Source organism: Gemmatimonadaceae bacterium (assembly GCA_020851035.1).
Classification (GTDB): domain Bacteria; phylum Gemmatimonadota; class Gemmatimonadetes; order Gemmatimonadales; family Gemmatimonadaceae; genus JACMLX01.
Window position 1 is genome coordinate 1 of record JADZDM010000023.1, and the last position, 57,671, is coordinate 57,671.

The following is a 57,671-nucleotide window of genomic DNA, read 5'->3' on the forward strand; positions in this document are numbered from 1 at the left end:
CCGCGCGGCCACGATCGACGGCGGCGGCGCTGCCTCCCGCACCACTGGCGCCCCCCGCCATGTTTCAGCCCGATGCAGCTCCCCACTTCATGACCACCGCATGACGACCAGCAGGCCCCGCATCGGACTCGTGCTCGGCGGCGGTGGGCTCAAGGGCTTTGCGCACATCGGCGTGCTCGACGTGCTGCACGGTGCCGGCATCGATCCCGTGCTGCTGGCCGGATCGAGCATCGGCGCGCTGATCGCGAGCGCCTACGCACTGGGCACCCCGGTGCCGAGGATGCGTGAGCGGGCGCTGGCACTCACGCGCAAGGACCTGTTCCGCGTGAACGCCGGCGGCTTCGCGCGCGGGCTGCTGCGCAGCCCGAGCTTCTACTATCGCGAACCGCTGCAGGCGCTGATCGCCGGAGTGATCCCGGACCGGCGCTTCGACCAGATCACGATCCCGCTGCTGGTGAACACGGTCGACCTCGAGAACGGCATGCAGGTGATGTGGGGCGCGCCGGGCTTCCGCCAGGCGTCGATCCGGGAGGCGGTGTACGCGTCGTGCGCGCTGCCAGGGTTCTTCCCGCCCGGGGTGGTGTCGGGCCGCACCTGCGTGGATGGCGGCACGATCGACAACATGCCGGTGTCGGCGGTGGCCGAGGGGCTGGACCTCCTCATCGCGGTGGATGTGGGCAACAGCGAGCTGGAGGCGGCCACCGAGGTGGCGCACCGCGGCATCGCGTCGATCTTCATGCGCTCGGCCACGCTGATGATGCGCACGCTGCAGCACATGCCACTGGAGCACTGGACGACGCCCCCGCTGGTCCTCGTCAGGCCGCACGTGAGTCGCTACGGCTGGTTCAACTTCGAGAAGATCCCGCTGCTGATCGAGGCCGGTGCACTGGCGGCGCGCGAGGTGCTGTCGTCGATCCCGCAGGCGCTGGCGGCAGGACGCGGCATCTTCCCGCGGCAGCGCGTGCAGGTCACGGTGGATGCGCAGCGCTGCACCGGGTGCGGGCAATGCCTGGCGATGGCGCCACATGCCATGGTGCGTGGCGCAGACGGGAAGGCGCAGCCGCGCGCCCTGGACTTCGACTGGAGTCCGGTGGACAGTGACTTCACCGTGCACTGTCCCACCGGTGCGATCGGATTGCACCGGCAGTCCTGACGACCTTCGCACCGGTGATGTGCACGACGGCGCGGTGCGGCCGGAGCCGCAGGGATCGTGCGATCGCGGTCACCGTGCACGGCCAGCCTGTGCGCCGGTGCGGGAGCGACGTGCAGCCGGTTACGCCGTCGCAGTCACCAGGGCGGCCGCAGCCAGCGCCTGGTACGAATCCACTGCCGCCCGCATCTCCGCGATGCTGATGAACTCATCGTCGGTGTGCGCCACGTGGATGCTGCCGGGACCGAACAGGTATGGCGTGCCCCAGTTGCTCAGCTCGGGGATGTCGGTGGCGTAGGCCACGACTTCGGTCTCGAAGCCGGGCACGGTGCCAAGCAGCACCGGCTGCACGGTGGTCTCGACCGTGAGCTCGCCGCGATCACCCAGCCAGGTGCGCAGCAGCGCGACCGTCTCGTCTGCGGGGGTCACGAGGCGCACCATCAACCGGGCCGTTGCCTCGGGGGCGATGACGTTGTCGGCCACGCCACCGGCCAGTGAGCCGATGTTGACGGTGGTCTCGCCCAGGATCGGGTGCGAGGGCAGCGGCAGCGTGCGCAGCTCGGTGAGCAGCGCGACGAGGTTGGCGGTCGCACTGATGCCGTTCTGCGGATAGGCCGAATGCGCCGCCCTGCCGCGGGTGGTGATGCTGCAGCGCAGCGCGCCCTTGGTGCCGACGCCGAGCTTCGACTCGGTCGGCTCGCCGTTGATCAGCACGCGGCACCTGTTGGGCATGGCGTTGGCGGCCATCGCCCCGTCGTGCGGCGCCTCCTCGCCCACCACCAGCAGCACGCCGACCGGGCGGCCCTGGTCGCGCAGCGCGGTGGCCGCGCAGATCATCGCCGCGGCGATCCCTTTCGCATCGCAGGCACCACGCCCCTGCAACCGGTCGCCGTCGATCGAGGGTGGGTGGTAGGGCGGGACGGTGTCCAGGTGAGTCGAGAAGACGAGCTCCACCGGCCGCGGCCCGTATGCCAGCAGGTTGTCGCGTCCCGGGGTGACCGGAATCCGTCGCACGTTCCAGCCGAGCTCGGTGAGGATCAGCTCGGCCACGGTCACGACGCGGCCTTCGTTGCCGGTGGTGGACTCGGTGGCCATCAGCTGCATGGCGATGGCGAGGACGTCGGGGGCGGTCGTGGTCGGCATCCGCGAAAACTAGGCAGGTGAACCGCAGGGCCGGCCGCCCCCCGCCCGCCAAACGACTCCGCCATACGACTCTGAGTCATTTGCGGTGAAAGGGGACAGAGTCGCGGGTCGCGCAGTGACTCGGGGGGTTCAAGGGGACAGTCACCTTGAACGGGAGTAGCCGACACTCCCGTCGGTGGACGCTCAACCAAGCTGGGTCGCCGTCCACTAAGTTGCCCCCCAGCCTGTCGGCCCGGCGTCTCGCCGGACACTCGGCAGTGGCTCCATTCATCACTCCGCCCCCGCCAGACGCGGGGGCCCGGTTCCGGAGATCGTCGGACCATGTCCCATCCGAACTCCTTCGGTGCCCGCGCGTCGCTCGACGTCGGCGGCACCGCCTACTCCATCTTCCGCCTCGACGCCCTCGCCGGCCTCCCGGGCGCCCATGTGGACCGCCTGCCGGTCTCGCTGCGCGTGCTGCTCGAGAACCTGCTCCGCTGCGAGGACGACGCCTTCGTCAAGAAGGCCGACATCGATGCGCTCGCGGCCTGGGATGTGACCGTCGCCCGGGAGACGGACATCAGCTTCATGCCCGCGCGTGTGCTGCTGCAGGACTTCACCGGCGTCCCCTGCGTGGTGGACCTGGCCGCCATGCGCGACGCACTCAAGACCCTCGGCGGCGACCCCAATCGCATCAACCCGCTCCAGCCGGTCGACCTCGTCATCGACCACTCGGTGCAGGTGGACGAGTTCGGCACCGCCGACGCCTTCTTCCAGAACGTGGCCCTCGAGTTCGAGCGCAACACGGAACGCTACCAGTTCCTGCGCTGGGGCCAGACGGCCCTCAAGAACTTCCGCGCCGTGCCGCCGGGCACCGGCATCTGCCACCAGGTGAACCTCGAATACCTCGGCCAGACCGTCTTCTCGCGCACCGATGACGACGGCTCGACGCACGCGTACTTCGACTCGCTCGTCGGCACCGACAGCCACACCACCATGATCAACGGCCTCGGCGTGTTCGGCTGGGGCGTGGGGGGCATCGAGGCCGAGGCCGCGATGCTGGGCCAGCCGCTGTCGATGCTGATCCCGGACGTGATCGGCTTCAAGCTCACCGGCAAGCTCCCCGTCGGCGCCACCGCCACCGACCTGGTGCTCACGGTGACCGAGATGCTGCGCAAGAAGAAGGTGGTCAGCAAGTTCGTGGAGTTCTACGGCGCGGGCCTGAGCAACCTGTCGCTCGCCGACCGCGCCACCATCGCGAACATGGCCCCGGAGTATGGTGCCACCATGGGCTTCTTCCCGGTCGACGCGGAGACGCTCAACTACCTGCGCCTCAGCGGCCGCAGCGAACAGCAGATCGCCCTGGTGGAGGCGTACTCGAAGGCGCAGGGCACCTTCCGCACCGACGAGACGCCCGACCCGATCTTCACCGACACGATCAGCCTCGACATGACCACCGTCGTGCCGAGCATGGCCGGCCCGCGCCGCCCGCAGGACCGCATCCCGCTCAGCGAGTCGAAGGCGAACTACCGCAGCAACCTCGCCGACACGCTCAAGACGCTCGGCGCGCAGGGCGCGCCGGCGCCGGTCACGACGGCCACCGCCGTGATGGAGAACGAGGGCGGGCCGGTGGAGGAGGTGCACACCGGCGTCACCTGCCACTTCCGCGGCGAGTCGTTCCAGCTCAAGCACGGCGCCGTCGTGATCGCGGCGATCACGAGCTGCACCAACACCAGCAACCCGAGCGTGATGCTCGCCGCCGGCATGCTCGCGCGCGCCGCCGTGAAGGCCGGCCTGCGCACGCAGCCGTGGGTGAAGACCTCCCTCGCCCCGGGCTCGAAGGTGGTCACGGAGTACTTCGCGAAGAGCGGCGTCGACGTGTACCTGGACAAGCTCGGCTTCCAGACGGTGGGCTACGGCTGCACGACCTGCATCGGCAACAGCGGCCCGCTGCCGGAGGAGATCAGCAGCGCCATCGACAGCGGCAAGCTGGTGGTGACGGCAGTGCTGAGCGGCAACCGCAACTTCGAGGGGCGCGTGAACCCGCAGACGCGCTTCAATTACCTCGCGTCGCCGCCACTGGTGGTGGCCTATGCGCTCGCGGGCCGCATGGACATCGACTTCGCCACCGAGGCCATCGGCATCGGCGACCGCGGCCCGGTGTACCTGAAGGACATCTGGCCGTCGCTTCCCGAGGTGGAGGCCGAGGTGCTGCGCAGCGTCAAGCGCGAGCAGTTCGAGAAGGAGTATGCGGCGGTGTTCGAGGGCGACCAGCAGTGGCGTGACCTGCCGACGCCCACCGGCGAGACGTACACCTGGGACGCGAACAGCACCTACGTCGCCCTGCCGCCGTACTTCGCCGGCATGACGATGACCCCGCCCGGCATCACGCCGATCACCGGCGCGCGCGTGCTCGGCATGTTCGGTGACAGCATCACCACCGACCACATCTCGCCGGCCGGCAACATCGCGGCTTCGTCACCGGCCGGTGTGTACCTGCAGGGGCGTGGCGTGGCGAAGAAGGACTTCAACTCGTACGGCGCCCGCCGCGGCCACCACGAGGTGATGATGCGCGGCACGTTCGCGAACATCCGCCTGAAGAACGAGCTGGTGGGGGGCAAGGAAGGCTGGTGGACGGCCACCGCGCCTGGCGCGACGCCCGAGACGATCTTCGACGTCGCGATGCGCCTGCAGGGCGAGGGCGTGCCGATGGTCATCATTGCCGGCAAGGAGTACGGCACGGGATCGAGCCGCGACTGGGCCGCGAAGGGAACCCGCCTGCTCGGCATCCGCGGGGTGATCGCCGAGAGCTTCGAGCGGATCCACCGCAGCAACCTGGTGGGCATGGGTGTGCTGCCGATGGAGTTCGTGAACGGCGAGTCCCGCCAGACGCTGGGGCTCACCGGCTTCGAGTCGATCTCGATCGCCGGTGTCGACGACACGCTTCAGCCGCGGGCGACGCTGACCGCGACCGCCACGGCAACCGACGGCAGCGTGAAGACGTTCACCGTCCGGGCCCGCATCGACACCCCCGAGGAGCTCCAGTACTTCCGCAACGGCGGCATCCTGCCGTACGTGCTGCGGAACCTGGCCCGCGGGGCGAAGTAGCAGGTCCAGCTCCTGATCCCGGTGCGCGAGGCCCGCGCGCCGGGTGCCCCTCGCCCGCTCCCCGCCGGATGGCGGCGGTCGGGCCGTTCCACCCGCCTTCATCCCACACGCCAATGCTGAGACTCCGCCGCTCCCTGTCGGCCCTGGCCGTTGCCGGCCTCCTCGTAGCACCGAACACGCTGCGCGCCCAGGCCGCGGCCGCCGCAACACCGGCCGGTCCGGAGGTGGGCCAGGACGCCCCGGGGTTCACCATCCCCGTCGTCGGCAAGGACGGCGCGGTGCGGCCGCTCACGCTGTCGTCGCTGCGTGGCAAGACCGTCGTGCTGGCCTTCTTCCCGCGTGTACGCACCCAGGGCTGCACGGTGCAGATGACCGCCTACCGCGACAAGTGGGCGGAGCTCTTCCACAATGGCGAGAACGTGACGGTGATCGGCATCAGCACCGACGCCAGCGCCGACCAGCAGGCGTGGGCCCGCGAGGCCAACTTCCCGATGCTCTTCGGCAGCGACGTGGGTGGCCAGGTCGGTGCGGCGTACGGCGCCTTCATGCCGGCGAACAACATCGACAATCGCTACCTCTACGTCATCGGCCCGGACGGCAAGATCGCCTACACCGCGAAGCCGTTCCGGCAGATGGTCGAGACCGCCTACACCGACCTCGGCGCTGCAGTCACGAAGGCGCGCGGCGGGCACGGGCACTGAGCCCTTCTCGGCACGCTGCACTGGCGGGCGCATCCGATCGGGTGCGCCCGCCGTGCGTTCGGGCATCATGACTGATACATCTGCACCGGCGGCTGCACGACGCTACACTGCGCCGCATGACGCACACGGCTGACCGGACGCTCCTCGAGAAGTTGTTTCGGGAGGCGCTGCAGCAGCTGGAGCCCGCCGGCGGGGTGAAGGACGCCATGGACGGAGCCGGGCTCGGTGGGGCGCCGCTGCACCTGATCGCCACCGGCAAGGCGTCCCGCGCGATGTCGCACGCAGCGCTGGCGTGGTGTGCGGCGCACGCGGTGCCTGTCGCCGGGGGCGTCTGCGTGACCCACGACGATCCCCACGAGCCGGATGGCGTGCTGCGTGTCGTGACCGGTGACCATCCCGTGCCGGGTGAGTATTCGCGCGCAGCCGCGGACGCGATCGGCCGCCACATCGAGTTCGACGTGCAGGCTGGCGACGACGTGCTGGTGTTGCTGTCCGGCGGCACGTCGTCGCTGATCGGGGCGCCGCGTGCGGGCATCGCGCCAGCGACCTACGTCGCGTGCTGCACTGCGCTGCTGGGGGCGGGCATCGACATCCGCGCCATCAACGTGGTGCGCCGTCGCCTGTCGCGCTGGGGTGGCGGTCGCCTGGCGCAGGCGCTGCACGACGCCGGCGCACGCACCACCGTGCTCGTCATCTCCGATGTGCCTGGCGATGATGTGGCATCGATCGGCGGCGGCCCGTGCGTGGCCGAGTCCGCACCCTGCTCCGAGGCACACGCCTGCGTGGAGCACGCGGCGCTGGATGCCGCCGAGCGACGCCAGCTGCACGAGGCGATCGACGCCACCCACGTGACGCACGCCACCTTCGCACCGGTGCCGCACCTGGTGCTCGCCAGCAACCGCATTGCGTGCGGGGCGGTGGTCACGGCGTCGATCAGTCGCGGGATGGACGCGACGTTCCGCAGCGAACCGCTGGCCGGTGACGCGCACGATGTCGGCACCTTCGTGGCACGCGCCGCGCTGGCGCAGGCCGCGGCGCCGGACCGGCGCGGGGCGACGGTGCTGTGCTGGGGTGGTGAACCCACGATGCGCGTGCCGCCGCGCGCGCCGGCCGGCGGGCGGATGCAGGCGCTGGCGCTCGCCGCGGCGCAGGTGCTGCACGACGCCGGTGAGGCAGCCCGCGGCATCACCCTGCTCTGTGCCGGCACCGACGGCCGCGACGGCGCCACCGACGCCGCCGGTGCGGTGGTCACCAGCGCGACGTGGCGCGGGATCCTGGCACAGGGCCTCGATCCCGCGCAGGCGCTCGCCGCGCGCGAGAGCCACACCGTGCTGCGCGCGGTGGGTGCGTTGGTGCCGGCGATGACGACGGGGACCAACCTGAACGACGTCGTGATCGCGCTGGTGCAGCCGCCCCGCTAGCTAGCGCGCGAGCGCGGCGAGGAACTCCGCCATCTCCTCGGCGGCCGCGACGCTGCCGATGCGGCTGAAGAGCGCACGCGCCTCGCTCCCGATGCGCCGCGCCTCGGCGCTGTCACGGCGCCGGAGCATCATCTGCGCATGCGTCTGCAGCGCCTGCGCCTCCTGGAGCCGGTGCTCATGCGCGAGGGCGAGTGCGTGGGCACCAGCGATCGCCTCATCCGCCTCGCCGGTCAGGCCCATCCGGTCGCAGGCATCGGCCCGCACCCGCAACGCATCCGCCTGCAGGAGGTAGTCGGGGACGCCCGCGAACACCGCCGCCGCGCGCGACGCCGTCGCGCGGGCCCAGGCATGGTCCCCGCGCCGCAGCGAGATCTCGGCACGGCCGACCTGCGCCATCGCGGCCAGCCGCGGGTTGCCCGCCTCGTTCGCATACTCGATGGCACGGCGTTCCGCATCCTCTGCGGCATCGAGCTCGCCGCGGGTCCGGCAGGAGATCGCGAGGTTGTGCCAGCTCTCGGCCAGGCCACGCGCATTGCCGAGCCGCTGGTAGGTCATGATGGCGCGCTGGTACGCCGCGATGGCCTGCTCCGCATTGCCGCGCAACGCCTGGATCAGACCCAGGTTGTTGGTCGCCCGTGCAGTGAGCAGGGTATCATCGTCCGTCAGCGCCATGCCCAGCGCCTGGTCGAAGCGATCCGCAGCGGTCTCCAGCGAACCGAGTGCGAACGCGGCGGCGCCCTGCATGTTGATGGAGCGACGCACGGCCGGCCGGTCGCCAGCGCGTGAGAGGAGCGGGATCGCCGTCGCGAGCCAGCGCGACGCGGCCTGCGGATCACCGGTCCACAGGCACGCATCGGCGAGCAGCACGGCTCGCGTCCCGTCCCGTTGCGTCCCGTCCGGATCCCCTTCCAGCACCGCACGCACGTCGCCCCACGCGCCGTCGGCGGCGGCGGCGCGTGCGGATTGCAGCACGGGATCGGGGAACGGACCGGTCATCGGGGACTACCAGGCGACGGCGTGATTGGTGAACGACGTGATGTCGGCCTTCACCTCACTGAAGTTGCTCGAGACCTCCACGGCGCTGGTGAGCTTGTACCACGGCTGGCTCACCGCCTCCTGCTTCCAGATCGCGAAGCTCGCCACCAGCGACGTGTCGGCGGCATTCACCACGCCGTCACGGTTGCGGTCCGGATCGGCGTTCCGGAAGTCGAGGCGCAGTTCCGCCGGCTTGCTGGCGCTGAACTTCAGCCCGCTCGGCGAGAACTCCGTGATCAGGTTGGAGAAGTCGCGGATGCGGATCGTGATCCTGACGGAATCGCCCTCGGCGAACGCCGAGCCGTCGGGACGGGTGAGCAGCGCCTCCTTGCGCACACGGAAGCGGAGGTAGCGCACCGAGTCGGAGCTGCCGGGCGTCGGCAGGTAGTACATCGCCACCTCGCGATCCTCGCCGCGCTTCGCCCAGAACACCGCGCTGTCGCGGCTCAGCGCCACGCCGGGGGCGGGACGCAGGAAGGTGAGCTGCGACTGCGGCACCGGCTCCGTGTTGGTGTTGCCGTCGCCGGGCGCCGTGGTGTCGGTGCCGCAGCCGAAGGCCAGCAGCGCGGTGAACGTGAGGCCCAGCCATCGGGAACGTCGCATATCAGTAGTCCTCGTTGAGTTCGTCGTCGGTGGCGCCGGACGCCTGCGCGTCCAGCAGCCGCTGCAATCGCGGACGGCTGATGCCCAGTCGGCGCGCTGCCTCGCTTTTATTCCCGCCACAGCGCTGCATCATCGCACTCGCCGCGCCGCGCGCGAGCATCGACAACGATGCCGGCCACGGCAGCTCCCCTCCCGACGAACCGGCTGCGACCGTCGCGCCGTCGCCCGCCAGGTCCGTCGCTTCCAGCCGCACCCCATCCGACAGCAACAGCGCCCGCTCGATCACGTTGCGCAGCTCGCGCACGTTGCCGGGCCACGCCCGGTCAGTCAGCGCCCGGGCCGCAGCCGGCGCGATCGTGGGCGCCGGCACCATCCCGTACTCGTGCGCGAACCGCGTCACGAACGCCTGCGCCAGCCCCAGCACGTCGTCCGGTCGCTCCCGCAGCGGCGGCAGCTCGATCGGCATCACGTTCAGCCGATACCAGAGGTCCTCGCGAAACTCGCCGCGCTGCACCGAGGCCTTCAGCTCCACGTGCGTGGCCGCGATGATGCGCACGTCGAACGGGATGGTGCGCGTGCCGCCCACCCGGCGCAGTGTGCGCTCCTCCAGCACCCGCAGCAGCTTGCCCTGCAGCGCCAGCGGCAGGTGCCCGATCTCGTCGAGAAAGAGCGTGCCGCCGTCGGCCAGCTCGAACAGTCCCGGCTTCGCGGTCCGTGCATCGGTGAACGCCCCCGCCTCGTGCCCGAACAGCTCGCTCTCGAGCAGGTTGTCGGGGATGGCGGTGCAGTTCACGTCGACGAACGGCTTCTTCGCCCGCGGGCCGTTGTAGTGGATGGCGCGCGCGAACAGCTCCTTCCCCGTGCCCGTCTCGCCCTGCAGCAGCACGGTCACGTTCCCGTGCGGGATCACGCGTGCCGCGCGGGTGAGGGCCGCCCGCAGCGCCGGGCTGTCGCCCAGGATGCCGTCGAACGCGTACTTCATCCCCTCGCGCGAGGCGAAGGCCGAGCCGTCACGCTGCTCGCCGATCCGGCGCGCGGCATCGCTCACCCAGCTCCGCAGCGCCTCGAGGTCACCCGGCAGGGCGAAGTACTCCTGCGCACCGCTGCGCATCGCGCCGACGGCCAGCCGATGGTCGCTCGTCGAGCCCACCACCGCCGTGTGGGCAGGCGAGGCCACGCGTTCGAGCGCCGAGATCGCGTCAGCTTCCACGCCGCCCGCCGCGAGCAGGTGGATGGCATCCGGCAGCGCCGCCCAGGCCGCGAGGCCGTCCGCCGTCGGTGCATACGGCTGGAGCGTCGCACCGGATGCCGTGGCCAGTTCCGGCCACAGCATCTCGAACGAGTCCGACCAGCCAAGGAGTGCGAGCGTCGTCACCAGGTCCGATGGCGCGTGCCGGCTGCGCCGAAAAGAGTGTCATGTCTGAACGCCGGTCCGGCACTCAGCCGTCGCGTCCGTGGCCGCTTCCGCCATGGCGGCCACGCCCACGGTCTTCCCGTCCGTCACGATCCCGGTCGCCGAACGCACTGAACGAGTTCCGGATATTCTGGTCGATCAGCACCTGATTTGCGACCGTCGGCGCCACGATCGCCCCGCCGGCCCCACGGAACCACGCCGACACGTCGATCGCGGTCGAGACGTTGTCGTTCACCCCCGTCTCCACTGTCAGCGACGGCTCGAACTCGAACTCCACCTCCGTCTGCGCCCGGCTCAGGAAGGTGAATGGCGCCCCCTTGTACGTCCCTGTGACGCGCACGGTCACGTCGCGAAACCCGGGATGCGCCACCAGGAAGTCCTTCTCCGCCTGTGTCGCGCGCGAGCTGCTGCTCACGTCACCGACCTCGAACTCGAACTCATGATACGTGCCAGCCGGCACCGTGACGGCCAGTGGCGAGGTCGCCGCACCACCGAGGGGCATGTCCAGCAGCATCGGTCCGAGGTCGAGCCGTGAACAGCCGTTCACGTCGTGGCTGCGGCCGCGCTGCTGGCTCGGGGCGATGGAATCCGGACAGGCCGCGACCCCGGCCCGGCGCAGCTTCACGTGGCTCAGCACCATCTCGAGCTTCGTGACGATCAGGGTGTCGGCCCCGCTGCCCGTCAACACCAGGTTGCCGGCGGCATTCGTGGCGGCCGCCCCCGCCACCGCCGGCGCGGTGAAGGACACCGAGAGGCTGGCGGCGCCACCCTCCGCCGCCACGGGGCTGTCGCTGCTGCCGGCGCAGGCCGTGAGGCCAGCCAGCACGAAGAGAGGCAGCACGCGGCTGCCGCGGGGGAGAAGTCGTCGAGTGCGCATGGGTGGCTCCAATGAGAATCAGGGGTCGGGATCGTCCGGCTGATCCACTGGAAGGGCATGGCGCGCGCCACCGGCCGCGGCGCCTGCCGAATATTCCAAGCTCTTGACTGGCAACGACTTGCACGCGCCGATCGCGGAGCGTGACGGGAGCGAACGCCATCGGCGCGTTGCAGTCTGTATCGCCGCATTACAGCCACCGGCAGCGCGCCGGAGGGTAGTCGCTCAGGCCAGGCGGGCGAGGAAGAGGCGCATCTCGCGCGCGGCCGCGGTGCTGCCGAGTGCCTCGAAGCCCGCCAGCGCCTCGTGCGCCCGGCTCCGCGCGCCGGCAATGGCACCACGGCGCAGCAGGATCTCGGCGTGGGTCTGGAGAATCTGCGATTCCTGCAGCCGGTGCGCGTGCGTCCGCGCGAGCGAATAGGCCCGGGCCAGCTCGGCGTCGGCATCGGCCTCGCGATGCAGGCGGTCACTCGCCGCGGCCTGCACCCGGATCGCGTCGGCCTGCAGGAGGAAATCGGGGAGCGTGCTGAAGACCCCGGCCGCCCGCGACGCACTCGCATGCGCGAAGACGAAGTCTCCGCGTCGCAACGCGACCTCGGCGCGCCCCACCTGGGCCATCGCGGCGAGGCCAGGGCTGCCCGCCTCGCCGGCGTACTCGATCGCGCGGCGTTCCGCCTCGTCGGCGTCGTGCAGCTGGTCCTGCGACCGGTACGAGATCGCCAGGTTGTGCCAGCTCTCGGCGAGGCCCAGCGTCTGGCCCATGCGGTGGTAGACCGGGATGGCCAGCTGGTAGGCGGCGATGGCGCGATCCGTGTCACCGCGCAGCGCATCGATGGCGCCGAGGTTGTTGATGGCGCGCGCAGTCAGCAAGGCGTCGCCATCGGCCCGCGCCATCTCAAGCGCCGCACCGAACCGTTCGGCCGCGCCCTCGAGGGTGCCGAGGGCGAAGGCCGCAGCCCCCTGCATGTTCACCACCCGCCGCAGTCCCGGACGGTCACCGGTGAGCACGAGCAGTGGCGCCGCCGTCTCGAGCCACCGCGTGGCGGTGCGCGGATCTCCCGTGCGCAGGCAGGCCTCCGCGAGGAGACTGGCCCGCGCGCCATCCCGCTCACTCGCCGCCGCCTGCGGCTCGAGGTGTGCGCGCACCTCGCCCCACGCGCCCGCCTCGGCGGCGGCGCGTGCGGTGAGCAGCACGGGATCGGCGGCAGGACCGAACATGGCCGTGCTAGTACGCGATCGCGTGGTTGGTGAACGAGAGGATCTGCGCCTCGATCTCGCGCATCCCCCCGGAAACCTCCACCCGGCTCGACAGGCGCACCCACGGCTGGCCCGCGAACTCCTGCTTCCAGATCGCGAACGTCGGCACCAGCAGGGAGTCGGAGCGACTGACGGTGCCGTCGTCGTCGTAGTCGTCATCCGCATGCTCGAAGTCGAGGCGCAGCTCGGCGGGCGCGGCCGGGTTGAACACGAGCCCACTCGGCGAGTACTCGGTGATGATCCGCGACAGGTCGCGCACACGGATCGTGATCCGGATCGAGTCGCCGAACGCGAACGCCGTGCCGTCCGGCCTCCGCAGCAGCGACTTGTCCTCGACCTTGAAGCTGAGGAAGCGCACCGAGTCGGTGCTCCCGGCGGTGGGCCGGTAGAACATCGAGACCTCGCGATCCTTGCCGCGCACGGCCCAGAAGCTCACGCTGTCGGTGCCGAGCGACGCGCCCGGCTCCAGGCGGAGGAAGGACATCTGCGCCTCCGTCCGCGTCGGCCCGCTGCCACTGGGGTCCACCGGCGCGCCATCGCCGCCGCCGCAGCTCATCACCAGGATCGAAGCCATCGCGCCGAGCGCGACCTGCCGTATGCGTGACATCGTCAGAACTCCTCTGGGGTTTCGTTGGGTGTCTCGTCGTCACTGCCTGCCTCCAGCAGCCGCTGCAGGCGCTGCCGGCTGATGCCGAGGCGGCGCGCCGCCTCGCTCTTGTTGCCCGCGCACCGCTGCACCATGTCGGCGCAGGCGCTCCGGACGAGGGCGCCCAGCGGTGAGGGCCAGTCCAGCTCACAGGTGCCGCGCGTGGCGGTGGGCGCCGCGCCCGGTCGGGAGAGATCCGCGATCTCCACGCGATGCCCGTCGGAGACGAGCAGGGCGCGCTCGATCACGTTGCGGACCTCGCGCACGTTGCCGGGCCAGGGCCGCGCGGTCAGCACCCGCAGCGCGTCCGGGGAGAGCGTCGGGGCCGGGTCGATGCCGTACTCACGCGCGAAGCGCCGCACGAAGGCCTCCGCCAGTTCCACCACGTCGTCCAGGCGTTCCCGCAGCGGCGGCAGCTCGATCGTCATCACGTTCAGACGGTACCAGAGATCCTCGCGGAAGGCGCCCTGCTCCACGGCGCGCTGCAGGTCCACGTGTGTTGCCGCGATGATGCGCACGTCGAAAGCGACGCTGCGGGTGCCGCCGACGCGGCGCGACGTGCGCTCCTCGAGCACGCGCAGGAGCTTGCCCTGCAGGGCGAGCGGGAGGTGGCCGATCTCGTCGAGGAACAACGTGCCACCGTCGGCCAGCTCGAACAGCCCCGGCTTGGCCGTGCGCGCATCCGTGAAGGCGCCGGCCTCGTGCCCGAACAGTTCACTCTCCAGCAGCGTGTCGGGGATCGCGGTGCAGTTCACCTCGACGAACGGCTGGCTCTTGCGCGGCCCGTTGTAGTGGATGGCGCGGGCGAAGAGCTCCTTTCCCGTCCCGGTCTCGCCGGTGAGGAGGACGGTCACGTTGGGGTGCGGAATCACGCGGCCCGCCAGCGCCAGCGCCTGGCGCAGCGCGGCGCTCGACCCGAGGATGCCATCGTAGGTGTACTTCGTGCCCTCCCGGGCGGCGAACACCGACCCGGCCCGGGTGTCCTCGATCCGCCGGACGGCATCCACGATCCAGCTCCGCAACGCCTCCACGTCGCCCGGCATCGCGAAGTAGTCCTCGGCACCGCGGCGCAGGGCGCGCACGGCCACGCGGTGATCGCCGGCCGCACCGACCAGCACCGCGTTCGCCGGCATCGCGTGCCGCGCCAGCGCCTCGATCGCAGTGGACTCCACCCCGCCGATGGCGTGCACGACGATGACGTCCCGCCGCAACGCCAGTGCATCCAGCAGCTCCGGCGAGGGCGCGTGCAGCACGTCGAGCACCACGCCAGACGCTGCGGCCAGTTCAGGCCACAGCGTCTCGAAGGAGGTCGACCAGGGAACGACGACGAGCGATGTCACGTGGTGGCGGAATCCTGGCGAGTCGCCCCTGACGACTGACGCAAGCCGCGAGTCCGGGCGCGGTGCATTTTGGCGGCCTCATCCTTTTCGGGTCGCAGCCGAAACCCGCACGCTGCGTCGCTCGGCGGATCGGGGCGCGATGGTGTCTGCTCGCTGGGAATCTGGTCGGTATGCAAGAGTGAGCTGTCACGGTTGAGCATGGCAACCAGCGGGCCAGACGCATTCCCGCCGGCCACGCGGTTCAACTCGTTGCGAGTCAATGGTTTGAGGCCGCTCGGCGGGAGCCTGCATACGGCCGCGTTCGGTGCGAAATGAAACAGGATGTTGCATTCTGGTACAGCCGGAGGATCAGCGCAGGGAGGATACCACGCTGGACTCAGTGCCGGCCTGGCGGGGATAGATTGCCGCTGCGACAGCCCGCCTCCCTTCCAGACCGGTTCCCGACCCAATGCCCGCTCCGACCACGTTCTCGGTTGGCCTCATCCAGATGGCCGTCACCGGCGACCGTGCCACCACCGTCGCCGCCGCGATCGAGAAGATCCGTGAGGCGGCTGGCCTCGGCGCCCAGATCATCTCCCTCCAGGAGCTCTTCAACGCGCCCTACTTCTGCAAGTCGCTGAAACTGGAGCACTTCGACATCGCCGAGCCGATTCCCGGCCCGACCGTCGAGGCACTGCAGCGCGTGGCGCAGGAGCTCGGCGTGGCCCTGGTGGTCCCGGTCTACGAGAAGCAGGCCGCCGGCATCTACAAGAACTCCGCCGCCGTGGTCGACGCCGACGGCTCGCTGCTCGGCACGTACCGCAAGATGCACATCCCGCACGACCCGCTCTTCGAGGAGAAGTACTACTTCACGCCCGGTGACGTGGCCCCCGACCTCCGCACCGACCGGCACCCGGGCATCAACGGCTTCCGCGTCTGGCAGACGAAGTTCGCGAAGATCGGGGTGCTGATCTGCTGGGATCAGTGGTACCCGGAAGCCGCGCGCATCACGTCGCTGCTCGGCGCCGAGGTGCTTTTCTATCCCACCGCCATCGGCTGGCACCCCGCCGAGAAGGCCACCTTCGGCGACGCACAGGTGGATGCATGGCGCACCGCGCAGCGTGCGCACGCGATCGCCAACGGTGTCTTCGTGGCGTCGGCCAACCGCGTCGGCCTCGAGCCGGAACCGGGCACGGATGGCATCGAGTTCTTCGGCCACTCGTTCATCTGCGACCCCATCGGACGCTACCTCGCACAGGCGGGCACCGACCCCGCGATCCTCGTCGCCACCTGCGACCGCGCGCTGATCGAGGACACGCGGCGCAACTGGCCGTTTCTGCGCGACCGCCGCATCGACGCCTATGCGCCCATCACGAACCGGTGGCTCGGTGGCGCCTGACCACGCGACGTACCCATACGTGACCCCGCTCGCGTCACCCACCCGCCGCATGCCGGCGGAATGGGAGCAGCACGCCGCCACCTGGCTGGGCTGGCCGGTGCACGAACCCGACTGGCCGGGCAAGTTCGAGCCGATCCCGTGGGTGTACGCCGAGATCGTGCGTGCGCTCGCGCAACACGAGCGTGTGGACGTGCTCTGCAACGATCCGCACATCCGCGAGCAGGCGCGCGAGATGCTCACCGCCCACGCCGTGAACCTGGACAACGTGCGCCTGCACGTGGCGCGCACCGACCGCGTCTGGCTGCGGGATTCGGGACCGAGCGGCGTGCACCGCCCCGATGGCTCGGTGGAGCTGGTGCAGTGGGGATTCAACGCCTGGGCGAAGTACGAGAACTACCTGCACGACACGCAGGTGCCCGAACATGTCGCGGAGGTCACCGGGCTGCCGCTCACCAAGGCGCAGCGTGCCGACGGGAACGGGGCCCTCGTGCTCGAGGGTGGCGGCATCGACGTGAACGGGCGCGGGCGCGTCCTCGTCACCGAAGAATGGCTCCTCACCGAGGTCCAGGTGCGCAACCCGGGGCTCGGTCGCGCGGACTATGAACGCGTCTTCGCCGAGTGGCTCGGGTGTCCCGAGACCATCTGGCTGGGCGAGGGGTGCGTGGGGGACGACACCCACGGCCACGTGGACGACATCTGTCGCTTCACCGCGCCCGACACCGTGGTGCTCGCGGTGGAGCGCGACCCGGCCGACGACGAGAACCACCGCCGGTCGATGGACAACCTGCACCGACTGCGGAAGGTGGGTGGCGCCGCCGGCCCGCTGCGCGTGGTCGAGCTGCCGTATCCGCGCGCGGTCATGATGGACGGCGTGCGCCTGCCGGCGAGCTACGCGAATTTCTACGTCGCCAACGGCGTGGTGATCGTCCCCACCTTCAACGACCCGAACGACCGCGTCGCGCTCGACATCCTCGCCGGGTGCTTTCCCACCCGCTCGATCGTGGGGATCCACGCCGTGGACCTGGTCTGGGGGCTGGGCACCCTGCACTGCCTCTCGCAGCAGCTGCCGGCGGCACGCACGGCGCGCTGACGCTGCGGGAGTGCGGAAGGGAGAGCCAGCCGGAACGGTGACCTCCATATGGATGGGCTCGTCCGGGAGGTGCACCCACCCTCCCCCACCCGTCCCTGTATGGCTGGAGCACCACCGAGACCGCCGAACCGCATGGTCCCCGCCGCGCCGTCATCGCACACGGAGCGGAGCCGCGGCGTGGGCTCCGGGTCATGACCGGCGTGACGGCCTCCATCGGTGCCCGCACCATCGGCGGCCGCCTGCTGCGCGCCTTCCTCGTGCTCGCCGTGCTGCTCGCCGGCGCCGGCGTGATCGCCTACAAGGCGCTGCACACCTCCGCCGCACGCGCCACCGCGGCGCTCGAGGTGATCCGGCGCGATGCCCGTCTCTCTTCCGAGCTCTCCGCCGCGGTGGCCGAGGAGATGCAGGCGGCGGGTCACTACCTCCGCTCGCGCGACACCAGCGCGCTGGGAACGTTCGAGAGCCTGCGGCTTCGCACCCACGACCTGACGCGCGCGATGAACCGGCAGGCCACGCGCCAGTCGGACAACCTCGCCCTCGTGGCGCAGGTGGACCGCGCCCTCACCACCGTCGAGGAGAGCTACCGCCGCGCGCACCGGGCCCTCGCCGCCGGGGACACCGCGACCGCGCGCCGCGAGGAGACCGCCGTGACGACGACCGCCCGGCAGCTCCTCAGCGGCATCAACGGGCTCGGTGCACTCACCGAGCGGCAGGTGACGCTGGTGGCCGCCGAGATGCGGAGCGAGGCCGAGACGCGGGCGCTGGCGGTGCTACTGGTCTTCGGTGGCGTCATGATCATCGGGACGCTGCTCGTGGGTGCCACGCTGCGCTCCGTGAACGACCCGCTGCACCAGCTCGTGCTCCACGCCGACGCACTCAGCCGCGGTGCGTTCGATGCCCGCACGACCGCGCAGATGCCCGGCGAGTTCGAGCGCATCGCCGCCGCGCTCAACGAGGCCGGCGCATCACTCGGCGTGCTGGCCACGGCCACCGCCGCCACCGCCACCGAGCTCTCGTCGTCGTCCAGCGAGCTGTCGCAGGTGAGTGACCGCATCGCCGTGAAGGCCACCGAGGTGTCGCACGTGATGGAGAACGTCACGCGCGGCGCCGAGAACCAGGTGGGCATGCTGAAGAAGATCGATGCCGAGCTGGCGGTGAACGGCCAGCGCGCGATCGAGGTGCGGCAGGAGGCGGGCTCGGTGGCCACCCTCGCCGAGTCGATCGAGCACGAGGCGATGGCGAAGCGGGTGACAATTGCGCAGGCGATGTCGGTGATGATGGAGATCCGGACCTCGGTGCAGAACGCGAGCCGCACGGCGGAGTCGCTGCACGGCGTGACCGAGGGGATCGCGCAGTTCGTGACGACGGTGGGGCGCATCGCGGAGCAGACGAACATGCTGGCGCTGAATGCCGCCATCGAGGCGGCGCGTGCGGGTGACGCCGGCCGCGGCTTCGTGGTGGTGGCCGACGAGGTGCGCAAGCTGGCCGAGGCCGCCCAGCGCGCGGCCGACGACGTCGCCCGGCTCACGCAGGCTATCACCGGCCGCGTGAACGAGACCGTCAGCACCATGCAGCACAGCGCCAGCCTGGTGGGCGAGATCGAGACCGTCGGCCGCGACGTCGGCACGGCGCTCGAGAGCATCACCGCCTCGGCCGAGCGCACCGTGGCGGCTGCCGCGAACCTGAGCCAGATCGCGGCCCTCAACTCCACGCAGATGGCGGGTGTGCAGCAGTCGCTCAGCGTGGTGGCGGTGGACGCGGCCGGCCACGCCACCAGTGCGCAGCAGGCCAACGCCTCGGCCCAGGAGCAGAGTGAGGCGTGCCAGCAGATGAGCGCCGCGTCGCAGGTCCTGCACGGCCGCAGCACGCGCCTGCGGGCGCTCGTGGAGTCACGGAGCACACTGGGACACACCCCTGCGGCCGATGCGGCGGAGCAACCGCGGCTGGCCGTGATGCCCGGCACGCGCGAGGACGGCACGCCCATCCGCGTCACCTCGGTCACGCCGCTCAACAACCGCGTGCTCAACCGGGCACCCGCCCCGCGCCCGAAGCGGCAGGCCTGAGCGGCGCGCCCGGCGCTACCGCGTCGGGTCGGCCTTCTTCCGCAGGCGGATGTTCAGCATCTCCGTGGCCACCGAGAACGCCATGGCGAAGTACGTGTAGCCCTTCGGAATGTGGAAGCCCGTGCCCTCGGCCACCAGGTTGGTGCCGATCAGCACCAGGAACGACAGCGCCAGCATCTTCACCGTCGGGTGCCGGTCGACGAAGGCGCTGATCGGGCCGGCCGCGAAGAGCATGATGCAGAGCGCGATGATGTTCGCGCCGATCATGATCTCGATGTGTGGCACCATGCCGACGGCGGTGATCACCGAGTCCAGCGAGAAGACGATGTCGATGACGGTGATCTGCGCGACCACGGCCCACAGGCCGCGGCCCGAGGCCCGCCCCTGCTCGGCCATCGCCGCCTTCTCGTCGTCCTCGAACTTGTGATGGATCTCGGTGGTCGCCTTGCCGATCAGGAACAGGCCGCCGACGATGAGGATGACGTCCTTGCCGGAGATGCCGCGACCCAGCACGGTGAGCAGCGGCTCGGTGAGCCGCATGATCCAGGTGATGCTGAACAGCAGCGCCATCCGCGACATGAACGCGCCGGCGAGGCCCAGGCGGCGCGCCCGCGGCTGCTCGGCTGCCGGCAGCGCGCTGGCCAGGATCGAGATGAAGATGATGTTGTCGATGCCGAGGACGATCTCGAGGACGGTCAGCGTCGCGAGACCGACCAGGGCATCCGCGGTGAGCAGGTGGGACATGTCGAGCCGGAACAGGTGGGGGCATGCCACATGCGGCACCACCCGACTGGTGATGCCGCATCCCTGCCAAGATAGTCGCGCCGCGCCGGGGGCCGGCCGCCGGGCGCAGATCAGGCGGGGCGCGTCACCACGCGGGCGTCGGCGGGCCGGGCTGGTCGCGGATCAGGGCACCCGCGCCGGGATGCGCCACTGCGACGTCGAGAAGAGGCGCGCGTCGAGCACCGTGTTCAGCTGCACCTCCGTGTACTGCTCCTTGAAGAACGGTTTCCCGTCGCGCAGGAAGGTGATCTCGTGCACGATCGGCAACCCGCTGATGGTGCGGTAATCGGAGAGCTGGTACTCGGTGGCGGGTCGCGGCCCCTGCGGCCCGCCCAGCGCCGGACGGCTCACCACGCGCAGCACCGCCCACGTCTCGGCATCCACCCAGAACTGCGGTGAGCCGAGGTCGGCCGGCCCCGTGGCCCCCACCACCCAGGCGCGGCGCCCCGCCCAGTTGTCGCTGCGCAGCCGCGCCAGGTCCACGCCCAGCCCGCTGAGCTGCCGCACGCTCGTGGCTGCGGGCTGCGCGTACACATCGGCCGTCAGCAGGAGGAGCATGTTCACCTCGGGCTGTGTCCGCGCGAGCTTCCCCCCCTCGAACGAGTAGACGCTGCCGTCGGCGTAGATCGCGCCGTTGCCGCCGGTGGCCGGCATGAACTCGATGCGCAGGCGCCCCGGCACCAGCATGTACTCCTTCCACTGGCTCCGTTCCGTGCGGCCGTTGGTGGCGTAGCGCGTGTTCTCCTGGGTGAACTGCATCGTCTGGAACCACTTGCCCTGGTATGTGGCGAGCATCCGTTCGACCACGGCCGTGCCGGTGGTGGGCGCGGGTGTCGCGACCGAGCCGCCGGACATCAGCGTGGCGCAGCCGGCGAGCACGAGCGGGGCCGCACAGCAGGCCGTGCGGAGCAATCGAAGCGGGATCATCGTGGTGTGTGAGCTGCGGGAAGTGGGGGGTGCACCGCGCGCATCACGCGGATGCAGCGAGAATGCCGGGCGACACTGCCGGGAGCAAGCCCGCCGCGCAGCATCGGCACATCCGCCCGACCTGGCGGCGGCCGGTGCCGGGGGTGGCTGTCCGCGGCATGTGCACGGCGTCGGCCACCTCCGGAGCCCCGCTCCGTTTCCGTCGCCGACCGGGGCCGTTAGCCTTCGCCCCACGATGTCGTCACTCACACAGGTTCCCGGGGCAAGGCCCGCTGTCGTCCTGCTCAGTGGTGGGCTGGATTCCACCACCGTGCTCGCGCATGCTATCGCCGAGGGCTGGTCGGCGCACGCGCTGACGTTCCGGTACGGCCAGCGCCACCAGCACGAGATCGCCGCCGCCCAGCGCATCGCCACCCAGCTCGGCGCCAGCGGCCATGCGATCCTCGACATCGACCTGCGGGGCTTCGGCGGGTCGGCGCTCACCGATGCCAGCATCGCGGTGCCGAAGGACCGCAGCGCCGACGACCTCACGCACGGCATCCCGGTCACGTACGTGCCGGCGCGCAACACGATCTTCCTCTCGTTCGCGCTGGCGTACGCCGAGGTGCTGGGCGCGAGCGACATCTTCATCGGGGTGAACGCGCTGGATTACAGCGGCTATCCCGACTGCCGGCCCGAGTTCATCAGCGCCTTCGAGGTGCTCGCGAACCTCGCCACGGCAGCGGCGGTGGAAGGGCGCACGAAGGTGGTGATCCGTGCACCGCTGCAGCAGATGACGAAGCGGCAGATCGTGGAGTTCGGCACGCGGCTCGGCGTGGACTACGGCCGCACGATCAGCTGCTACGACCCCAGCGACGACGGGGCCGCGTGCGGGCACTGCGACGCCTGCCAGCTGCGGCACAAGGGCTTTCGCGAGGCCGGCATCGCCGATCCCACGCGGTACGCCAGCCAACCGCTGGAGCCGCACGGATGACGTATGCAGTGAAGGAGTGCTTCTACACCCTGCAGGGTGAGGGGCTGCAGAGCGGGCGGCCGGCGGTGTTCCTGCGCTTCGCCGGCTGCAACCTGTGGACCGGTCGCGAGGCGGATCGCGCGACGGCCGTCTGCCGTTTCTGCGACACCGACTTCGTGGGCATCGGTCCCGATGGCGGCAAGTTCACCGACGCTGCATCGCTGGCGGCGCATGTGGATGCGCGCTGGCCCGCCGCTGCGTCGCCGCGGGCACGGAAGCTGGTGGTGTGCACCGGCGGTGAACCGCTGCTGCAGCTGGATGAGCCCGCGATCGACGCGCTGCACGCGCGTGGCTTCGAGGTGGCGGTGGAGACCAACGGTACGCAGCCCGCGCCGCGCGGGCTCGATCACATCTGCGTGAGCCCGAAGGCGAATGCGCCGCTGGTGCTGCGCGCGGGCACGGAGCTCAAGCTCGTGTACCCGCAGGTGGAGCCCGGCGCACAGCCCGAGCGGTTCGCGGACCTCGATTTCGCGCACTTCTTCCTGCAGCCGATGGATGGCCCCGACGCGGCCGCGAACGTGCGCGCGGCGCTGGCCTACTGTCTCGCGAACCCGCAATGGCGGCTGAGCCTGCAGGTGCACAAATGGCTGGAGATCCGATGAGCACAACGGGGGATGGCGGTGGTCACATCGTCGAGCTGCACCGCGACGTGACGTTCGAGGCAGCCCACTGGCTGCCGAACGTGCCACCTGGCCACAAGTGCCGGCGGCTGCATGGGCACTCGTTCCGCATCCGCATCGTGGTGCGCGGCCCGGTGGATCCGCACGCCGGCTGGCTGATGGACTTCGGCGAGCTCAAGGCGGCCTGGGCCCCCCTCGATGCGCGACTGGATCACTACTGCCTGAACGAGATCGACGGGCTCGAGAACCCGACCAGCGAGGTGCTCGCACGCTGGATCTGGGACCGGCTGCGCGGCGCGTTGCCGCAGTTGAGCGAGGTGCAGGTGCACGAGACCTGCACGTCGGGGTGCACGTACCGGGGGGAGTGACCCCGCGCCCGTTCAAGGGGACGGGGATCTTGAACTCGAGGGGACGGGGATCTTGAACTCGAGGGGACGGGGATCTTGAACTCGAGGGGACGGGGATCTTGAACTCGAGGGGACGGGGATCTCGCCCCCTTTCCTCCGCCCTCCGTGAGCCCGGCCACCGGGTTCTGTCGCGCTCTGGATGTGGCACCCCACGGCCGTCTGCCGTGCGGGTGCAGCCACACCCACACGACCGACAGGAGCCCGGATGTTCCGCCACCCGCTTCGACGTGCCGCAGCCACGCTGCTGGTCCTGACCCACACGGCCTGCAGCGGCGGTGGTGACGGACCCACCACCCCGCCCGCGACCCCGACTGCGACGCTCTCCGTCACGTCGCCGACCAGCAGCATCGTCGCCGGCGCGACTGCCGCCGTGGGCGTCACGCTCGTGCGCGGCGGCGGGTTCACGGGTCCCGTCACGGTCACTGCCGCCAGCCTGCCGACCGGCGTCACGTCGAGCGCCGAGACGATCGCCGCCGGCGCGACGTCGGCCACCCTCACGCTCACCGCCGCCCCCAGCGCGCCTGCCGCCACCAGCGTCGCGGTCACCGTCACCGGCAGTGCCTCGGGCGTGAGCATCACGCCGCGCCCGCTGGCGCTCAGCGTCACGGGCGGGAACGGCGCTGTCATTGCCCTCGCCACCGCCGCGGGAAGCATCGAGGCCGGCACAGCGGGAAGCATCATCGTCACCCTCACGCGTACCGGCACGTTCAACGGTACGGTCAACGTCTCGGTGACCGGACTTCCCGCCGGCGTCACCGCGGCGAGCCAGTCCCTCGCCCCAGGCGTGACGAGCGATACCATCCCGCTGAGCACCACCCTCGCCGCCGCCGCAGCCACGACCACGCTCACCGTCGCCGCCACAGGCTCCGGCATCACGATCGCGCCGCAGACCTACGCCCTGACCACCACGCATGGCCCGATCGCGCAGCTCGGCAACGACATGACCAGCACCGACGGGCAGTACGGCTCGACCATGGCACTCAATGCCGACGGCACCCGGATCGTGGTCGGGGCCTACACCTCCACCAACGGCACCACACGCGTCTACGAACGCACCGGCACCACCTGGACGCAGATGGGCACTGACATCATCGGTGAAGCGGCCGGCGATCGCGCCGGTGTCAGCGTGGCCATCAATGCCGCCGGCACGCGGATCGCCGTCGGCGCCTATCTCAACGACGACGCCGGCTCGGCCGCCGGGCAGGTCCGGGTCTACGACTTCGTTGGCGGGGCGTGGACGCAGGTGGGTGCCGACATCGACGGCGGAAGCACCAACTGGGGCTTCGGCTGGAGCGTCGCGCTCAGCGGCAGCGGCTCCCGGCTGGTGGCGTCCGCAACCAGCGTCGGCGGCGTCGGCGGCTGGGTCACGGTCTACGACCTGGTCGGCAGCACGTGGACCCAGGTTGGCGCGACGCTGAATGCGAACAACGAGTTCGGCGATCGCGTGGACATCTCGAGCGACGGTACCACCATCGCGGCGGCGGAACCGTCTGCCGCGGGATCCTCGCGTGCGGGCACGGTCCACGTGTACCGGCTCGTCGGCTCCACCTGGACGCAGCTCGGCAACACGCTGCAGGGCGAGCAGATCGGCGACGCGTTTGGTGCAGGCCTCGCATTGACCGCCACCGGTTCGCGGATCGTCGTCGGCGCGCCGCAGGACACGGAGGGTGGGACGAGCGGTGGCGGCGGAGCCGCGGGCAAGCTCCGCATCTTCGACCTGATCGGGTCCACCTGGACGCAGGTCGGCGGCGACATTCTCGGCTCGACTGGGCTGAACGGCGACGGCTTCGGCGAGCAGGCCGGCATTTCCGATGACGGCACCCGGGTAGCCGCCAACGGCGCGAGCCAGAGCGTGGCGCGGGTGTACACGCTCACCACCGGCGCATGGACGCAGACCGGACCCACCATCACCAGCTACGGTACCGCGGTGCGCTCGGAAGGCCTCGCCGTCTCCGCCGACGGTCGGTCCGTTTCGGTCGGCTACGTGAACGGGGCTCCGCGCATTGCCCGGGTGTTCCGCATCACGCCGTAGCAGTGCCGCAGTGTTGTGGACGACGTTGATCGGGAGCGACCGGGTCACGTCGTGTTCCAGGACGGGCGAGGGGCCGGGACACGTGATCTTCGGATCGGGCGTCCCGGCCTTTCGACCGTGCGGCACCACGATGAGCCTCGTCGTCGCGATCCGACGCACTCAGGGTGTGGCACGGCGGGTCGTGTGACGGCCCGGGACATCCACACTCACACTGCGCAATGGAGCATGCATCATGCGACACACATTTTCACGCCTCGTGACCACCACGGTCCTCCTGCTGTCGCTTGGCGCCTGCGGCACCGGTTCGACCGAGCCCGACGACGATTCGACGCCCGGCGCCGCGAGCCTGGCACTCGGCAAGGAGGGCAAGGCATCGGTCGCGATCGGCGGCACCACAACCGTCCCCGTCAGCGTCGACCGATCGGGCGGCTTCACCGGTGCCATCACGATCGCGTTCACCGGCCTGCCGACTGGCGTGACGGCATCGAACCTGACCATCCCCAGCGGGCAGGGCTCGGCAAGTGTGTTGCTGACGGCCGCTGCCAGCGCGCCACGCACGCCAGTTGCGGTGAGCGTTGGTGTCACCGGTACCGGTGCCGGAATCGCGACGACGGGACAGGTGTTCCTGACGCTGTCGGTCCGCAATCCATAGCGGCCCGCGTTCAAGTGCGTTCAAGGGGACGGGGATCTTGAATCTTCAAGATCCCCGTCCCCTTGAACGGTTCGCGCGTCAGCCCTGCGTCGGTGCGGCGATCTTCGCCTGCCACGCGGTGGCCTCGGCGGGCTTCCCCCAGCGCTGGTACAGCGTCACGAGTCGGGTGCGGGCAAGCTGCGTCTGCTCGTTCTCCTCGCCGCGGCCTTCGCGCAGCGCCTTCTCTGCACCGAGAAGCAACGACTCCGCTTCTGCGAACGACCCGCCGGCCGTGAGCACCTCACCGAGCGACGCGTCGGCTGCTGCCTGCAACCAATGGTCGACCGGAAGGCTGCGTCGGCGCATCCCACGCGCGTCGCGAATCAACGCGATTCCCGCCTTCGTCGAGTCGAGCTGGGCAAGGGCGCGTCCGAGATAGATCATCGCGCTCTGCAATGGAAGATTCGTGTCTTCCAGCGGCTTGCCGCGCAGCGCCACCACCTCACGCGCCACCGTCGCCGCGTCTCGGTACCGCTTCATCTGCAGCAGCAGTTCGGAATAGTTCGCCGCCGTGGTGGCATAGCTCACGTGCTCCGGCCCGAGGATGCGGCGCTTCACATCCATTGCCGCCCTGAAGGTCGCCGCTGCCTCGTCCAGCCGGCCAAGCGCCTCCAGTGCCCCCGCCCGCACCGACAGTGCATTGGCCATGACAGGATGGTCGTTGCCGTGGGCGCGACGCGCCGCCTCGATGCCCTTCAGCGAAAACGTGTCGGCCGCTGCAAGCTGGCCGGCAGCACCCGACACCACCGCCAGGTTGATGTACGTTGGCGCATTCGAGGAATCGTCGGTGGCGAAGAACTGCTCCGACAGCGCCAGCGACTTGCGGAACTGCACCACGGCTTCCGGCACACGCCCCAGCATGTACAGCAGGCGCCCGCGGTTCTCGAGGGCGGTGGACTCCTCCCGCCGGTCCACGTGCGGATAGCGCGTGTAGAGCCATTCGGCGAGCTGCAGCAGCGAGTCGGACTTCGCGAGATCGCCGCGCGTCTCCTCCACCAGCGCGAGCTTGGAGTAGGTGATCGCAGTGAGGTAGTCTCCCGCCGGTGCATGGCGCTTCCGGGCGGCAAGGTCGAGCTGGAATTGTCGCTCGGCGACGTCCACCTCACCCAGGGCGAGGTACGCGTTCCCCATCACCGCACGGATCTCCGCCTCGAGTTCCGGCTCGACGCGCATCGAATCGGCGCGCAGCGACGCGGAGTCGAGGACCGTGCGCATCGTCACGTCCTTGCCAAACGACTCCGGATTCGACGAGTTCAGCATCGTCATCAGGAAGTTTGTCACTTCCTCGGCCCGACTCTGCGCGCCGATCGCCTGCACGCGCGCGGTGTCGGCGCGGCGCGCCTGCACCATCGCGGCCGCCGTGCCGCCGACCAACGACGCGCACGCGATGACCGCCGCCGCGGTCTCGAGCTTGCGCCGCCGCACGAACTTGCCGATGCGATAGCCGGCGCTGTCGGGACGCGCCTGCACCGGTTGCTGCGCCAGGTGCTGCGTGACGTCGCGCGCCAGTGCGCCCACCGACACGTACCGGCGCGACGGCTCCTTGCGCAGCGCCATCAGCACGATGGCATCCAGGTCACCCTCGATCCGCTGTCGTGCGCGCGCCGCGTTCCGCTCGCCCAGCACCCGGTGACGATCCGGCGACAGCACCGCACCCGGACGCGGTGCCTGCTGCTCACCGACGATACGCTCGATCTCGACCATCGACTTGCCCTGCAGGTCGAACGGGCGCTGCCCCACGAGCAACTCGAACAGCACCACCCCCAGTGCGTACACGTCCGACGTGGTGTCCACCGCAGACCCGCGCACCTGCTCCGGCGACGCATACTCCGGCGTGAACGCACGCTGCCCGACCTGCGTCGCCGTCTCGGCCAGGCCGAGATCGTCACGCATCAGCTTCGCGATGCCGAAATCCAGCAGCTTCACCGTGCCGTCGGTGGTCACGAGGATGTTGCCCGGCTTCAGGTCGCGATGCACCACCAGCTTCTGGTGCGCAGCACTGACCGCCGAGCAGACCTGCAGGAAGAGGGCCAGCCTGGCCGGGACGTCGAGCGAACGCGCATCACACCACAGGGTGATCGGTTCACCATCGATGTGCTCCATCACGAAGTACGGCAAGCCGTCCGGTGTCACGCCTCCGTCCAGCAGTGTCGCGATGTTCGGGTGCTGGAGGCTGGCCAGGATCTGCCGCTCGGCGCGGAAGCGGCGGATCGCGACCGCACTCTCGGCGCTCCGGCGCAGGAACTTCACCGCCACCCGTGCGCGGTACTGGTCATCCGCGCGCACGGCGGAGTGCACCGTGCCCATGCCGCCGGACCCGATGTGTGCGCCGATCTCGTACGCACCCAGGCGCGCGCCGACGTAGCGTTCGGCCAGGTCCCGCTCGCCGCGCACCGGACTGGCGAAAGCCGAGTCGCTCAGGGCGTGTGCCTCCAGCAAGGCGCGCAACTCGGACTCCAGGATCGGATCGTGCGACGCACTCAGCGAGATGAACTCGTCGCGCGAGTCCGCCGGGATGCCCAGCGCGGCATCGAACAGCGACTCGAGCAACGCGAGCCTGGCGGCTGACAGTGGCAACGCACCCACGATCACGCCGCCTTGAGTGTCTTGAGCAGGAACGCACGCGCGAAGGTCCAGTCACGCTTCACCGTGGCGGGTGAGATGGCCAGCGCGTGCGCTGTCTCGTCCACGTCGAGACCGCCGAAGAACCGCAGCTCGACGACCTTCGCCTGCCGCGGCGCAAGCCGGTCAAGCTCCTGCAGCGCGTCATCGAGGGCGATCAGGTCCAGCGAGCGCTCCGGCATCTCCGCCACGCGTTCATCGAGCGTCACGCGCAGCCCATGATCGCGCTTGACGCGATGCCGGTGCCGTGCGTGGTCGACCAGGATGCGGCGGATCGTCTGCGCGGCGATGGCGAAGAACTGTGCCCGGCTCTCCCACGTCACGCGGCGCTCGCCAAGCAGCCGCATGAGCGCCTCGTCCACGAGCTCGGTGGGCTGCAGCGTGTGCCCCTCCATCTCCCGGCGCATCGCCCGTTCCGCGATCCGGTGCAGCACGTCCATCACGATCGGGATGAGCCGGTCGGCGGCCCCCGGTACGCCGGCGCTGATCTCGCCCAGCAGGAGGGTCACGTCCGGCGCGTTGGCGTCTGGCATGCGGGAGGGCGGTACAGTGGGTCAGGCGAGGCCAATGTCCGGTGAAGCAAGGGAACCGGGCACCCCGGAGTAATTACACGCGATTCATCCTGCTGCCAACTGCGCCGGTGCGCACGCGGATGATGATGCCGTCACGCGAGGGCGCGTCCGGCGCCTGTCGTGATGCATCTTGCGCCACCGCAAGAGCTTACGCCACTCGCCGGGCGCTGGTCCACGCACCAAAGGGGTCTGCGCACCAAAGGGGTCTGAGTCAGCGACCTCCGTCTGACTCTGAGTCAATTGCCGCACGATGACTCAGAGTCGTTCGCGAGAGTCGTTCGCGAGCGCGGCCCAGCCCGCCTCACGCGCCACACGCATACCCACCCAGCCACCGCGCGCACATCATTCCCGTGGCGCCCCGCACCGGGTCGCTGCCGCCCACCCGCCGGAGACTCCCCATGCGCCGTGTCCCGCACACTGTCGCGACCGCCACGTTCCTCACACTGGCTGCCGCAACCGCACTGCCCGCGCAGCAGCCCGCCGCCCCACCCGCCAGCCGCACGGTGACGGTCGCCGACCACCTCGACTGGGAGGATGTCGGCGACCCGCAACTCTCGCCCGACGGAAAACAGGTCGCCTTCACGCGGCGCAGCGTGGACAAGGTGAACGACAAGTGGGACACCGCGATCTGGGTCATGAATGCCGACGGCTCCCGCGCGCACAGCGTGGTCACCGGCTCGGCGCCCCGCTGGTCACCTGACGGCAGCCGCCTGCTCTACATCGCGGCCGGCCAGCCGAGTGGCATGCAGCTCTGGGTCCGGCTGATGGACGGCGATGCCGGCACCACGCAGCTCACCCGGCTCACCGAGCCGCCGACCGAGCCGGAGTGGTCGCCCGACGGCCAGCAGGTGGCCTTCCGCATGCTCGTGCCGACACGCGAGACGTGGAACATCGCGCTCCCCGCGGCACCGAAGGGCGCCAAGTGGACCGAGCCGCCGCGCATCGTGCAGCGCCTCAACTACCGCTCCGACCGCATCGGCTTCACCGACGACGGCTACCAGCACCTCTTCGTGATGTCGGCCGAGGGCGGCCAGGCCCGACAGGTCACCACCGGCAACTGGAACCACAGCGCGGCCCGCTGGACGCCGGACAGCAAGGCGCTGCTCTTCAGCAGCCTGCGCACCCCGCAGTCCGAGGGTGCCTGGCGCCAGACCGAGATCTACCGCGCCGAGGTGGCGACCGGCACCATCACGGCACTCACGACGCGCAACGGCCCCGACAACAATCCCGTCCCTTCGCCCGATGGCCGGTACATCGCCTACACCGGCTACGATTCCACCGATGCGACGTGGAAGGACGCCGCCATCTACGTGATGAACGCCGACGGCTCGAACCCGCGCGCGCTCAACACGGCCCTCGACCGCTCGCCGGCGGGGATGATGTGGGCACCGGACGGCAGCGGCGTGTACTACAACGTCGAAAACGAGGGGTACCGCAACCTCTACTTCACGACGCTCGGCGGTGCGACGCGCCCGGTGACCACCGGCCGGCAGGTGCTCAGCGTCACCGACATGGACCGCCTCGGCAACATGGTCGGCATCCAGAGTTCCGAGCTGCAGCCGAATGACGTCGTGCGCTTCAACGTCCGCACGCCGGCCGCCATCACCCGCCTCACGCACGTGAACGACGACGTGCTCGCCGGCAAGCAGCTCGGGCGCACCGAGGAGGTCTGGCTCACCAGCGTGGACGGATTCCGCATCCAGGGCTGGATCGTCAAGCCCCCCGGATTCGACCCGGCAAGGAAGTACCCGCTGATGCTCGAGATCCACGGCGGACCGCACGCGATGTACAACGGCGCCTTCAACCTCGCGCGCCAGGACCACGTCGCGAACGGCTACGTGCTGCTCTACACCAACCCGCGCGGGTCCACCGGCTACGGCAGCGCGTTCGGCAACGCGATCAAGAATGCCTATCCCGGCAAGGACTTCGACGACCTGATGGCATCGGTGGACACCGTCATCAACCGCGGCTACATCGACACCCGGCGGATGTACGTGTTCGGCTGCTCCGGTGGTGGCGTGCTGACGTCGTGGATCGTCGGTCACACCACCCGCTTCGCGGCGGCCAGCGCCAACTGCCCGGTCACGGACTGGCTCAGCTTCGTCGGCACCACCGATGGCGCGAGCTGGTACCGCAACTTCGCGCAGCTGCCGTGGGACGACCCGTCGGAGCACCTGCGCCGCTCCCCGCTGATGTACGTCGGCAACGTGCGGACGCCGACGATGCTGATGACCGGTGTGCTCGACCTCCGCACCCCGATGCCGCAGACGGAGGAGTTCTACTCGGCGCTCAAGGTGATGAAGGTCCCCACCGCGATGATCCGCTTCAACGAGGAGTGGCACGGCACCTCGTCCAAGCCGTCGAACTGGATGCGCACGCAGCTCTACATGCGCAGCTGGTTCGACCGCTGGCCGGCCCTCACCACCTCCTCGCGCTGAGCCGGCATGGAGATCCGGTGCGGTGACTGCGCGGCGGCCCTGCCCGACGGTGCCACGCAGTGCCCGGCGTGCGGCCGCACGCTGGGCACCGCCCCGGCACGGGGAAGGCGCCCGGGGCTGCTGCTCTGGGCGGCCATTGCCGCGGCCGCGGAGGTGGCGCTCACGCTGGTGCTGATGCGCGGCTGCGGCTGACCCCCTGCACCAACGGCTGCCGGGCCGCCCGCTGACACCTCCGGGCCCGGATCGCGTAATATCCCTGCACCCTTCATCCATGGAGTCCCGATGTCCCGTACCGCCATCCGTCGCACGATCCTGTCCGCGGCGCTGGTCGTTCCGACGCTGGTGCTGGCCCAGAAGCCCACGGCGCAAGCGGTGTTCGACAAGCACGCGGCCGCCGTGGGCGGGGTGTCGGCCTTCCGCGGCATCACCGCGCGCACCGAGAGCGGCACGGCCGACATCACCTTCGCCGGCGTCAGCGCGGGCTACGAACGCAAGGTGGCCGCCGGCCGGATGCTGACCGTGATCGACATCGCCGGGTTCGGGCAGATCCTGTCCGGCTTCGACGGCACCACGTCATGGTCGATGAATCCGCAGGCCGGCGCCTCCAAGGGGGCCGCCGCCGAGTCGGCCGAGATCGCCGCCGCGCTGGCGCCGACCTCCGGGCTGTGGGAGAGTGGCAGCTACACCAGCGCGGACGTGCTCGATGCGGCGGACTTCGAGGGTGCGAAGGTGTGGCCGGTGAAGATCGTGACGCGCACCGGCCGCGCACGCACGGTGTACTACGACCAGACGTCCGGCCTCAAGGTCGGTGAGGTCGTCACCGGCGACGCTGGCGAGATGAAGGTCGCGTATGCCGACTACAAGCCGTTCGGCAGCGTGAAGATCGCCACCCGCGTCACCCAGGGCACGCCGCAGGGCGACGTGGTGCTGAACATCACCGCCGTGAAGTTCGACCCGATCGACGCCGCCGTGTTCGCCCTGCCCGATGCGGTGAAGGCGCTGCCGTAAGGCCGACGCCGCCGTGCACCGGTGCCGCTGCGGGGCAGGCCACCCGGCCTGCCCCGCAGTTCGTTTCCTGGCGCGAGGCGATGGCCCGCACGCGGCCGCGGTGCACCCCGCGCTCCATCACGAGCGGCGCCTCATCCCTGCGGCGCCGCGTCGATGCGCTCCAGTCGCCGCAGCGTGGGCGAGAGCACGGCCATCGACACCACCACCGCCAGCGTCGCCACGCCGCCGATCAGCACGCTGTTGACGGCACCGAAGAGCCGCGCGGTCAGGCCGCTCTCGAACGCCCCGATTTCATTGGCACTGCCGATGAAGATGGAGTTCACCGCCATCACACGCCCCATCAGGTGCGGCGGCGTGCGGGCCTGCAGCAACGTGGACCGGATCACCACGCTCACGCTGTCCACCGCCCCGCCCATCGCCAGCAGCGCGCAGCTCAGCCACACGTTGCGTGACAGGGCGAACCCGATGATGCTGAGCCCCCACGTGCCCACCGCCAGCAGCAGCGTGCGACCTGCGCGGGTCATCGGCGGCTGGTGCGCGATCAGCAGCGCCATCGTCACCGCGCCGACCGCCGGCGCGGCGCGCAGGTAGCCCAGCCACTCGGGCGACACGTGCAGCACGGTCTTCGTGAACACCGGCAGCAGCGCCGTGGCGCCCCCGAACAGCACCGCGAAGAGATCGAGCGACAGCGCCGCCAGCACCAGCCGGTCACGCAGCACGAAGCGCACCCCTTCGAGGATGCCCGCACCGGTGCGGCCCACCAGCGCGCGCTGCTGCGCCGTCGCGCCATCCGGCGCACGCACCAGCGACATCGCCCACCAGGCCAGCAGCAGCAGCGTGAACACCACCACGTACGTCACCAGCGCGCCGGCGAAGGCGAACAGCAGCCCGCCGATCGCAGGCCCGAGCACCGAGGCGAACTGCCAGATCGAGCTGCGCCAGGTGGCCGCATTCGCATACAGCGCCGGTGGCACGATCATCGTCCCCAGCGCCTGGCGCGCCGGCTGCAGGATCGCGCGTGACACGCCCGACACCGCCAGCACGGCGTAGATCGCGGCCGGCGAACTCCAGCGCGTGGCCCCGACCGTGACGCCGGCCACACCGGTGGCGTGCAGCGCGACCGTCATGCCGAGGAAGAGCGCGGCGCAGAGCACCAGCACGCAGATGCCGAGCAACGACAGCCAGCGGCGGTCGTGCCGGTCGGCCCAGTGCCCCGCCGGCAGCGAGAGCGCGAGGAACGGCAGCACCTCCGCCAGGCCGGCCAGCCCCAGGGCCAGCGGGTCGTTGGTGGCCGCGTAGAGCTGCCACGCCACCGCGATGCCCTGGATCTGCACCCCGATCGTCATCGCCATCAGGCTCACCACGAACCAGCGGAACGCGGGAACGCGCAGCGCGGCGTACGGGTCGTGGCGCTCGCCGTCCGGCGGTGTCAACACCGCCATGCGGCCGGGCTCAAGAGACGGTCGAACCGCGCAGCGTCTCGAGTCGATCCTCGACCAGCCCGATCAGCTCACGCATCCCGTCGGCATCGAAGATCATGCGCGCCCCGGCGGCGGCGTAGAGCTCCGGCAGCGGTCGCGTGCCGCCCAGGCGCAGCGCCGACTTGTAGCCCGCCAGCGCGCCGGCGGGATCGGTGAGGCTGCGCTTCCAGACCTGCAGCGCGCCCAGCTGGGCGATGCCGTACTCGATGTAGTAGAACGGCAGCTCGAAGATGTGGAGCTGGCGGTACCACCGCGCCGTGCGCTCGCGCTCGAGTCCTGACCAGTCCACCCCGTGCTCGAACCGCGCCCGCAGTGCCAGCCAGGCGGCGTCACGGGCATCGCGGTCATGCCCCTGGCCGCTGGTGTAGATCCAGCGCTGGAAGGCATCCACGCTCGCGATGTGCGGCAGCGCCAGCAGCACGTCCTCGAGGTGCGCCGCCTGCGCGCGACGGGCCTGGTCCGGCGTGTAGTAGCCCACCGGCAGCGCGAAGAGCGGTGCCGCCAGCAGCTCCATCGACATGCTCGCCAGCTCCGCGGCCTCCGACCCCGTGCCGCGCTGCCAGATCAGCTCCTGCCCCGAGGCCAGGTAGGCGTGGAAGCAGTGCCCCGCCTCGTGCACCAGCGTCGTCACGTCATCCGAGACGCCCACCGCGTTCATGAACACGAACGGCTGCTTCCGGTGGTGCAGCGTGGTGCAGTAACCACCGGGCGCCTTGTTCGGCCGGCTCTCGAGGTCGAGCAGCCCGTCGCGCGCCATGTCGGCGAACCGGGAGCCGAGTTCCGGGTCCAGCGCGGCGAAGATGCGGCTGCTGGCGGCCACGAAGTCCGTCGTGTCGCGGAACGGCCGCAGCGGTGCCAGGCCATCGGGATCGACCGCCAGGTCCCAGGGCCGCACCGAGTCCACGCCGAGCCGCTCGCGGCGGTAGGCATGCACACGCGCCGCGGCCGGCGTCACCACCTCGGCCACCGCGTCGTGGAAGCGCGCGACATCGTCGGCGGTGTAGTCGTAACGGTGCTTCGCGGCATACGAGAACGCCTGGAAATCGGCGAAGCCCGCCTCGCGCGCCACGTCCTGGCGCAACACGTACATCCGCTCGAACAGGTCCGACATCTCGTCGCGGTGCGAGAGATACGCCTCGGCACCGGCGCGGAAGGCGCGCTCGCGTGCGCTGCGCTCCTCCGACTCCAGCAGCGGCTGCAGCTGCGGGATGGTCAGCACCTTGCCGTCGATCGTGACACTCAGGCCACCGGCCAGCTTCTGGTAGGCGGCGCTCAGCTCCTCGACCTGCGCGAAGCGCGGCACGTTCGCCTCACGGAAGTTCGAGACCGTGGTGCGGAACTCGCGCAGCAGCGTGACCAGGTCGGCATCGTCGATGCCGGTGGCGAGCAGCAGGCGCGCCAGCCCCGTCTGCCGCTCCTCCGCGTTCGGCTGCACCTCGGTCACGAAGCGGAGGTAGCGCGCCTCGGCGGCGCTGTCCGCGGTGTTGCCGGTGTAGGCGATGAGCGACTGCGACGAGGCCTCGTTGACCAGCTCCTCCAGGAGCGACCACCGGCGCAGCCATTCGCGCGCCGTCTCCCGCGTGGGGGGCTCGGCGGCGAGGGCGTCGTAGTACGCGGCGATCTCCGGCCAGGTGGCGTCAGCCAGGTCGGCCGGGGACTGCGGTAGGGAGGGCGGCATCACGGCGGCGCGAGCGGAGGTGACACTGGGCTCAGGCGCATTCCTCCGCTCCGAGGCTCCTGCTGGCCGCAGCACCGTCGCCGCGCCTCACCGGCGCAAGCTACGGCACCTGACGTCAGCCGCGAACCCCTGCGCTGCCGACGGCGAGCCATGCCGGCGTGCAGGCCGCGGCATCGGCCAGCCGGCATCGCACATCCGCGGGCAACAACGCGGCCCCGCGCGCATCGGCCTCCTGCACCATTCGCAGCGCGCGCGTCTGCTGCGCGAACGCCTCGAGCAGGGCGGTCGCCGCACCCGGCACTTCCAGCGCCTGGCGCATCAGTCCCTCCAGCGACTGCTGCGCCGTCGCTCGAACGCTCCAGCCGGACTCGACTGCTACGACGTCGTTCGGCGCGCAGGCGAGGTCGCCGTCGCCGGAACTCCTGACTGTCTGCATCGGCAGTGCCACGTCTCGTTCTCCCTGCTGAGGCGCCCGTCCGTGTTGCCCGGAACCACGACGCCGAGTTATATGTTGGACTACAGTCAGTCGTGACCGGACCGAGACCCTGCCGCGGGGGTGCAACTCACGCGGGTGCAGCAACTTGGGTCTAACGGAAGGAGGCCCCGACGTGTCGCTCGCCTCACACGCAATCTTCCCCGCGCCGCCCGCGAGCGGAGCGGATCTCGTCGATCGCCACTGGGCCGTCGATGCCATGCCCGCGTCGCTGCGACTCGCGACGATCGCCGCGGCCGGCAGCGCGACGGTCCCGCTCGCTGACCCGGCGCTGCGCGAGGCCGCGCACACGCTCGCGACCGCCTACGAACTCGCGGCGCTCCTGGGACGGGACGCGCTGCGATCCGGTTCGCCCGCTGCCACTGCGACCCTCGAACGCGCCGCGCTGGCCGTGGGCGCGGAGCGGGCCAACCTGCTCCATCGCGCGCTCGGACCGTTCGCCGGCGCCGACGCCAAGGGCACCCTGCGTCATGCCGTCCGGCTCTGTGCGCTGGCGGCGGTCGCGGGTCCAACGTGCATCGCGCTCACGCGCACCTGGCTGCGCAGCGATCCGGTCGCGCAGCGCCTCGAGCAGGCGGAACGCGAGACGCAGGGCGCGCAGCATCAGGCGGCGCGCGCCGCGGCGAAACTGTGGATCATATGGCGACAGCTCCTCCTGCATCCGGATCCGGCTCAGCTGGAGCAGCTCGTGGCCGACCTCGCCGCGCTGCGCGAGCAGCGGAGCGGTGTGACGGACCTCTCGCCGAGCACCAACGAGGCTGAGCTCCGACTCCGATTCCAGGACTTCGTGCGCGAGCGGCTCGCCGATGCGGCCGGCCTGCTGGCCATCGGACTGCGCGGTCGCACCGACCCGCACGCCGTCGCCCTCGAGCTCTCGGCCCAGTGCACCGCCGCGCGCTCTGCGTCCACCGGTGACCCGAACCTCGACCTCCTTGCCGCCTGGCTCGAGCTCGCTGCCCTCACCACGCTGGCGCCGCAGCTGCGCATCCCGCGCTGACGGCAGCCCGCCCGGGAGCAGGATGAGGTGCGGTTCGTGTGGTGGCTGTGGCGCTGACATCAGGGATGATCCTCACCGGCGTTCGTCGTTCCCGCATTCCTGCCCGCGACCAGCGCCGGTCGTGTGCTCCACCAAGCGTACACGCGGCACCAGCAGGTATCAATCCCGAAGAAAGTCCACGTAAGTTGTTGTGGGAATTGTGGATACGTTATCCACGGCGGTGTGGACAAACGCCCCAAGTGCTGTCACGACAAGCAGCTTCGTGCCGTCGCGGATGTGGAAATCACGGCCACCGACTTGCAGTGGTGCCCCGCATCGCTGGATTCACCCTCCCGGTCGGTGCATACTGGCGCAGACCTCCCACCTGCGGCACCGCGCGATGACCACGCTGGAACTCCCCACGGCTTCCACTCCGGTCCCGGCCTTCCTGGTCACGCGCTTCGCGCGGGGACGCCTCAGCCTCTGGATCCTGCTGAGCGCGATCGCCGCCGTGCTCGACCCCGCGCTGCTGCGCGACCTGCCCCGCTGGGTGTTCGCGATCTGGGCGTCGTGGATCGCCATCAGCGCGCTGCTCGTCATCGCGCTCGAATACGTGCTGCCGCCGGTGCGGCGGCACTGGCTCGACGCACTGCAGGCGTGCATCGACATCCCGGTGATCGTGCTGATCACCGTGTACGCCGGCGCCACGACCTACCTGCTCGCACCCTGCCTCGCCATCCCGGTGGCGTCGGCCACGGGGTGGCTGCCGAAACGTCCGGCGCTGAGTGTCGCCGCCGCCGCCGAGCTGGCAATGCTGGTCGTGATCATGCTCACCGCCGCGGGCGTGGCGACGCCGCAGCCCACCGGCGCGGCACGCCTCGCCGACGCGCCGCGCAGCTTCCTCGTGATGGTCCTCGCGCTGCAGGCGGCGTCGCTCGCCGTCATCGCCTACCTGCAGTTCTCGGCGGTGCGCGTCGCGCGTGACCGCCGCGACCGCTGGCAGCGGCTGTTCGACGGCGCCCCCGACTCGATCTTCGTGCTCGACCGGAATGCCAATGTCGTGCGCATGAACGCGGCCGCGCGGCGCATCACCGGCTTCACCGATGCCGAGATGCGCGCGGGCCAGGTGTCGCGGTTCACGGCCGTCGAGGACCGCGATCGCGCGATGACGCAGGTGAACCGCGCGCTCGCCGGCGAGAACTCGTCGTATGAGGCGCGTGGCGTGCGGGCCGACGGCTCGCTCGCGAACGTGCTCGTCTCGAACGCCCCGCTGGTGGAGGACGGGGCGATCACCGGCGTGCTCAGCATCGTGCACGACATCACCGACATCCGCCGCGCCGAGGAGGAACGCCGGCAGATGGAGCAGTCGCTGGACCAGCACCGCCGGCTGCTGCAGAGCATCGTCTCGACCGTGCCCACGTACCTGTACGTGCTCGACTTCCGCATGCACCGCGTGACGTTCGCGAACGACGCGCTCCTCCAGATGCTCGGCAAGTCGCTGGAGCAGATCTCCACGATGTCGCGCGACGGGCTGCTGGGCATGTACCACCCCGAGGACGTGGACACCATGCGCCGCGGCGCCGATGCGATGCGCACCGGCAGCGACATGAAGCTGGAGATGACGTACCGCCTCATGGGAGGCGACGGGGAGTGGCGGTGGCTCAGTGACTGCGTGACCGTCTTCGAACGCGACGCCGACGGCACCGTCACGCGCCTGCTCGGCTCGGCGATCGACATCACGGAGCAGAAGCGGGTGAGCGCCCAGCTCCGGTTCAGCGATGAGCTGTACCGCACGCTGATCGAGAACTACCCCGGCGGCGCCGTGCTGCTCTTCGACGGTGATGCACGCCTGCTGCTCGCTGCCGGCCGCGGGCTGAAGGAGGCCGGCCTCGACGAGTCGGGGTTGATCGGCGCGCCGTTCGGGCAGGGGCTGGACCAGCACACCGCCTCGCTCGTGCAGCGCCGCTGCCGGGCCGCCCTGCGCGGCACCGAGCAGCAGTTCGAGCTGCGCCTCGGCGAAAAGACGTATGACGTGCGCGCAGTGCCGGTGCGCGACGCCGACGGCACCATCCGCTTCGGCATGGCCCTGACGCTCGATGTCACCGAGCGCCGGCGGCTGGAGGCCGATGTGCGCCAGTCGCAGAAGATGGAGGCCGTCGGCACGCTGGCCGGCGGCATCGCCCACGACTTCAACAACATCCTCGCCTCCGTGATCGGCTACGCGGAGCTGGCGATGCTCGATGCCGAGTCCGACGAGCTGCAGGCCGACCTGCGGCAGGTGCTCACCGCCGCGGCGCGCGGCCGCCAGATGGTGCAGCGCATCCTGGCGTTCAGCCGCCGCAGCGGCGAGGAACTCCACCCGGTGGAGCTGGAGCCCATCGTCTCCGAGACGCTCCGGCTGCTCCTCCCCACGCTGCCCCCCGGCGTCACGATCGACTTCCACGACGAGGAGCGCGTGCCGGCGGTGCTGGGTGATGCCGGCCAGCTCCACCAGGTGGTCCTGAACCTCTGCGGCAACGCGATCTACGCGATGCGTGCCACCGGCGGCACGCTCACCGTGCGGCTCCTCCGCAGCGACCTGCTCGGCCAGCCGTACCTGCGCCTCGAGATCGCGGACACGGGCACCGGCATGAGCCCGGAGGTGCTGGAGCGGGCGCTCGACCCGTTCTTCACGACGAAGCCCCCCGACGAGGGCACCGGCATGGGCCTGGCCATGGTGCACGGCATCGTGACGGGCATGGGCGGCATCCTCAGGCTCGAATCGGAGGCCGGCAAGGGCACAGTGGCCATCGTGGACCTCCCGGCCGACCTGGGGCGCCCCACGCCGACCGCGAGCCTCGGCGTCGCCGACACGATCCCGCGCGGCCTCGAGCGCATCATGGTGGTGGACGACGAGCCTGCCGTCGCTGCGTTCCTCTCCAACGCGCTGGCCCGCTTCGGCTACCGCACGAGTGCCTTCACCAGCGCCGACGCGGCGATGGCGCAGCTCGCCGACCCGCAGGAGCACTACGACCTGCTGATCACCGACATGACGATGCCGCAGATCTCCGGCGAGGACCTCCTGCGCGAGGTCCGGCGCACCCACCCGAACCTTCCGGTGGTGGTCTGCACGGGCTTCAGCGCCAGCATGACGCCGGAGCGCGCCTACGAACTCGGCGCCGCCGGCTACCTCACCAAGCCGCTGTCGGTCAACGAGCTCGCGTTGCAGGTCCGTCGGATCCTCGACCTCGACACCGCCGCATCACGCTGACGTGGGGTCTGGCGAACAGCAAGAGCAACAGGCAGAGCAACCGGCAGAGCAACCGCCAGAGCAACAGCTTTGACGCAAAGGCGCAAAGGGGCGCCAAGGACGCAAAGCACAGCGGGACGCCGCGGTCGGCGATGCATGCCATCGTCGAGCGCAGGCGACGGGAACGAATTGAAGGGAAGAGCAACAGCGACAGCAACGGCGACAGCAACGGCGACAGCAACGGCGACAGCGACGGCAGGGCGACTGAACTGGTGCCGGAGTTGCACTTGCAGTTCACCTGCAGACCGATACCCCGGGTTGCTCGGAGCCGTGCGGCACACACGGAACTCTTTGCGTCCTTCGCCCCCTTTGTGGCCTTTGCGCTGAGCTGTTGTCGTGGTCGTGGCCGGTGCCGGCAGAAACGACGAAGGGGGCGCGTCCGAGTGGACGCGCCCCCTTCTGTCGTGCGACCGATTCCTTACGGGCGGATCGGCTTCAGTTCCGTGCGGCGGTTCAGCGCGCGACCGGCGCGGGTCCGGTTGTCGGCGCGCGGCTCGCTCGGGCCGTAGCCCTTCGTCTCGAGACGCGAGGCGTCGATGCCGGCGGCAACCAGCAGGCGCTTGACCGAGGCTGCGCGAGCCGCCGAGAGGCGGGTGTTCGCGCGGGCCGAGCCGGTGTTGTCGGTGTGGCCACCAACCTCGACACGGACCGTCGGCGAGGCCTTCAGCATGTCGGCGGCACGCAGCAGCACGGTCCGCGAGGCGGGCGTGAGAGCGGCGGAACCGGTGCGGAAGTTCACACCTTCGAGGACCAGGGTCTTGGCGGTGTCGAGCACCGAGTTGACGACCGGGCAACCCGTGGCATCCACGCGGGTGCCAGCCGGGGTGCTCGCGCAGCGGTCGGCGTCATCCATCACGCCGTCGCCGTCCGAGTCCTTCGGGACCGGGCAACCCTGAGCTGTGACCTGCGTGCCACGCGGCGTGTTCGGGCAGCGGTCGCTGGCATCCGCCACGCCGTCGCCGTCGCTGTCGATCGGGCAACCAGTGGCATCCACGCGCACACCAGCCGGCGTGTTCGCGCACTTGTCCTGGTAGTCCGCGACGCCGTCCTTGTCGCTGTCGACCGGGCAGCCAGTGCTGTCCACCGTCACGCCAGCCGGCGTGTTGGCGCACTTGTCCTGGAAGTCCGCGACACCATCACGGTCGCTGTCGAGCGGGCAGCCGGTCGCGTCGACACGCACACCTGCCGGCGTGCTCGCGCACTTGTCGTTCTTGTCGGCCACACCGTCGCCGTCAGCATCATGCGGCTTGGTGTTGAACAGGTAGCTGACGCCGAACTGGCCGCCGATGTTCGTGCTGCGCTTGTTGTTGAACAGGCGGTTCGTGCCGTTGTCGAACTGCGAGCCGTCCACCGTGACCGCGGCGCGGAACGCGACGTTGTCGGTCAGGCCGAGGCGCGCGCCGATCAGCGAGGCCCAGCTGTACTCATTGAACTTCTTCACGGTCTGAGCGGTGTTGGAACCAGCCGGCGAGTTGGGTTCCAGCCACCGCTGCTCATTGCGGACAGCGCCAAGTCCGAGGAGGAGCTCAACCTGCTCCTGCACCGGAATCGAGAAAACACCGCGGAGATGAATCGGCGTGTACGACGACAGCGAGCGCGTCGCCACAGGGACATTGGTCACGCGGCCGTTCGCGGACGAGAGCTCGGTCTCGACGGCGAAGTTCCGGTGCAAGTACAGGCCGAGCAGGCCGGTCGGCGAGGTCACGGACGAGAAGCTCTTGATGCCGACGTCCGACACGCGGACTCCGGCATTGACTTCGACCGTACCAGCCTGGGGCGTCTGCGCAAACAGCGGCGCTGCGCTGATCGCAAGCGCGAACAGCGAGCCCGCCGAGCGCAGGCGAACAGATAGCGTCATGCCACCTCCGAAGGGGTGTTAAGTGCGAGGGAGCTGCAGAGATTCCGGAATAGTCGCCCACCAGAGCCGATTGCGCTAGCGGTCCGGAACTTATTGGTACCGCAAGGGATGGGCCCGAACGCAGGCTGTTCTCCCGCATGCGGCGCACACCACCGTACTGCACGCCGGACTTCTGCTGCGTCCGGATCGAGCGGTCACCCGTGCACGAGTGACCGAGCACTGCACAAACTGTCGAGCTCGCCTGTGCACGAGGCACCGGTTGCTACACCACGCACGGCGCCACGTTTCACTGCCGTGCCCCTGGAAGTATCGGCTCGGAAGTCTCGGATCATCATCGCCAGTCCGGATGACGACCCGCATCGCCACGCGTCACACCACCCGTCCCGTCCCGCGCACCCAACCGACGCGGATGGCCGTCGCCGCAAGGAGCATCACACCCGTCACCATCCACGGCCCCACCGCGGCACCCTCCGCACGCGCCGCCCCGAGCAGCATCACGGCCAGCACCCACCCGGCGATACACAGGAGGTGCGCGACCACTTTCTGCTGCACCAGGACATGCACGGCCAGTGATGCGATCATCCAGCCGACGAATGGTGCCAGCACGCCCGCGACGACCCGCGCCGACAGCCACGCCACGTCGGGCACCACGCCGGCACCAAGGCCGGCACCGACCGCCGCGGCCACCGCCAGCAGTCCGACCACCACGCCCTGCGCCGCGACGACGCCGGCGACGCGACCGGCGATGAGCGCGCCGTCCGCCACCGGCAGCACGTCGAAGAACGCGGCCGACCGATCCTCGCGCTCCCTCCACACGAGCTCGCCAGCGTAGATCGTCGCCAGCAGGATCAGGAACAGTCGGGCATGGAGAGTCACAGCCGAGTACGCCAGCAGCGTCACGTCGGCGGCCGAAGGGGCGGAGACTTGCCGCCCGTCGAGCCAGGCGTGGACGCCGACATTCACCGCCCCAAGCAGGCTCAGCACACGCCAGCCGGCATCCCGCAGCATCCAGGCGGCTCCGTGCCGCGCCGTACCGAGTGCAGCGCGCCACGCGGGCAACGGCGCCATGGCTCGCATCGGCTGCACCAGCGGCGGTGCATCACCGATGGGCGGCTGCGGGGCACCGTCTGGGACGAGGCGCGGCCTGGGCAGCTCGTCGCCGGCGAGGAGCGCACGCAGCGCCACCAGCCCGCCCAGCGTCACCCACAGCCCCCGCGAGAGCACCAGGCCCAGCGTCACGGGCATCCCCCGCGCCACCCGCTCGGCGTCGGACCAGCCCAACGTGGCCTGCAGCAACGGGGCGCTGCCGAACGGGTCCAGCAGCACCGGCAGCAGGCCCGACCGTCCCGCCGTCACCACGTCCACCGCGCCGCTCCAGAACCAGATCAGCACCAGCCCCAATCCGACCAGCACCCAGAGCCGGCCCGACAGCACGCCGACGCCGAACTGCAGCAGGCCGACGGCGAGCATCGTGGGCAGCACCACCATCACGAACGGCGGCAGGCTGGCCGTCATCGCCTGCGACAGCGTCCCGCCACCGCCCACCGCCCCGGCGACCAGACCGACGGGAATCGCGCTGTAGACCAGGCCGAGCACGCCAAGTGCCGCGAGCAGCTTGCCGGTGAGGTATTCGCGCCGCGAGAGTGGCGTCACCGCCAGCAGTTCCGCCACCCGGTCGTGCCGGTCCCGCAGGACGACGGTCGCGGCCACCATCGTCGTGATCACCTGTCCGAAGGCCGTGAGCGCCGAGCTGGCGAGCATCATCGACCAGGCAGCATCCCGCGGCACGCTGCCGCGCCCGCGCACGAGTTCCACCGGCCCGGCCGCCGCGAATGCCGCGGCGAGCAGTCCCAGCACCAGCGCATAGAGCACCGTGAGCGGCTCGCGACGCTGCACGCGCCACTCCAGCCGCAGCACCGCCGCGATGCGCTGCCACGTGGTGGTGCCGGCCGTCATCGCGCCGTCGCCTCGGCGAACACGTCGTCGAGGGTGGGCACCGCCGTGGTGAAGCGTGGGTCCGGTGGCGCGTCGGCCAGCACGGTCACCTCCATCGCGCCACTCACCAGGAACTCGCGGATCACGCGCATGGTGGCGCGGGCGGCGATGCCGTCGGCCCGGGGCAACCGCGCACGATGGATGCGCCCCGCCAGTGCCGCGGCGAGCTGCGCCGGTGGCCCCTCCCGCACGATGCGACCCGCGTGCAGCACCACCGCCGTGTGGCAGAGCGCCTCCACGTCGGCCACCAGGTGCGTGGACAGCAGCACCGCCCGATCGGCGGCGAGCTCGATCAGCAGGTCGTGGATCCGGTGCCGTTCCGACGGGTCGAGCGCCACGGTCGGTTCATCCACGATCAGCACGTCGGGCGCCCCGATCAGTGCCACCGCGATGCCAAGCTGCTGCCGCATGCCGCCCGAGAGCGCGCGTACGGCACGGTCACGGTCGGCAGTGAGGTTGACACGGTCCAGCATCCCGCGCACCGCCTCGCGGCGCGCCGACGGGTCACCGAAGCCCTTGAGCAGGGCGAAGTGATCGAGCAGCTCGGCGCTGGTGAGCGCCGGCGGGAATCCGAACTCCTGCGGGAGATAGCCGATGTGCGCCCGCGCGCGCGCCGGCTCGGCCAGTGCGTCGATCCCCGCCACCACGACGCCACCACTCGCGGGGCGCTGCAGCGTGGCGAGCACGCGGAGCAGGGTGGACTTGCCGGCGCCGTTGGGCCCGAGCAGTCCCGTCACCTCGCCGCGGGGGACGCGCAGGCTCACGCCGTCGAGCGCGCGCACGCCGCCGGCGTACGTGACGGCGATGTCCCGCGCGGCGAGCATCGCGGCGCGCGGCGCGTCGTCAGTCGTCGTCGTCGTCCCGGTTCGTCCCCAGCACGAAGTGCATGATGCCGGCCGTGACGCTCACCACCAGCGAGCCGATGATGGCCGGCAGGATCCCGTCGACATGGAACCCGAAGCCAAGGCGCGCCGACAGGAACGAGGTGAGCAGCAGCATCAACCCGTTGATCACCAGCAGGAACAGGCCGAGCGTCAGGAGCACGACCGGGAACGAGAGGAGCTTGAGGATCGGCCGTACGATCACGTTCACGGTGCCGAAGACGAGGGCCACGCCGAGCAGCGCGGCGTAGTTGTCGCCGGTGAAGGAGATGCCGGGCACGAACCGCGTGGCCACCCAGAGGGCGGCGGCGGTGACGAGGAGGCGCAGCAGCAGCGTCACGGGGCGGGTCCGGAGCGGGAGGGATAATCGGCGCGCGCGCCCGGGCGGGCGCCGGCACGTACCGTCGGGGGCAAGCTACGCGCCCGTCGTGCGGCCGCGCAGCCCTGCGCGGCGCATCACGGCGTGGCGAGCGTGCCCAGGAACTCGCGCAGCGTCTCGCCCCAGATGGCGGGCAGCGAGTGCGTGCCATGCCCGCGGGTGCGTTCCGATACTGGCAGCAGGATGAAGCGCGCCTGCGGCATGCGTGCATCCAGCCGTTCCGCCATCCGCAGCTCCGGCGGGTTCACCTCGTCGTCCTCGGAATTGATGTGCAGCACCGGTACCCGGATGGTGGCCAGGTGCGGCGACGGGTCATAGTCGCTGCTGGCGTCGAACTGGTAGAGGAAGTCGTTGGCATCGGTGGCGGCGAGGCGGCCGTCGATGTAGGCGCGGATCACGCTGTCGGCGGCATCGCGGGTGGGGGCCTGACGCTGCTGCAGGAGCGGCGCCGTGCCCATGATCCAGAGGATCTCCATCGCCCCGCGAAGTCCCGCGCGCGGCGGCGCCGTGTACTCGCCGCCCTTCCACTCCGGGTCCTGCCGGATGGCATCCATCGCCAGGGTGCGCAGCATGCGGTTGCGGCCGGCGATCTGCGTCGGCACGCACGCCATCGGCGCCAGCGCGTCGGCGAAGCCGGGATACATCCAGCCCCAGGTGAAGGCGTGCATGCACCCCATCGACGTGCCGACGATGACGCGCAGGTGCGTGACCTGGAGCGCCTCGGTGAGCAGCCGCTGCTGGGCCGTGACCATGTCACGGTACCCGTACCGCGGGAAGCGCATGCGCATCCCGTCGCTGGGCTTCGACGAGCCGCCGTGCCCGATGCCGTCGGGGAGCACGATGTAGTAGCGCGAGGAGTCGAGGGGCTGGCCGGGCCCGAAGAGCCCACCGGCGTAGGTGGGGGAGAGGAACCCGCGCCCCGAGCCACCGGTGCCGTGCAGCACGAGCACCGCATTGCGGACCGTGCCGTCACTCCCGCGCCGCGGCGTGCCGAGCGTGGTGTAGTGGATGCGCAGCGAATCCAGCCGGCCGCCGGCGGTGAAGGCGACGTTGCGGAGCCAGGCATCGCCCTGGCGCCCGACCTGCGCCCAGGGATTGGCACCGACGGGCTGCGCGACGGCAACGGCGTTGCCGAGGGAGAGCAACAGTGCGGTACGCCGAAACGAACGGAACACGGTGAGCCTCGCGGTGGGAGCGTGGCACTCCGGCCGCGTCAGGAGGCGACCGCTGCGCTCGCCTCCCGGGCTGCCGTGTGCCGGTCGAGAACCTGACGCACCATCGCCAGCAGTTCCTGCGGTGTGAATGGTTTCTGCAGGAAGACACTGGCCGAGGGGTCGTCACTCGCGTTGGGAAAGCTGCCCGCGGTGTAGCCGGAAACGAAGAGCACGGCGGCGGAGGGCAGGTACTGCCGGGCCAGTTCGACCATCTCCTTCCCGCCCATCTCCGGCATGACCACGTCGGAGACGATCAGGTCGATCGAGTCACGCTCCCGGCGTGCCACCTGCAGGCCGTCACGTCCGTTGGTGGCTTCGAGCACGCGGTAGCCGGCGGCACGCAGTGCGCGCGCGGCGACGGCACGCACCTGCGGCTCGTCCTCCACCAGCAGCAGCGTCTCGCTCCCGCTGGCCACCACGGCCGGCGTGATGACAGGCTGCCGTTCCGTGCGCGCCGGAAGCGGCCCCTCGTAGCGCGGCAGCAGGATGAACACGGAGGTGCCGCGGGCCGGTGCGGACTCGATCCAGATCACGCCGTGATGCTGCCGGATGATGCCGTAGCACATCGCCAGCCCGAGCCCCGTGCCCTGCCCCACCGGCTTGGTGGTGTAGAACGGCTCGAAGACATGCGCGAGGGTCTCCTCGTCCATGCCGGAGCCGGTGTCGCTGATCACGATCTCGACGTAGTCACCCGCCGGCATGGGGCGCGGCAGCACGATCGCGCCGTCCCGGAGCGTGCGGTTCGCGGTGCGGATCGACAGGCGGCCGCCGCTGGGCATCGCGTCGCGCGCGTTGACGGTCACGTTCACCAGCACCTGCTCGAGCTGCGGGCCATCAGCACGGACATGCCAGAGGTTCTCGCCGAGCGAGACGCGCAGCGCGACATCGGGGCCGACGAGGCGGGAGAGCATGCGCTCCATCGTCGAGACGCGGTCGTTCAGCTCGATCGGCTGCTGCGAGACGGGCTGGCGCCGCGCGAAGGCGAGGAGCTGGCGCGTGAGCTGGGTGGCGCGTTCACCGGCCAGCTGCACGTCGGCGAGGTCGGCCTGCACCTCGTGGTCGGGGGGCAGGCACTCCCGCGCCACCGACGCGCTGCTGAGGATGGCGGTGAGCAGGTTGTTGAAGTCGTGTGCGATGCCGCCGGCGAGCCGTCCCACGGTGTCGAGGCGCTGGGCCTGCTGCAGCTGCTGCTCGAGTTTCCGCCGCTCGGTCACGTCGCGCGCGACGATCACGCCGCCGACCACGGCGGCGCCGTCGCGGATGGGGCGCGCGCTGACGTCGAAATACTCGGGCGCCGTGTCCAGCAGCTCGACCGAGGCCTCGAACACCTGGTCCTCGCCCGCGAGCAGCCCGGCGATGCGCTGCGGCCAGTCGTCGGTGGCACCACCGGGCATGGCATCGACCACGGGCATGCCGATGGCCGGAGCGTCCTTGCCGTGGCGACGCACGAAGGCCTCGAAGGCAGGGTTCCACGCCGAGAGCCGACCGTCGGCGCGGATCACGGACACGAGGTCCGGCACGGCGGCGAGCGCCGAGACGAGGCTGGCCCCGGAGGCACGCGCCATCCGCTCGGACTCCAGCTGGTTCGCGGCGGCACGGCGCACGAGTTCCTGCTCGTCCTCGAGCATCGCCAGTGCCGTCCCGATGCCCAGCGACGCCATGAGGAGCGCCCAGACCATGGGCACGGCCTGCACGAGGCCGGCACTGACGGGCGTGGGGCTCGCGACCACGAACACGACGAGGGCACTGTGGACGCCGAGTGCCACGAGTGTGCCGAGCACCCAGCGGATGCCGAGCGTGAGCGCGGCGCGGCGCGCCTGCCAGATGAGGGCCGCCGACACGACACAGGCCACGCCCTTCCAGCCTGCCATCAGGCCGACACGCACGAAGACGCGGAACGACACCTGCGCTGCCGCCGAGCCGCCGCCGAGCGCGAACGCGGGTACGAGGGCGACGAGGGCCGCCGCCGGCAGGACCAGCGTCCACCGGCGGCCGAGCGCCGTGGGCCCGCGCAGCAGCGAGATCGCACCCAGCACCAGCAGCACGCCGTACAGCAGCCCGCCCGTCTGTGCCCCCCACGTCACGATGTCCGGCCACGGCAGGGCATGCACCGCGCCGCCACTGGCACGGTCGACAGCACGGAGCCAGAGCGCCACCATGCCGAACGACAGGTGTGCGGCCTCGGCCAGCCACGCCGCGGCCCAGAATCGCAGGAACGGGCGCGGATAGTATCGACCGAGCACATACAGCGCGCAGGCGAGCAGCAGCGCCATCGCGGCCTGTGTCGCGACGGCAGAGTACAGCGCGAAGGGAGAGAGGCCCATGACCGTGAGTCGAGGTACGCCGCACCGTACAGGGTGCCGGCGATCACCGGAACAGCTGCGCACAACGTACCACACACGCGACCCGGAACTCTTAGTGCGCACTCATCCGCAATTGCCGGATTCCGTCCGGGATGCGACTGTTGAGGCATGATGATCATCTACGAAGTCACGACCGACGTGCAGCCGGACCACATCGAGGCCTACGAGCGCTACATGCGGGAACGCCACATTCCCGACGTGATGGCCACCGGCTGCTTCGTGAGCGCCACGCTCACGCACTCCATCCCCGGGCGCTACCGCGTGGCCTACCTGGCCAGGAACATGGACGTCCTCGACGAGTACCTCGGCGCGCATTCCGAGCAGTTCCGGGATGATTTCGCGGCGGAGCTTGGCAGCAACGTGCGCGTCTCGCGCGAGGTCTGGGCCGAGATGCACCGCTGGACTGCGGGCGGCGACGCCAGTCCCTGAGACGGGCGCCGCCGGGAGCGCCACGGCCCACCACTTCCGGAACACCTGACAGACATCGGGTAGGACGCGAGATTGCGGGACACCGGCAACGCGCCGGCGCCACGCCTTCATCCGCACCCAATCCAGCCCATGCGCCTGTCCAGACTCATCGCCGGCCTGCTGATCCTCGCAGCCGCTCCCGCGCTGCGTGCGCAGACCGCACCGGCGCCGGAGATCGGGATCCTCCTGCCGGCCAACAACGCCCGTGTCACCAGCCCGGTGACGGTCCGCTTCCGCCTCGCGAACTATGGCGTGGCTCCGGCCGGCACGAACATGGAGCGCACGGGGCACTTCCACATCCTCATCGACCGCGAGGCCGGCGCGCCGGGTACCGTGATCCCCGCCGACAGCCTGCATGTGCACTACGGCAAGGGACAGATCGAGGTGAGTGTGCCGATGACACCCGGCCGTCACGTGCTCCGCGCCGTGCTCGGCGACTACCAGCACAAGGTGATCGGCCCCGAGCTCGTCTCGGCGCCGGTGACCGTCACCGTCCGCGCCCCGCGCTGACCGGCGGCATCAGGATCGCGCCCTCGAGCCGCAGCGAGGCATCACGCGGCGCCTGCAGGGTCTCCTGCACGGCGCCGCGACTCATGGCGATGGCCGAGACACCGGCATCGAACGCATCCTCCGACCCGCACATCAGCGCACACAGGTCCCGCGCCTGCTCCGGGAAGTGCCGTGCGAGGTGCGCCGCGCGGGCCGTGCCACTGCGCTTGACCACCGCGCCCGTGAAGCACCGCGGATAGATCTCGGCCACGGTGTGCGTGCCGGCCGGATCGAAGGGCCACACCGACCAGCCGGCCGTGCGGAGCGTCAGCAGCATCGGCATCCCGCGAATCGAGCCGGTCCCCACCGAACCCGCCCCACCGATCTGGAACACCGACCTGGCGCCGGGGACCTGCCGTCGCTCGCAGTCGCGCAGCCCATCCGGCGCGGCGTGCGGGCGCGGACGCCCGGGGCGCCCCCAGAACGGTGGCGCGCAGTCTCGCAGCCAGCGCTCACCGTCATCCCGCACGGCGGCCCACTGCGCCGGCCCGTCGCGCCACCCGCGCTCCGCCGCGAACCAGGCCGGGAAGGCGAACGCGAAGTCCAGCCCCACCACGCATGGGGCGGACTCCAAGCGCCGGTCGAGCAGAAACTGCAGCACGGCCGCACGGCTTCCGGGTGGGTACAGTGCGTGCAAGACGCCACCGGTGGCGCGGGCCACCCAGATGTGCTGCGCGGCGCCGGTCGCGGCGCCGGACCAGTCCACGGCGATGCACTCCATCGCCGGCCCCGGCCCGCGCGGCGGCTCAGCGGCGACGCTTGCCGGTGAGCGCGCCGAGCAGCGTGCGGGTGAGCGTGCCGGCGACGGCAACGGCGATCGAGCGACCCACGGGGGACTTGAGGAACGACCCCAGCGCCCCCGGCTCCTCGCGCGCACCGGCGGCGCGCGTGGGGCGTGCCGCCTCCGCCGCGGCGGCCTCCTCGGCCTCGACCTTCTCGCTCGCGGCATGCCGTGCCTCGAGCACCTCGCGCGCCGATTCCCGGTCCACTGCCGTGGCGTACTTCTTCGCCTGCGGCGTGAGCAGCCGCGGCGCCACTTCCTCCGGCGTGAGGGGGCCCATGCGCGAGGCCGGTGGCACCATGTGGCAGGCGAACGGCAGCGTGGGCGTGCCGCTCACCGTGAGGGTCGAGACGATCGCCTGGCCCGTGGCCAGTGAGGTGAGCGTGGCCTCGATGTCGTAGAACTCCGTCTTCGGGATCGTGCGCGCGGTGGCACGGAGCTGCTTCTCGTCGTCGGGCGTGAACGCGCGGAGGGCGTGCTGCACCCGGCTGCCGAGCTGCCCCAGCACCGAGACCGGGATGTCGCGCGGGTGCTGGGTGATGAAGAACACGCCCACGCCCTTGGAGCGGATCAGGCGCGTGACCTTCTCGATCTCGTCGCGCATCGCCTCGCTGGCGTCGTCGAAGAGCAGGTGTGCCTCGTCGAGGAAGAAGACCAGCTTCGGCTTGGCCACCTCGCCCACCTCGGGCAGCGTCGCGTACAACTCGGCGAGCATCCAGAGCATGAACGTGGAGAAGAGCGCCGGCTTGTCCTGGACGTCACTCAGCGCGAGCACCGAGACCAGCCCGCGGCCATCGCGCTCGACGGAGAAGAGGTCATCGAGGTCGAAGGCCGGCTCACCGAAGAACCGGTCGGCACCCTGCTGCTCGAGCCCGATGATGTTGCGGAGCAGCACGCCGACGGTCGCCTTCGACATGTTGCCGTAGTCCTTCAGGTCGGCCGCGCCATCCTCGGTGAGGTACTGCAGCACCTCACGCAGGTCACTCAGGTCGAGCAGCAGCAGGCCCTTGTCGTCGCAATACTTGAACACGAGCGAGAGCACGCTGGACTGCGTCTCGTTGAGGCCCAGCACCTTCGACATCAGCAGCGGTCCGAAGCTCGAGACCGTGGCGCGGAGCTGGCCGCCGGTGGTGCCGGTGAGCGACAGCAGCTCGACGGGAAAGCCGGTCGCCGTCCACGCGTGGCCTGTCGCCGCGGCGCGCTCATCGATCTTCGGGTGCGGCGTGCCCGCGACCGCGATGCCGGCGACGTCGCCCTTCACGTCCGCCAGGAACACCGGTACCCCCAACGCCGAGAGCTGCTCGGCCATGAGCTGCAGCGTCTTGGTCTTGCCGGTGCCGGTCGCGCCGGCGATCAGGCCGTGCCGCGTCATCATGGAGAGCGGCAGGCGCACCAGCGGCTGCGGGTCGATGGCACCCTCGTGCACCACGGCGCCGAGCGTGATGCCCGGCACGTCGGTCGGGAAGGCGGACTTGGCGGCGGCGATCAGGGCGTCGTTCATGGCGTGGACGCGGGAGCGGTGGACGGGGATGGGGGCGTTCGGGGCGTGAATGATACCGGAAACCCCGGTGCCACGCGCTCCCGGCCACCACTGCCGATGGCCCGCGGGCGGGTCGCCGATACGACCGCAGCGCGACGAGACGGCGCCCGCGGCTGCGCGCACGGCACTTGCTTTTTTCGCCGTCGCCAGCGCGGCCGGACCACCGCCGCGATGTCCCCGCCTGCACGCCCTGCGCCCATCCCCGCCCTGCAATGCGCCTCTCAGCCACCATCACCCGCGGTGTTCGCGAACCCGCGGCCCGGAAGATCCTGACGGCAACTGTTGCCGTGACGGTACTTTCTGCCTGCTCCGGCGGCTCGAAGAAGTCGGTGACGCGCGTGGTGGAACCACCGGTCGAGGCGGTCGCCCTGACCGTGGCGGGAAGCGGCACCGGCAGCGGGCGGATCCAGTCGGTGCCCGGCGGCATCGACTGCCAGTTCAGCGGCGGCGCCGGCAGTGGCGCCTGCACCGCGCTCTATGCGCCGGGCACGGTGGTGACACTGCAGCCGGAGCCCGGCACGACCTCCGTCTTCCTCACCTTCGGCGGCGATTGCACGCTCACCAGCTGCCAGACCGTGATGAAGGCGGCACGCGTGGTGACGGCCACTTTCGTGCCGAACGTGCTGTCGGTGATGGCGCACGCGTCGTCCACGGGGAGCGGGCGCGTCACCAGCACGCCGGCGGGCATCGACTGCATGCTCACCGACAACACACCCGGCGCCGGATCGTGCAGCAGCAGCTTCCCGGTCGGCACGGCCGTGACGCTCACGCAAGAACCCAGCGCCGGCGCCACCTTCCAGGCCTGGAGCAGCGGGTGCAGCGGTGATCCCTGCACGGTGACGCTGTCCGGGCAGCGCACGGTGGACGTCATCTACCGCCGGCCCACCGCCCCGTCGCAGGCGCTCCTCACCCTCACGGCATCGCCCGCGTCACGCGGCAGCGGCACCATCGTGAGCAGCCCCACCGGCGTGAACTGCACCGTCACGGATGCCGCGATGAGCGGGGTGTGCAGTGTGGCCTTTCCCAGCGGCACGATCGTGACGCTGACGCAGGTGCCCGGGAGCCAGAGCGTCTTCCAGGGCTGGGGCGGTGACTGCACGGGCAATCCGTGCCAGGTCGCGATGACGCAGCCGCGCACGGGTGAGGTGACCTACCGCGTGCCGCCGCCGGGCATCGTGAGCGTGATCGGCATGGGCACGGGCAGCGGCATCGTCTCCAGTGCCCCGTCCGGGATCAGCTGCACGATCACGGCAGGAGTGCCGGCCGGGATCTGCAGCGCCAGCTTCCCCGCCGGCAGCGACGTCACGCTGACGGGCGCCGGCACCGGAGACGCGAGCTTCGACGGGTTCACCGGCGCCTGCACGGGGGCGAGCTGCCTGCTCCCGGTCGCGAGCGCCGTCACCAGTACCGTCCGTGCGGCCTTCTCGGCCGCCCCCCTGCGGCTGACCGTCGCGCCAGGGGGCGGATCGGCCGGCGGTGGTGTGATCACGAGCATACCGGCCGGCATCAGCTGCGTGCTGAGTGGCACCTCCTCCACCGGCGCCTGCACGGCGCTCTTCGCCCCCAACACGGTCGTCACGCTGCAGCAGGCGAGCAACGGCAACGCCGTGTTCACCTCGTGGGGCGGCGACTGCGTGGGCAATCCCTGCCAGCTGGTGATGTCGCAGGCGCGCACCGCTTACGCCGTGTTCCAGACGCAGGGAGTGACGATCACCGGCGGCGGGACCGGCACCGGCCTGGTGACCAGTGTGCCTGCCGGCATCGCGTGCACGATCACGGCGGGTGTGGTCGGCGGAACCTGTGCCACCACCTTCCCTGCGCACACCGTCGTCACGCTCACGGCCACGACCTCCGGTCTCTCGTCGTTCAGCGGCTACAGCGGCGCCTGCGTCGCCACCACCTGCACACTGACGATGGTGACGGGCACCACCGCGAGCGTCACGGCACAGTTCCAGGCGCCGCCGACACTCACACTCGCTCCTGCCACCGGCTCCGCCGGCGGCGGCGTGCTCACCAGCACGCCGTCGGGGCTCGCCTGCACGCTGAGCGGCCTCGCGAGCAGCGGCACCTGCAGCATGGCGTACGCGGTGAACAGCAGCGTCACCGTGACGCAGGTGCCGAGCGCCGGGAGCGTGTTCCTGAACTGGGCCGGTGCCTGCAGCGGCAGTGGCACCTGCGTGGTGTCACTCACCCATGCGCGCGCCGTGCAGGCACTCTACCGGGAGGCCGTCCCGGGCTCGGTGACGATCATGGCCGGCACCGGCACCGGGAACGGATCGGTGTCCAGCTCACCCGGCGGCATCGCCTGCGCGATCAACGGCGCGGTCAAGGGCGGCATCTGCCGGGCCATCTTCCCGGTGGGGTCCACCGTGACCCTCATCCCGGTGGCGAACGCCGGCTCGCGCTTCACGGGCTTCAGCGGCAGCTGCAGCGGCATGACCTGCGTGATGACGGTGCCGGAGAACGGTGACCTGACCGTGACGGCGAACTTCGCCCCCTGAGGCGCTCCGTCCCCGCCGCCCGCCACCGGCGGGACTGGCATCGGCACCTCGCTTAACTTCCACCCTCCGGTGAGCCGAGGGTCCGGTTCAACGCACGCTGCCCCCGCCCACCCGACATGCCCGCGCCGCATCCCCGTTCCGCGCCGGACCAGCCGGCCTCACCGCCGCGCGCCAGCATGCTCCGCGCGGTGGCAGGCACCGGACTGCGGCTGCTCGCGATGCTGGTCGTCTCGGTGCTGGTGCTGCCGTACGTGGTGGTGCCTGCGTACGACTACCACGCGCCGTCACCGTTCCAGGGCGCGACGCTCTTCAACCCGTACGCAGCCAGCAGTCCCCAGGCCAGGTGGCAGCGGGCGAACTTCCACGCCCACTCGCGCGCGTGGGGTGGCCTCACGTCGGGGCGGCAGGCACCGGACACCGTCCGTGCCGCCTACGTCGCGCGTGGCTACGACGTGATCGGGCTCTCGAACTACCACACCATCACGCGGGCTGTCGGCGACCCGGCATTCCTGCCGGTGTACGAGCACGGCTTCAGCATCCGCAAGACACACCAGCTCATCATCGGCGCCCGCGCGGTGGTCGGCCTCGACTTCCCGCTCTACCAGACCAGCGCCGCCAAGCAGTACCTGCTGACGCGGCTCCGTGACACGGCTGCCCTGACGGCCGTGGTGCATCCCTACCTGCGCATGGGCTACGACACCACGGAACTGGCGCGGCTGTCCGGCTTCGACCTGCTCGAGGTGCGCAGCCACTGGAACGATGCCTCCGCGTGGTGGGATGCCGTGCTGACCGCCGGCAACCCGGTGTGGGCGATCGGCGACGACGACGTGCACGACGTGACGCGCCCGCAGGAGACCGGCGTGGTGTGGACGATGGTGCACGCGCCGACGCGCAGTGCGCGCGACGTGATCGCGGCGCTGCGTGCCGGTCGCATGTACGTCGTGGCCGGTGGCGTGAACGGTCCGCCGGCGCCGGCCCTCGCCGGCGTGGAGGTGCAGGGTGACACCATCACCACGCGCTTCGAGACGCCCGTGGACCGGATCCGCGTGATCGCCGACGGCGGCGTGGTGCGCGCCGACAGCGATGGCACGGCGGCGATGCGCTACGTGATGCGCCCGGGCGACCACTACGCGCGTGTCGTCGCGACGCGCGGCGAGCAGGCCCTCTACCTGAACCCCGTGATCCGTGCTGCCGGGGCAGCCGCGCCGCAGCCGTGGACCGTCCCCCCCGTCCGCCCGCTGGCGGCGATCACCGCGCGGGCCGCCGCAGCACTCGCCTGGACCCTGGCGATGGTGCTCCTCGTCCCGGGGGTCGTGCGCCGACTGCGCGCCCGCCGGACCGAACGTCTGAACCCACGATCCATGCCCACCCTCCCGCGCACGGCCGCGAGCCTGCTCGCGCTCCTCACCCTCACCGGTGCGGCCAGCGCCGGCGCACAGTCGACCGCCGCGTCCGCGCTGCCGTTCCGCAACGGCGAGTACCACGAGTACGACCTGAAGTTCGGGGTCGTGCAGGTGGGCAGCGGCTCGCTCTCGGTGACCGGACCCGACACGCTGCGCGGGCGCGAGGTGATGAAGCTGCGCTACGAGATCCGCGGCGGCATCCCGCTCTTCCGGGTGCATGACGTGATGGAGAGCTGGTTCGATCCCGCCCAGATGCTCAGCCTGCGCTTCACGCAGGACCTGAACGAGGGGCCGAAGCACTACACGCGGTTCTTCGACTTCTATCCCGACGAGCAGGTCGTGCTCGAGCGCGGCAAGCCGCGGGCCGCGACCGTGTCGGCACCACTCGACGACGCGGCGTTCATCTTCTACGTGCGCACGCTGAAGCTCGAGGTGGGGCAGACGCTCACGTTCAACCGGTACTTCCGGCCGAGCGCCAACCCGGTCACGATCCAGGTGATGCGTCGCGAGTCGATCACCGTGCCGGCGGGGACGTTCAACACCATCGTGGTGCGGCCGATCATCCGCACGTCGGGGATCTTCTCCGAGGGCGGGCAGGCCGAGCTCTGGTTCAGCGACGATCCCGCACACACGCTGATCCAGATGAAGGCGAAACTGTCGTTCGGGTCGCTCAGCCTCTACCTGCGGCCGTCGCGCAACCGGCGCTGACCATTGGGCGTGGCGGTCAGCGCGCCGGCGGCACGGGCCAGGTGCGACGCAGGTTGCTGGTCTCGAACACCGCCATCGTGACGGCCGTGTCGCGACCGCGGAGTACCGGCAGCATGCGGACGAAGCGCAGCGTGTCGAACATCGACACCAGGGGGTAGGCGCGGTCCCACATCTCGACGGTGGAGAACCCCTTCGGCACTGCCATCAGCATCAGGCCGCGGCGGCCGGGCAGCGTGTCGAGGCCACCGGCGAAGCGGAAGTGCCGCGTGTCCTGGTTGAGCAGCACGATGGGGTGCGCCGGCCCGAGTGCGTAGCCCACCTTCGACCCGCGGATCCAGTCGGTCACGGCGACGTACGAGGCGCGCTGGAGCGTGCCGTCCCGCTCCAGCGAGTCCTTCAGCGCGCGATAGGTGAGGAGCTCGAACGCCGGGTCACGCCGGTGCAGCGACGGCACCAGGCTCGCGACCCAGCCCGTCGCGGCGTGCGAGACGACGATCGTGACCAGCGTGACGTAGACCGCCGCCGCGCGCATCATCCAGCGACGTGCCAGGGCGGGCGCGCGCTCCTCCCAGCGAGCGATGGCGGCGCCGAGCAGCGGCAGCAGCAGCAGGTAGCCGGGGGCGGGCCAGTGCGGCAGCCCGGGGTGGCCACCGAGCGCGGCGAGCGTGAAGACCAGCACAGGGGGGAATCCGAGGCACACGCAGAGCCAGGTGGTGCGGCTCGCGGGCCCGGCGCGCAGCGCCTTCGCCAGCACCGCGATGGTCGGCACCCAGAACCACGGCATCAGGTAGCCCGCCTGG

At 70.7% G+C, this 57,671-nt stretch carries 45 protein-coding genes (1 of these 45 running past the window's edge); 21 read left to right on the plus strand and 24 right to left on the minus strand.

The annotated features are described in order from the left end of the window. Window positions 1–100: 100 nt before the first annotated feature. Window positions 101–1,153 (plus strand): patatin-like phospholipase family protein, encoded by a 1,053-nt coding sequence (locus IT355_15520; protein MCC7054680.1) that lies wholly within the window; start codon window positions 101–103, stop codon window positions 1,151–1,153. Between the two features lie 120 nt (window positions 1,154–1,273). Here IT355_15520 and IT355_15525 read toward each other — a convergent pair whose 3' ends face one another. Further along, entirely contained in the window at window positions 1,274–2,293 is a 1,020-nt protein-coding gene (locus tag IT355_15525) for a M20/M25/M40 family metallo-hydrolase (protein ID MCC7054681.1), read from the minus strand. Window positions 2,294–2,614: 321 nt separating this feature from the next. Between IT355_15525 and acnA the strand changes: the two genes are divergently transcribed. From acnA to IT355_15540, 3 genes are all read left to right on the plus strand, one after another. Then, on the plus strand, window positions 2,615–5,380 hold the full coding sequence (acnA, locus tag IT355_15530) for an aconitate hydratase AcnA (protein ID MCC7054682.1): 2,766 nt from the start codon (window positions 2,615–2,617) through the stop codon (window positions 5,378–5,380). Window positions 5,381–5,493: 113 nt separating this feature from the next. After that, complete coding sequence (locus IT355_15535; protein ID MCC7054683.1) at window positions 5,494–6,081, plus strand: redoxin domain-containing protein; 588 nt, start codon at window positions 5,494–5,496, stop codon at window positions 6,079–6,081. A 116-nt stretch (window positions 6,082–6,197) separates the two neighbouring features. Next, window positions 6,198–7,502 (plus strand): DUF4147 domain-containing protein, encoded by a 1,305-nt coding sequence (locus IT355_15540; protein ID MCC7054684.1) that lies wholly within the window; start codon window positions 6,198–6,200, stop codon window positions 7,500–7,502. On the opposite strand, the gene IT355_15545 is transcribed toward IT355_15540, so the two are convergent. The 7 genes from IT355_15545 to IT355_15575 all read right to left on the minus strand — a co-directional run bounded on the left by IT355_15545 (window position 7,503) and on the right by IT355_15575 (window position 14,671). After that, window positions 7,503–8,498, minus strand: a complete 996-nt coding sequence (locus tag IT355_15545) for a tetratricopeptide repeat protein (GenBank protein MCC7054685.1) — start codon at window positions 8,496–8,498, stop codon at window positions 7,503–7,505. It lies immediately after the preceding gene. 6 nt (window positions 8,499–8,504) lie between these two features. Beyond that, window positions 8,505–9,140, minus strand: coding sequence for a hypothetical protein (locus tag IT355_15550; protein MCC7054686.1), 636 nt, complete (start codon window positions 9,138–9,140; stop codon window positions 8,505–8,507). Window position 9,141: 1 nt separating this feature from the next. Then, a complete protein-coding gene (locus IT355_15555; GenBank protein ID MCC7054687.1) occupies window positions 9,142–10,515 on the minus strand; it encodes a sigma-54-dependent Fis family transcriptional regulator in 1,374 nt (457 codons plus the stop codon). A gap of 64 nt (window positions 10,516–10,579) precedes the next feature. After that, window positions 10,580–11,431, minus strand: a complete 852-nt coding sequence (locus tag IT355_15560) for a hypothetical protein (protein ID MCC7054688.1) — start codon at window positions 11,429–11,431, stop codon at window positions 10,580–10,582. A 222-nt stretch (window positions 11,432–11,653) separates the two neighbouring features. Beyond that, a complete protein-coding gene (locus IT355_15565) occupies window positions 11,654–12,646 on the minus strand; it encodes a tetratricopeptide repeat protein (protein MCC7054689.1) in 993 nt (330 codons plus the stop codon). A 7-nt stretch (window positions 12,647–12,653) separates the two neighbouring features. Beyond that, window positions 12,654–13,292: a hypothetical protein gene (locus IT355_15570; protein ID MCC7054690.1), complete on the minus strand. Its 639-nt coding sequence runs from the start codon at window positions 13,290–13,292 to the stop codon at window positions 12,654–12,656. A 2-nt stretch (window positions 13,293–13,294) separates the two neighbouring features. Further along, a complete protein-coding gene (locus tag IT355_15575; GenBank protein MCC7054691.1) occupies window positions 13,295–14,671 on the minus strand; it encodes a sigma-54-dependent Fis family transcriptional regulator in 1,377 nt (458 codons plus the stop codon). Window positions 14,672–15,119: 448 nt separating this feature from the next. Between IT355_15575 and IT355_15580 the strand changes: the two genes are divergently transcribed. From IT355_15580 to IT355_15590, 3 genes are all read left to right on the plus strand, one after another. Next, the gene (locus IT355_15580) at window positions 15,120–16,049 is read left to right on the plus strand and encodes a carbon-nitrogen hydrolase (protein MCC7054692.1); all 930 of its coding nucleotides are present in this window, start codon (window positions 15,120–15,122) and stop codon (window positions 16,047–16,049) included. Further along, entirely contained in the window at window positions 16,012–17,139 is a 1,128-nt protein-coding gene (locus IT355_15585; GenBank protein ID MCC7054693.1) for an agmatine deiminase family protein, read from the plus strand. The genes IT355_15580 and IT355_15585 overlap by 38 nt, the downstream gene beginning before the upstream one ends. Window positions 17,140–17,339: 200 nt before the next feature. Continuing rightward, window positions 17,340–19,202: a methyl-accepting chemotaxis protein gene (locus IT355_15590; GenBank protein MCC7054694.1), complete on the plus strand. Its 1,863-nt coding sequence runs from the start codon at window positions 17,340–17,342 to the stop codon at window positions 19,200–19,202. Window positions 19,203–19,217: 15 nt separating this feature from the next. Here the strand turns inward: IT355_15590 and IT355_15595 are convergent, their stop codons facing one another. Both IT355_15595 and IT355_15600 read right to left on the minus strand, forming a co-directional pair. Further along, complete coding sequence (locus IT355_15595) at window positions 19,218–19,946, minus strand: TerC family protein (protein ID MCC7054695.1); 729 nt, start codon at window positions 19,944–19,946, stop codon at window positions 19,218–19,220. Between the two features lie 162 nt (window positions 19,947–20,108). Beyond that, window positions 20,109–20,912, minus strand: a complete 804-nt coding sequence (locus IT355_15600; GenBank protein ID MCC7054696.1) for a hypothetical protein — start codon at window positions 20,910–20,912, stop codon at window positions 20,109–20,111. Window positions 20,913–21,147: 235 nt separating this feature from the next. Between IT355_15600 and queC the strand changes: the two genes are divergently transcribed. From queC to IT355_15625, 5 genes are all read left to right on the plus strand, one after another. Then, window positions 21,148–21,885, plus strand: coding sequence for a 7-cyano-7-deazaguanine synthase QueC (queC, locus tag IT355_15605; protein MCC7054697.1), 738 nt, complete (start codon window positions 21,148–21,150; stop codon window positions 21,883–21,885). Then, window positions 21,882–22,526, plus strand: coding sequence for a 7-carboxy-7-deazaguanine synthase (gene queE, locus IT355_15610; protein MCC7054698.1), 645 nt, complete (start codon window positions 21,882–21,884; stop codon window positions 22,524–22,526). The genes queC and queE overlap by 4 nt, the downstream gene beginning before the upstream one ends. Next, window positions 22,523–22,912, plus strand: coding sequence for a 6-carboxytetrahydropterin synthase QueD (queD, locus tag IT355_15615; protein ID MCC7054699.1), 390 nt, complete (start codon window positions 22,523–22,525; stop codon window positions 22,910–22,912). The genes queE and queD overlap by 4 nt, the downstream gene beginning before the upstream one ends. A 244-nt stretch (window positions 22,913–23,156) precedes the next feature. After that, window positions 23,157–24,983 (plus strand): hypothetical protein, encoded by a 1,827-nt coding sequence (locus IT355_15620; GenBank protein ID MCC7054700.1) that lies wholly within the window; start codon window positions 23,157–23,159, stop codon window positions 24,981–24,983. 232 nt (window positions 24,984–25,215) lie between these two features. Beyond that, window positions 25,216–25,635: a hypothetical protein gene (locus IT355_15625; protein ID MCC7054701.1), complete on the plus strand. Its 420-nt coding sequence runs from the start codon at window positions 25,216–25,218 to the stop codon at window positions 25,633–25,635. Between the two features lie 78 nt (window positions 25,636–25,713). Here IT355_15625 and IT355_15630 read toward each other — a convergent pair whose 3' ends face one another. Continuing rightward, window positions 25,714–28,251, minus strand: a complete 2,538-nt coding sequence (locus tag IT355_15630) for a serine/threonine protein kinase (protein MCC7054702.1) — start codon at window positions 28,249–28,251, stop codon at window positions 25,714–25,716. 11 nt (window positions 28,252–28,262) lie between these two features. Beyond that, window positions 28,263–28,829: a sigma-70 family RNA polymerase sigma factor gene (locus IT355_15635; protein MCC7054703.1), complete on the minus strand. Its 567-nt coding sequence runs from the start codon at window positions 28,827–28,829 to the stop codon at window positions 28,263–28,265. Window positions 28,830–29,266: 437 nt separating this feature from the next. On the opposite strand from IT355_15635, the gene IT355_15640 reads away from it, so the two are divergent. From IT355_15640 to IT355_15650, 3 genes are all read left to right on the plus strand, one after another. Next, window positions 29,267–31,306, plus strand: coding sequence for a S9 family peptidase (locus IT355_15640; GenBank protein ID MCC7054704.1), 2,040 nt, complete (start codon window positions 29,267–29,269; stop codon window positions 31,304–31,306). A gap of 6 nt (window positions 31,307–31,312) precedes the next feature. Beyond that, window positions 31,313–31,498, plus strand: coding sequence for a hypothetical protein (locus IT355_15645; GenBank protein MCC7054705.1), 186 nt, complete (start codon window positions 31,313–31,315; stop codon window positions 31,496–31,498). Window positions 31,499–31,588: 90 nt separating this feature from the next. Next, window positions 31,589–32,314, plus strand: coding sequence for a hypothetical protein (locus IT355_15650; GenBank protein ID MCC7054706.1), 726 nt, complete (start codon window positions 31,589–31,591; stop codon window positions 32,312–32,314). A gap of 131 nt (window positions 32,315–32,445) precedes the next feature. Here the strand turns inward: IT355_15650 and IT355_15655 are convergent, their stop codons facing one another. The 3 genes from IT355_15655 to IT355_15665 all read right to left on the minus strand — a co-directional run bounded on the left by IT355_15655 (window position 32,446) and on the right by IT355_15665 (window position 35,921). Further along, window positions 32,446–33,756 carry an MFS transporter gene (locus IT355_15655; protein ID MCC7054707.1) on the minus strand — a complete coding sequence of 437 codons (1,311 nt, stop codon included), beginning with the start codon at window positions 33,754–33,756 and terminating at the stop codon, window positions 32,446–32,448. A 10-nt stretch (window positions 33,757–33,766) separates the two neighbouring features. Further along, entirely contained in the window at window positions 33,767–35,473 is a 1,707-nt protein-coding gene (locus IT355_15660) for a M3 family oligoendopeptidase (protein MCC7054708.1), read from the minus strand. Between the two features lie 115 nt (window positions 35,474–35,588). Next, window positions 35,589–35,921, minus strand: coding sequence for a hypothetical protein (locus tag IT355_15665; GenBank protein MCC7054709.1), 333 nt, complete (start codon window positions 35,919–35,921; stop codon window positions 35,589–35,591). Between the two features lie 160 nt (window positions 35,922–36,081). Here IT355_15665 and IT355_15670 point away from each other — a divergent pair, with 160 nt between their 5' ends. Together IT355_15670 and IT355_15675 are read left to right on the plus strand one after the other, a co-directional pair. After that, on the plus strand, window positions 36,082–36,963 hold the full coding sequence (locus tag IT355_15670) for a hypothetical protein (GenBank protein ID MCC7054710.1): 882 nt from the start codon (window positions 36,082–36,084) through the stop codon (window positions 36,961–36,963). Between the two features lie 379 nt (window positions 36,964–37,342). Then, a complete protein-coding gene (locus IT355_15675) occupies window positions 37,343–40,192 on the plus strand; it encodes a PAS domain S-box protein (GenBank protein ID MCC7054711.1) in 2,850 nt (949 codons plus the stop codon). Between the two features lie 457 nt (window positions 40,193–40,649). Here the strand turns inward: IT355_15675 and IT355_15680 are convergent, their stop codons facing one another. The 6 genes from IT355_15680 to IT355_15705 all read right to left on the minus strand — a co-directional run bounded on the left by IT355_15680 (window position 40,650) and on the right by IT355_15705 (window position 48,882). Next, window positions 40,650–42,089, minus strand: a complete 1,440-nt coding sequence (locus IT355_15680) for an OmpA family protein (protein MCC7054712.1) — start codon at window positions 42,087–42,089, stop codon at window positions 40,650–40,652. A 369-nt stretch (window positions 42,090–42,458) separates the two neighbouring features. After that, window positions 42,459–44,045 (minus strand): hypothetical protein, encoded by a 1,587-nt coding sequence (locus IT355_15685; GenBank protein MCC7054713.1) that lies wholly within the window; start codon window positions 44,043–44,045, stop codon window positions 42,459–42,461. Next, a complete protein-coding gene (locus IT355_15690; protein MCC7054714.1) occupies window positions 44,042–44,908 on the minus strand; it encodes an ATP-binding cassette domain-containing protein in 867 nt (288 codons plus the stop codon). Before IT355_15690 ends, IT355_15685 begins: the two co-directional genes overlap by 4 nt. A gap of 19 nt (window positions 44,909–44,927) precedes the next feature. Beyond that, entirely contained in the window at window positions 44,928–45,305 is a 378-nt protein-coding gene (locus tag IT355_15695) for a phage holin family protein (GenBank protein MCC7054715.1), read from the minus strand. Between the two features lie 116 nt (window positions 45,306–45,421). Further along, complete coding sequence (locus tag IT355_15700; GenBank protein MCC7054716.1) at window positions 45,422–46,519, minus strand: alpha/beta fold hydrolase; 1,098 nt, start codon at window positions 46,517–46,519, stop codon at window positions 45,422–45,424. Between the two features lie 38 nt (window positions 46,520–46,557). Further along, the gene (locus IT355_15705) at window positions 46,558–48,882 is read right to left on the minus strand and encodes a response regulator (protein ID MCC7054717.1); all 2,325 of its coding nucleotides are present in this window, start codon (window positions 48,880–48,882) and stop codon (window positions 46,558–46,560) included. A gap of 147 nt (window positions 48,883–49,029) precedes the next feature. On the opposite strand from IT355_15705, the gene IT355_15710 reads away from it, so the two are divergent. Both IT355_15710 and IT355_15715 read left to right on the plus strand, forming a co-directional pair. Then, window positions 49,030–49,350 (plus strand): DUF4286 family protein, encoded by a 321-nt coding sequence (locus tag IT355_15710; protein ID MCC7054718.1) that lies wholly within the window; start codon window positions 49,030–49,032, stop codon window positions 49,348–49,350. A gap of 129 nt (window positions 49,351–49,479) precedes the next feature. Then, window positions 49,480–49,899 (plus strand): DUF4399 domain-containing protein, encoded by a 420-nt coding sequence (locus IT355_15715; protein MCC7054719.1) that lies wholly within the window; start codon window positions 49,480–49,482, stop codon window positions 49,897–49,899. Here IT355_15715 and IT355_15720 read toward each other — a convergent pair. Together IT355_15720 and IT355_15725 are read right to left on the minus strand one after the other, a co-directional pair. Then, complete coding sequence (locus tag IT355_15720; protein ID MCC7054720.1) at window positions 49,877–50,659, minus strand: hypothetical protein; 783 nt, start codon at window positions 50,657–50,659, stop codon at window positions 49,877–49,879. The genes IT355_15715 and IT355_15720 overlap by 23 nt on opposite strands. A 25-nt stretch (window positions 50,660–50,684) precedes the next feature. After that, entirely contained in the window at window positions 50,685–52,220 is a 1,536-nt protein-coding gene (locus IT355_15725; GenBank protein ID MCC7054721.1) for a DUF853 family protein, read from the minus strand. Window positions 52,221–52,471: 251 nt separating this feature from the next. On the opposite strand from IT355_15725, the gene IT355_15730 reads away from it, so the two are divergent. Beyond that, a complete protein-coding gene (locus tag IT355_15730) occupies window positions 52,472–54,760 on the plus strand; it encodes a hypothetical protein (GenBank protein MCC7054722.1) in 2,289 nt (762 codons plus the stop codon). A 116-nt stretch (window positions 54,761–54,876) separates the two neighbouring features. Continuing rightward, a complete protein-coding gene (locus tag IT355_15735; protein ID MCC7054723.1) occupies window positions 54,877–56,871 on the plus strand; it encodes a DUF3108 domain-containing protein in 1,995 nt (664 codons plus the stop codon). Window positions 56,872–56,887: 16 nt separating this feature from the next. Here IT355_15735 and IT355_15740 read toward each other — a convergent pair whose 3' ends face one another. Beyond that, window positions 56,888–57,671, minus strand: the final stretch of a protein-coding gene (locus IT355_15740; protein ID MCC7054724.1) for a glycosyltransferase family 39 protein. Its footprint extends 785 nt past the window's final position; the window shows 784 of its 1,569 coding nt (coding positions 786–1,569); the start codon falls outside the window, past its right edge; it ends in the stop codon at window positions 56,888–56,890.

Coding starts and splice junctions, on each gene's coding strand:
- IT355_15520 (MCC7054680.1), top strand. CDS start 101: ATGACGACCAGCAGGCCCCGCATCGGACTCGTGCTCGGCGGCGGTGGG.
- IT355_15525 (MCC7054681.1), bottom strand. CDS start 2,293: ATGCCGACCACGACCGCCCCCGACGTCCTCGCCATCGCCATGCAGCTG.
- acnA (MCC7054682.1), top strand. CDS start 2,615: ATGTCCCATCCGAACTCCTTCGGTGCCCGCGCGTCGCTCGACGTCGGC.
- IT355_15535 (MCC7054683.1), top strand. CDS start 5,494: ATGCTGAGACTCCGCCGCTCCCTGTCGGCCCTGGCCGTTGCCGGCCTC.
- IT355_15540 (MCC7054684.1), top strand. CDS start 6,198: ATGACGCACACGGCTGACCGGACGCTCCTCGAGAAGTTGTTTCGGGAG.
- IT355_15545 (MCC7054685.1), bottom strand. CDS start 8,498: ATGACCGGTCCGTTCCCCGATCCCGTGCTGCAATCCGCACGCGCCGCC.
- IT355_15550 (MCC7054686.1), bottom strand. CDS start 9,140: ATGCGACGTTCCCGATGGCTGGGCCTCACGTTCACCGCGCTGCTGGCC.
- IT355_15560 (MCC7054688.1), bottom strand. CDS start 11,431: ATGCGCACTCGACGACTTCTCCCCCGCGGCAGCCGCGTGCTGCCTCTC.
- IT355_15565 (MCC7054689.1), bottom strand. CDS start 12,646: ATGTTCGGTCCTGCCGCCGATCCCGTGCTGCTCACCGCACGCGCCGCC.
- IT355_15570 (MCC7054690.1), bottom strand. CDS start 13,292: ATGTCACGCATACGGCAGGTCGCGCTCGGCGCGATGGCTTCGATCCTG.
- IT355_15580 (MCC7054692.1), top strand. CDS start 15,120: ATGCCCGCTCCGACCACGTTCTCGGTTGGCCTCATCCAGATGGCCGTC.
- IT355_15585 (MCC7054693.1), top strand. CDS start 16,012: ATGCGCCCATCACGAACCGGTGGCTCGGTGGCGCCTGACCACGCGACG.
- IT355_15595 (MCC7054695.1), bottom strand. CDS start 19,946: ATGTCCCACCTGCTCACCGCGGATGCCCTGGTCGGTCTCGCGACGCTG.
- IT355_15600 (MCC7054696.1), bottom strand. CDS start 20,912: ATGATCCCGCTTCGATTGCTCCGCACGGCCTGCTGTGCGGCCCCGCTC.
- queC (MCC7054697.1), top strand. CDS start 21,148: ATGTCGTCACTCACACAGGTTCCCGGGGCAAGGCCCGCTGTCGTCCTG.
- queE (MCC7054698.1), top strand. CDS start 21,882: ATGACGTATGCAGTGAAGGAGTGCTTCTACACCCTGCAGGGTGAGGGG.
- queD (MCC7054699.1), top strand. CDS start 22,523: ATGAGCACAACGGGGGATGGCGGTGGTCACATCGTCGAGCTGCACCGC.
- IT355_15620 (MCC7054700.1), top strand. CDS start 23,157: ATGTTCCGCCACCCGCTTCGACGTGCCGCAGCCACGCTGCTGGTCCTG.
- IT355_15625 (MCC7054701.1), top strand. CDS start 25,216: ATGCGACACACATTTTCACGCCTCGTGACCACCACGGTCCTCCTGCTG.
- IT355_15635 (MCC7054703.1), bottom strand. CDS start 28,829: ATGCCAGACGCCAACGCGCCGGACGTGACCCTCCTGCTGGGCGAGATC.
- IT355_15640 (MCC7054704.1), top strand. CDS start 29,267: ATGCGCCGTGTCCCGCACACTGTCGCGACCGCCACGTTCCTCACACTG.
- IT355_15645 (MCC7054705.1), top strand. CDS start 31,313: ATGGAGATCCGGTGCGGTGACTGCGCGGCGGCCCTGCCCGACGGTGCC.
- IT355_15650 (MCC7054706.1), top strand. CDS start 31,589: ATGTCCCGTACCGCCATCCGTCGCACGATCCTGTCCGCGGCGCTGGTC.
- IT355_15655 (MCC7054707.1), bottom strand. CDS start 33,756: ATGGCGGTGTTGACACCGCCGGACGGCGAGCGCCACGACCCGTACGCC.
- IT355_15660 (MCC7054708.1), bottom strand. CDS start 35,473: ATGCCGCCCTCCCTACCGCAGTCCCCGGCCGACCTGGCTGACGCCACC.
- IT355_15675 (MCC7054711.1), top strand. CDS start 37,343: ATGACCACGCTGGAACTCCCCACGGCTTCCACTCCGGTCCCGGCCTTC.
- IT355_15680 (MCC7054712.1), bottom strand. CDS start 42,089: ATGACGCTATCTGTTCGCCTGCGCTCGGCGGGCTCGCTGTTCGCGCTT.
- IT355_15685 (MCC7054713.1), bottom strand. CDS start 44,045: ATGACGGCCGGCACCACCACGTGGCAGCGCATCGCGGCGGTGCTGCGG.
- IT355_15690 (MCC7054714.1), bottom strand. CDS start 44,908: ATGCTCGCCGCGCGGGACATCGCCGTCACGTACGCCGGCGGCGTGCGC.
- IT355_15705 (MCC7054717.1), bottom strand. CDS start 48,882: ATGGGCCTCTCTCCCTTCGCGCTGTACTCTGCCGTCGCGACACAGGCC.
- IT355_15710 (MCC7054718.1), top strand. CDS start 49,030: ATGATGATCATCTACGAAGTCACGACCGACGTGCAGCCGGACCACATC.
- IT355_15715 (MCC7054719.1), top strand. CDS start 49,480: ATGCGCCTGTCCAGACTCATCGCCGGCCTGCTGATCCTCGCAGCCGCT.
- IT355_15720 (MCC7054720.1), bottom strand. CDS start 50,659: ATGGAGTGCATCGCCGTGGACTGGTCCGGCGCCGCGACCGGCGCCGCG.
- IT355_15725 (MCC7054721.1), bottom strand. CDS start 52,220: ATGAACGACGCCCTGATCGCCGCCGCCAAGTCCGCCTTCCCGACCGAC.
- IT355_15730 (MCC7054722.1), top strand. CDS start 52,472: ATGCGCCTCTCAGCCACCATCACCCGCGGTGTTCGCGAACCCGCGGCC.
- IT355_15735 (MCC7054723.1), top strand. CDS start 54,877: ATGCCCGCGCCGCATCCCCGTTCCGCGCCGGACCAGCCGGCCTCACCG.